Source organism: Micromonospora sp. NPDC003944, assembly GCF_053605225.1.
In genome coordinates, this window is record NZ_JBSGIV010000015.1 from 1 (window position 1) to 55893 (window position 55893).

The 55893-nt window shown below is 72.0% G+C and carries 58 protein-coding genes, 1 tRNA gene and 1 pseudogene (1 of these 60 only partly in view); 39 read left to right on the plus strand and 21 right to left on the minus strand.

The features are described from left to right. Positions 1-127 precede the first annotated feature (127 nt). From ACWER9_RS09970 to ACWER9_RS09980, 3 genes are all read right to left on the minus strand, one after another. Positions 128-1276 carry an Mrp/NBP35 family ATP-binding protein gene (locus ACWER9_RS09970; RefSeq protein ID WP_452301469.1) on the minus strand — a complete coding sequence of 383 codons (1149 nt, stop codon included), beginning with the start codon at positions 1274-1276 and terminating at the stop codon, positions 128-130. Between the two features lie 76 nt (positions 1277-1352). Next, a complete protein-coding gene (locus ACWER9_RS09975) occupies positions 1353-2003 on the minus strand; it encodes a DUF1003 domain-containing protein (protein ID WP_452301470.1) in 651 nt (216 codons plus the stop codon). Beyond that, positions 1996-3282 carry a magnesium transporter MgtE N-terminal domain-containing protein gene (locus ACWER9_RS09980; RefSeq protein ID WP_452301471.1) on the minus strand — a complete coding sequence of 429 codons (1287 nt, stop codon included), beginning with the start codon at positions 3280-3282 and terminating at the stop codon, positions 1996-1998. The genes ACWER9_RS09975 and ACWER9_RS09980 overlap by 8 nt, the downstream gene beginning before the upstream one ends. Positions 3283-3315: 33 nt before the next feature. Here ACWER9_RS09980 and ACWER9_RS09985 point away from each other — a divergent pair, with 33 nt between their 5' ends. After that, a complete protein-coding gene (locus ACWER9_RS09985) occupies positions 3316-4185 on the plus strand; it encodes a PhzF family phenazine biosynthesis protein (RefSeq protein ID WP_452301472.1) in 870 nt (289 codons plus the stop codon). A 12-nt stretch (positions 4186-4197) separates the two neighbouring features. Then, a complete protein-coding gene (locus ACWER9_RS09990) occupies positions 4198-4728 on the plus strand; it encodes a hypothetical protein (RefSeq protein WP_452301473.1) in 531 nt (176 codons plus the stop codon). A gap of 8 nt (positions 4729-4736) precedes the next feature. Here ACWER9_RS09990 and ACWER9_RS09995 read toward each other — a convergent pair whose 3' ends face one another. After that, positions 4737-5456 carry an HAD family hydrolase gene (locus tag ACWER9_RS09995; RefSeq protein WP_452301474.1) on the minus strand — a complete coding sequence of 240 codons (720 nt, stop codon included), beginning with the start codon at positions 5454-5456 and terminating at the stop codon, positions 4737-4739. 106 nt (positions 5457-5562) lie between these two features. On the opposite strand from ACWER9_RS09995, the gene ACWER9_RS10000 reads away from it, so the two are divergent. From ACWER9_RS10000 to ACWER9_RS10010, 3 genes are all read left to right on the plus strand, one after another. Continuing rightward, positions 5563-6507 (plus strand): DMT family transporter, encoded by a 945-nt coding sequence (locus tag ACWER9_RS10000; protein ID WP_452301475.1) that lies wholly within the window; start codon positions 5563-5565, stop codon positions 6505-6507. Positions 6508-6571: 64 nt separating this feature from the next. After that, positions 6572-7096 (plus strand): SigE family RNA polymerase sigma factor, encoded by a 525-nt coding sequence (locus tag ACWER9_RS10005; protein ID WP_452301476.1) that lies wholly within the window; start codon positions 6572-6574, stop codon positions 7094-7096. Further along, entirely contained in the window at positions 7093-8481 is a 1389-nt protein-coding gene (locus tag ACWER9_RS10010) for a hypothetical protein (protein ID WP_452301477.1), read from the plus strand. The genes ACWER9_RS10005 and ACWER9_RS10010 overlap by 4 nt, the downstream gene beginning before the upstream one ends. 48 nt (positions 8482-8529) lie before the next feature. On the opposite strand, the gene ACWER9_RS10015 is transcribed toward ACWER9_RS10010, so the two are convergent. After that, the gene (locus ACWER9_RS10015) at positions 8530-9354 is read right to left on the minus strand and encodes an SDR family NAD(P)-dependent oxidoreductase (RefSeq protein ID WP_452301567.1); all 825 of its coding nucleotides are present in this window, start codon (positions 9352-9354) and stop codon (positions 8530-8532) included. Between the two features lie 128 nt (positions 9355-9482). Here ACWER9_RS10015 and ACWER9_RS10020 point away from each other — a divergent pair, with 128 nt between their 5' ends. Beyond that, entirely contained in the window at positions 9483-10439 is a 957-nt protein-coding gene (locus ACWER9_RS10020) for an HpcH/HpaI aldolase/citrate lyase family protein (RefSeq protein WP_452301478.1), read from the plus strand. Positions 10440-10479: 40 nt separating this feature from the next. Here ACWER9_RS10020 and ACWER9_RS10025 read toward each other — a convergent pair whose 3' ends face one another. After that, positions 10480-11016, minus strand: a complete 537-nt coding sequence (locus ACWER9_RS10025) for a DUF4190 domain-containing protein (protein WP_452301479.1) — start codon at positions 11014-11016, stop codon at positions 10480-10482. A gap of 117 nt (positions 11017-11133) precedes the next feature. Between ACWER9_RS10025 and ACWER9_RS10030 the strand changes: the two genes are divergently transcribed. After that, a complete protein-coding gene (locus ACWER9_RS10030) occupies positions 11134-12039 on the plus strand; it encodes an SDR family NAD(P)-dependent oxidoreductase (protein ID WP_452301480.1) in 906 nt (301 codons plus the stop codon). A 27-nt stretch (positions 12040-12066) separates the two neighbouring features. Here the strand turns inward: ACWER9_RS10030 and ACWER9_RS10035 are convergent, their stop codons facing one another. Then, the gene (locus ACWER9_RS10035; RefSeq protein WP_452301481.1) at positions 12067-12609 is read right to left on the minus strand and encodes a DUF4190 domain-containing protein; all 543 of its coding nucleotides are present in this window, start codon (positions 12607-12609) and stop codon (positions 12067-12069) included. A 177-nt stretch (positions 12610-12786) separates the two neighbouring features. On the opposite strand from ACWER9_RS10035, the gene ACWER9_RS10040 reads away from it, so the two are divergent. After that, complete coding sequence (locus ACWER9_RS10040; protein WP_452301482.1) at positions 12787-13983, plus strand: acyl-CoA dehydrogenase family protein; 1197 nt, start codon at positions 12787-12789, stop codon at positions 13981-13983. A gap of 336 nt (positions 13984-14319) precedes the next feature. Here the strand turns inward: ACWER9_RS10040 and ACWER9_RS10045 are convergent, their stop codons facing one another. Together ACWER9_RS10045 and ACWER9_RS10050 are read right to left on the minus strand one after the other, a co-directional pair. Further along, a complete protein-coding gene (locus ACWER9_RS10045) occupies positions 14320-14727 on the minus strand; it encodes a CoA-binding protein (protein WP_452301483.1) in 408 nt (135 codons plus the stop codon). 19 nt (positions 14728-14746) lie between these two features. After that, positions 14747-15793, minus strand: a complete 1047-nt coding sequence (locus tag ACWER9_RS10050) for an Rv2578c family radical SAM protein (protein WP_452301484.1) — start codon at positions 15791-15793, stop codon at positions 14747-14749. A 93-nt stretch (positions 15794-15886) separates the two neighbouring features. Between ACWER9_RS10050 and ACWER9_RS10055 the strand changes: the two genes are divergently transcribed. Continuing rightward, positions 15887-16306, plus strand: a complete 420-nt coding sequence (locus ACWER9_RS10055; protein ID WP_452301485.1) for a thiol-disulfide oxidoreductase DCC family protein — start codon at positions 15887-15889, stop codon at positions 16304-16306. Here the strand turns inward: ACWER9_RS10055 and ACWER9_RS10060 are convergent. The 3 genes from ACWER9_RS10060 to trxA form a co-directional block, all read right to left on the minus strand. Beyond that, positions 16270-17268, minus strand: coding sequence for an MFS transporter permease (locus ACWER9_RS10060; protein ID WP_452301486.1), 999 nt, complete (start codon positions 17266-17268; stop codon positions 16270-16272). The two genes, ACWER9_RS10055 and ACWER9_RS10060, sit on opposite strands and share 37 nt — an antisense overlap. Beyond that, positions 17265-17705, minus strand: a complete 441-nt coding sequence (locus ACWER9_RS10065) for a hypothetical protein (protein ID WP_452301487.1) — start codon at positions 17703-17705, stop codon at positions 17265-17267. Before ACWER9_RS10065 ends, ACWER9_RS10060 begins: the two co-directional genes overlap by 4 nt. Positions 17706-17858: 153 nt before the next feature. Further along, positions 17859-18221 (minus strand): thioredoxin, encoded by a 363-nt coding sequence (gene trxA, locus ACWER9_RS10070; protein ID WP_030329190.1) that lies wholly within the window; start codon positions 18219-18221, stop codon positions 17859-17861. A gap of 548 nt (positions 18222-18769) precedes the next feature. Between trxA and ACWER9_RS10075 the strand changes: the two genes are divergently transcribed. From ACWER9_RS10075 to ACWER9_RS10125, 11 genes are all read left to right on the plus strand, one after another. After that, entirely contained in the window at positions 18770-19285 is a 516-nt protein-coding gene (locus ACWER9_RS10075; RefSeq protein WP_357352459.1) for a MaoC family dehydratase, read from the plus strand. A gap of 113 nt (positions 19286-19398) precedes the next feature. Next, positions 19399-19914 carry a hypothetical protein gene (locus tag ACWER9_RS10080; RefSeq protein ID WP_452301488.1) on the plus strand — a complete coding sequence of 172 codons (516 nt, stop codon included), beginning with the start codon at positions 19399-19401 and terminating at the stop codon, positions 19912-19914. Between the two features lie 51 nt (positions 19915-19965). Continuing rightward, positions 19966-20589, plus strand: coding sequence for a TrmH family RNA methyltransferase (locus ACWER9_RS10085; protein WP_452301489.1), 624 nt, complete (start codon positions 19966-19968; stop codon positions 20587-20589). Positions 20590-20668: 79 nt separating this feature from the next. Next, the gene (locus ACWER9_RS10090) at positions 20669-21346 is read left to right on the plus strand and encodes a DUF6758 family protein (RefSeq protein ID WP_452301490.1); all 678 of its coding nucleotides are present in this window, start codon (positions 20669-20671) and stop codon (positions 21344-21346) included. Between the two features lie 116 nt (positions 21347-21462). Then, the gene (locus ACWER9_RS10095; protein ID WP_007455302.1) at positions 21463-21621 is read left to right on the plus strand and encodes a hypothetical protein; all 159 of its coding nucleotides are present in this window, start codon (positions 21463-21465) and stop codon (positions 21619-21621) included. 6 nt (positions 21622-21627) lie between these two features. Then, on the plus strand, positions 21628-22503 hold the full coding sequence (locus ACWER9_RS10100; RefSeq protein WP_088986474.1) for a PH domain-containing protein: 876 nt from the start codon (positions 21628-21630) through the stop codon (positions 22501-22503). 103 nt (positions 22504-22606) lie between these two features. Beyond that, a complete protein-coding gene (locus tag ACWER9_RS10105; RefSeq protein WP_452301491.1) occupies positions 22607-23389 on the plus strand; it encodes a SigE family RNA polymerase sigma factor in 783 nt (260 codons plus the stop codon). Continuing rightward, positions 23386-24648 carry a hypothetical protein gene (locus tag ACWER9_RS10110; protein WP_452301492.1) on the plus strand — a complete coding sequence of 421 codons (1263 nt, stop codon included), beginning with the start codon at positions 23386-23388 and terminating at the stop codon, positions 24646-24648. The genes ACWER9_RS10105 and ACWER9_RS10110 overlap by 4 nt, the downstream gene beginning before the upstream one ends. 52 nt (positions 24649-24700) lie before the next feature. Next, a complete protein-coding gene (locus ACWER9_RS10115) occupies positions 24701-25573 on the plus strand; it encodes a PHP domain-containing protein (protein WP_452301493.1) in 873 nt (290 codons plus the stop codon). Between the two features lie 41 nt (positions 25574-25614). After that, a complete protein-coding gene (locus ACWER9_RS10120) occupies positions 25615-26229 on the plus strand; it encodes a MarC family protein (protein ID WP_238646462.1) in 615 nt (204 codons plus the stop codon). 13 nt (positions 26230-26242) lie between these two features. Then, entirely contained in the window at positions 26243-27193 is a 951-nt protein-coding gene (locus tag ACWER9_RS10125) for a RecB family exonuclease (RefSeq protein ID WP_452301494.1), read from the plus strand. A 19-nt stretch (positions 27194-27212) separates the two neighbouring features. Here the strand turns inward: ACWER9_RS10125 and ACWER9_RS10130 are convergent, their stop codons facing one another. Next, positions 27213-28076 carry an oxygenase MpaB family protein gene (locus tag ACWER9_RS10130; RefSeq protein ID WP_452301495.1) on the minus strand — a complete coding sequence of 288 codons (864 nt, stop codon included), beginning with the start codon at positions 28074-28076 and terminating at the stop codon, positions 27213-27215. A gap of 58 nt (positions 28077-28134) precedes the next feature. Next, positions 28135-28563 (minus strand): Fur family transcriptional regulator, encoded by a 429-nt coding sequence (locus tag ACWER9_RS10135; protein WP_452301496.1) that lies wholly within the window; start codon positions 28561-28563, stop codon positions 28135-28137. A gap of 202 nt (positions 28564-28765) precedes the next feature. Here ACWER9_RS10135 and ACWER9_RS10140 point away from each other — a divergent pair, with 202 nt between their 5' ends. Next, positions 28766-29248 carry a DUF2231 domain-containing protein gene (locus ACWER9_RS10140; RefSeq protein ID WP_452301497.1) on the plus strand — a complete coding sequence of 161 codons (483 nt, stop codon included), beginning with the start codon at positions 28766-28768 and terminating at the stop codon, positions 29246-29248. An 87-nt stretch (positions 29249-29335) separates the two neighbouring features. Here the strand turns inward: ACWER9_RS10140 and ACWER9_RS10145 are convergent, their stop codons facing one another. Continuing rightward, complete coding sequence (locus tag ACWER9_RS10145; RefSeq protein WP_452301498.1) at positions 29336-29683, minus strand: hypothetical protein; 348 nt, start codon at positions 29681-29683, stop codon at positions 29336-29338. A 175-nt stretch (positions 29684-29858) separates the two neighbouring features. Between ACWER9_RS10145 and ACWER9_RS10150 the strand changes: the two genes are divergently transcribed. Then, the gene (locus tag ACWER9_RS10150; RefSeq protein ID WP_112581848.1) at positions 29859-30041 is read left to right on the plus strand and encodes a hypothetical protein; all 183 of its coding nucleotides are present in this window, start codon (positions 29859-29861) and stop codon (positions 30039-30041) included. 959 nt (positions 30042-31000) lie between these two features. Further along, complete coding sequence (locus ACWER9_RS10155; protein WP_452301570.1) at positions 31001-31234, plus strand: hypothetical protein; 234 nt, start codon at positions 31001-31003, stop codon at positions 31232-31234. A 14-nt stretch (positions 31235-31248) separates the two neighbouring features. On the opposite strand, the pseudogene ACWER9_RS10160 reads toward ACWER9_RS10155, so the two are convergent. Continuing rightward, positions 31249-31455, minus strand: a pseudogene (locus ACWER9_RS10160) (FmdB family zinc ribbon protein); the annotation flags it as partial. Beyond that, the gene (locus tag ACWER9_RS10165; RefSeq protein WP_452301499.1) at positions 31452-32129 is read right to left on the minus strand and encodes a 5-formyltetrahydrofolate cyclo-ligase; all 678 of its coding nucleotides are present in this window, start codon (positions 32127-32129) and stop codon (positions 31452-31454) included. The gene ACWER9_RS10165 and the pseudogene ACWER9_RS10160, both read right to left, overlap by 4 nt. Positions 32130-32214: 85 nt before the next feature. Between ACWER9_RS10165 and ACWER9_RS10170 the strand changes: the two genes are divergently transcribed. From ACWER9_RS10170 to ACWER9_RS10195, 6 genes are all read left to right on the plus strand, one after another. Further along, positions 32215-34605, plus strand: coding sequence for a diguanylate cyclase (locus tag ACWER9_RS10170; RefSeq protein ID WP_452301500.1), 2391 nt, complete (start codon positions 32215-32217; stop codon positions 34603-34605). Between the two features lie 9 nt (positions 34606-34614). After that, entirely contained in the window at positions 34615-35577 is a 963-nt protein-coding gene (locus tag ACWER9_RS10175; RefSeq protein ID WP_452301501.1) for a UTP--glucose-1-phosphate uridylyltransferase, read from the plus strand. Then, positions 35574-36887, plus strand: coding sequence for a molybdopterin molybdotransferase MoeA (locus tag ACWER9_RS10180; protein ID WP_452301502.1), 1314 nt, complete (start codon positions 35574-35576; stop codon positions 36885-36887). Before ACWER9_RS10175 ends, ACWER9_RS10180 begins: the two co-directional genes overlap by 4 nt. A gap of 109 nt (positions 36888-36996) precedes the next feature. After that, positions 36997-37647 (plus strand): GNAT family N-acetyltransferase, encoded by a 651-nt coding sequence (locus tag ACWER9_RS10185; protein WP_452301503.1) that lies wholly within the window; start codon positions 36997-36999, stop codon positions 37645-37647. A gap of 177 nt (positions 37648-37824) precedes the next feature. Then, the gene (sepX, locus tag ACWER9_RS10190; protein ID WP_452301504.1) at positions 37825-38607 is read left to right on the plus strand and encodes a divisome protein SepX/GlpR; all 783 of its coding nucleotides are present in this window, start codon (positions 37825-37827) and stop codon (positions 38605-38607) included. A gap of 283 nt (positions 38608-38890) precedes the next feature. Continuing rightward, positions 38891-38964 (plus strand) — tRNA-Ala (locus tag ACWER9_RS10195). 168 nt (positions 38965-39132) lie between these two features. Here ACWER9_RS10195 and ACWER9_RS10200 read toward each other — a convergent pair. Genes ACWER9_RS10200 through ACWER9_RS10215 form a run of 4 tightly spaced genes read right to left on the minus strand, consistent with a single transcriptional unit; the run spans position 39133 to position 42495 of the window. Next, positions 39133-40347, minus strand: a complete 1215-nt coding sequence (locus ACWER9_RS10200) for a tyrosine-type recombinase/integrase (RefSeq protein ID WP_452301505.1) — start codon at positions 40345-40347, stop codon at positions 39133-39135. Positions 40348-40350: 3 nt separating this feature from the next. Further along, the gene (locus ACWER9_RS10205) at positions 40351-40560 is read right to left on the minus strand and encodes a helix-turn-helix transcriptional regulator (RefSeq protein WP_452301506.1); all 210 of its coding nucleotides are present in this window, start codon (positions 40558-40560) and stop codon (positions 40351-40353) included. Next, positions 40557-41801 carry a TRM11 family SAM-dependent methyltransferase gene (locus ACWER9_RS10210; RefSeq protein WP_452301507.1) on the minus strand — a complete coding sequence of 415 codons (1245 nt, stop codon included), beginning with the start codon at positions 41799-41801 and terminating at the stop codon, positions 40557-40559. The genes ACWER9_RS10205 and ACWER9_RS10210 overlap by 4 nt, the downstream gene beginning before the upstream one ends. Continuing rightward, a complete protein-coding gene (locus ACWER9_RS10215; RefSeq protein ID WP_452301508.1) occupies positions 41794-42495 on the minus strand; it encodes a hypothetical protein in 702 nt (233 codons plus the stop codon). Before ACWER9_RS10215 ends, ACWER9_RS10210 begins: the two co-directional genes overlap by 8 nt. Positions 42496-43203: 708 nt before the next feature. On the opposite strand from ACWER9_RS10215, the gene ACWER9_RS10220 reads away from it, so the two are divergent. The 10 genes from ACWER9_RS10220 to ACWER9_RS10265 form a co-directional block, all read left to right on the plus strand. Beyond that, a complete protein-coding gene (locus tag ACWER9_RS10220; protein WP_452301509.1) occupies positions 43204-44061 on the plus strand; it encodes a hypothetical protein in 858 nt (285 codons plus the stop codon). Positions 44062-44348: 287 nt separating this feature from the next. Beyond that, a complete protein-coding gene (locus tag ACWER9_RS10225; protein ID WP_452301510.1) occupies positions 44349-44786 on the plus strand; it encodes a pilin in 438 nt (145 codons plus the stop codon). 2 nt (positions 44787-44788) lie between these two features. Continuing rightward, positions 44789-47047 (plus strand): hypothetical protein, encoded by a 2259-nt coding sequence (locus ACWER9_RS10230; protein ID WP_452301511.1) that lies wholly within the window; start codon positions 44789-44791, stop codon positions 47045-47047. Positions 47048-47053: 6 nt separating this feature from the next. Further along, on the plus strand, positions 47054-48001 hold the full coding sequence (locus ACWER9_RS10235) for a PrgI family protein (protein WP_452301512.1): 948 nt from the start codon (positions 47054-47056) through the stop codon (positions 47999-48001). Continuing rightward, positions 47998-49755 carry a VirB4 family type IV secretion system protein gene (locus ACWER9_RS10240; RefSeq protein ID WP_452301513.1) on the plus strand — a complete coding sequence of 586 codons (1758 nt, stop codon included), beginning with the start codon at positions 47998-48000 and terminating at the stop codon, positions 49753-49755. The genes ACWER9_RS10235 and ACWER9_RS10240 overlap by 4 nt, the downstream gene beginning before the upstream one ends. A gap of 16 nt (positions 49756-49771) precedes the next feature. Continuing rightward, complete coding sequence (locus tag ACWER9_RS10245; RefSeq protein ID WP_452301514.1) at positions 49772-51184, plus strand: hypothetical protein; 1413 nt, start codon at positions 49772-49774, stop codon at positions 51182-51184. After that, entirely contained in the window at positions 51181-52776 is a 1596-nt protein-coding gene (locus ACWER9_RS10250; RefSeq protein WP_452301515.1) for a type IV secretory system conjugative DNA transfer family protein, read from the plus strand. Before ACWER9_RS10245 ends, ACWER9_RS10250 begins: the two co-directional genes overlap by 4 nt. 47 nt (positions 52777-52823) lie before the next feature. After that, positions 52824-53657 (plus strand): replication-relaxation family protein, encoded by an 834-nt coding sequence (locus ACWER9_RS10255; RefSeq protein WP_452301568.1) that lies wholly within the window; start codon positions 52824-52826, stop codon positions 53655-53657. Further along, a complete protein-coding gene (locus ACWER9_RS10260; RefSeq protein ID WP_452301516.1) occupies positions 53645-54676 on the plus strand; it encodes a C40 family peptidase in 1032 nt (343 codons plus the stop codon). Before ACWER9_RS10255 ends, ACWER9_RS10260 begins: the two co-directional genes overlap by 13 nt. A gap of 501 nt (positions 54677-55177) precedes the next feature. Continuing rightward, positions 55178-55893, plus strand: partial view of a hypothetical protein gene (locus tag ACWER9_RS10265; RefSeq protein ID WP_452301517.1) — the 5' portion only. It continues 583 nt past the right edge of the window; the window shows 716 of its 1299 coding nt (coding positions 1-716); the start codon lies at positions 55178-55180; the stop codon falls past the right edge of the window.

The following is a 55893-nucleotide window of genomic DNA, read 5'->3' on the forward strand; positions in this document are numbered from 1 at the left end:
TGCTCGGCGAGATGATTTCGCACACCAGCCGCACGTCACTCGCCTCGACGTTGAGCTCGTCGAAGTCAATCGGGCTGGTGATGACGAGATCGGGGTCGCCGCGCCGGACCGCGCGCCGAGCGGCCGGTCAGCGGCCGGCGGGCTTGAGGCCGAGGGGCTTGCCGAGCAGCGACTCACGGCGTACCGCGAGCCGGTCGGCGACCGCACCGAGTGCCTGCGCGGCCGGGGACTCCGGCTCGGCCAGCACGACCGGGTTGCCCGCGTCGCCGGCCTCGCGGACCCGGGTGTCAAGTGGGATCTGGCCGAGCAGCGGCACCTGCGCGCCGATGGTCCGGCTCAGCGACTCGGCCACCGCCGTACCACCGCCGGCGCCGAAGATCTCCATCCGGGAGCCGTCCGGCAGTTCGAGCCAGGACATGTTCTCGATGACGCCGACCACCCGCTGGTGGGTCTGCAGGGCGATCGCGCCGGCCCGCTCGGCCACCTCGGCGGCGGCGGTCTGCGGGGTGGTGACGATGAGGATCTCCGAGTTGGGCAGCAACTGCGCCAGCGAGATGGCCACGTCGCCGGTGCCCGGCGGCAGGTCGAGCAGGAGCACGTCCAGATCGCCCCAGTAGACGTCGGCCAGGAACTGCTGCAGCGCCCGGTGCAGCATCGGGCCACGCCACACCACGGCGGCATTGCCGGACGTGAACATGCCGATGGAGATCACCTTCACACCGTGCGACTGCGGCGGCATGATCATGTCTTCGACCCGGGTGGGTCGGCCGTCCGCGCCGAGCATCCGGGGCACCGAGTGGCCGTAGATGTCCGCGTCGACGACCCCGACGGAGAGCCCACGGGCGGCGAGCGCCGCGGCCAGGTTGACCGTCACGCTGGACTTGCCGACGCCACCCTTGCCGCTTGCCACCGCGTAGACCCGGGTGCGCGAGCCGGGCTGGGCGAACGGGATGACCGGCTCCTCGGTGGCACCGCCACCGCGCAGCTGCGACTGCAACGACTGCCGCTGTTCGGGGGTCATCACCCCGAAGTCGATCTCCACGCCGGTGACGCCTGGCACTGCGGCGACGGCGGCCGTGATGTCCGTACGCAGCTTGTCCTTGAGCGGGCAACCGGCGACGGTGAGCAGCAGCTCGACGCGGACGACGCCGCTGGCACCGATCGTGGCGGAGCGGACCATGCCCAGCTCGGTGATGGGCCGGCGGATCTCCGGGTCGTTGACGGTGGCCAGGGCGGCCTGGATCGCGTCCTCGACGGTGCTCACGGGTGCTGACATGCCCGCAATGCTACGTCGCGGGGCATCCGCTGCCGCCGCTGCCCGGGGCGGTGTGAGCCAATCGATGACCCGGTGGTCAGCCGTCCGATCGGCGCGGGCCGGTGCCGTCCGGCCGGGCGTCGCGGGTGAAGTCACCGTCCAGGTCGTCGCGGGGTTCGTCCAGGCCGACACCGTCGGTCGACCGCTGCCCCCGTCGCTGCTGCCGGCTGTCCTTCTCCTGCTGGCGGCGCTCCAGCCGCTGCCGGCGCTGGCCCGCCTCGTCCAGCTCCTCGGCAAGTCGGGCCAGCTCGGAGCGGACGAAGTCGCGGGTGGCGACCTCGCCGAGCGCGATCCGCAGCGCGGCGATCTCCCGGGCCAGGTACTCGGTGTCCGCCTTCTGCGCGGTGGCTCGCCGCCGGTCCTCCTCCGCCGCCAACCGGTCCCGGTCGGCCTGCCGGTTCTGGGCCAGCAGGATCAGCGGGGCGGCGTAGCTGGCCTGCAACGACAGCACCAGGGTCAGGAACGTGAAGGTGTACGGGTCGAAGCGCAGGTCCGCCGGGGCCAACGTGTTCCAGACGAACCAGATCGTGATCACCACCGTCATGACGACGATGAAGTTCGCGGTGCCCATGCCCCGGGCGATGCCCTCGGACCACCGACCGAACGCCTCCGCGTCGAACCGGGGCAGCTTGACGCCCCGGGGCTCGCGGGGCTGGTCGAGACGCTCCGACCGCCGCTGGTCAGCCATCCGTGCCGTCCAGCACGGAGTCGGAGGCGCCCGGGACGGCCAGGGCGTCGCGGTCCCGCCAGTCCCGGGGTAGCGAGTGGTCCAGCACGTCGTCAACGGTGACGGCGCCGACCAGCCGGTTGTTCCTGTCGATCACCGGCATGGCGACCAGGTCGTAGGTGGCCATCCGCCGGGTGATCTCCGGCAGGGGTGTGGTGGGGCGCAGCGGGTCGATGTCGTTGACCACCACCTTGCCCAGCAGGTCCGCGGGGGGTTCGCGCAGCAGCGCCTGGAAGTGCACCATGCCCAGGTAGCGACCGGTCGGCGTGTTCTGCGGTGCCCGGGTCACGAAGACCTGCGCGGCGACGGCGGGGGAGAGCTGCGGCTCCCGGATCCGGGCCAGCGCCTCGGCGACGGTGGCGTCCGGCGGCAGGATGACCGGCTCCGAGGTCATCACACTCCCGGCCGTGCCCGGGGTGTACTTCAGCAGCTGACGCACCGGGTCGGCCTCGTCCGGCTCCATCAGGTCCAGCAGGACGTCCTGCTCGGGTGGGGGTAGCTCGTTGAGCAGGTCCGCGGCGTCGTCCGGGTCCATCTCCTCCAGGACGTCGGCGGCGCGCTCCCGGTCGAGGGCGGCCAGGATCTCCACCTGGTCGTGCTCCGGCAGCTCGCTGAGCACGTCGGCAAGTCGCTCGTCGTCGAGCGCGGCCGCGACCTCGTTGCGCCGGGTGTCGGGCAGGTCCTGCAACGCGTTGGCCAGGTCGGCGGGGCGCATGTCCTCCAGGACGGCGAGCAGGTTGGCCGTACCCCGGTTGTCGGCGATGCCGCTGAGCCCGCGCACCCGGTCCCACTCGACCTGGTGCAGGTGGCCGCGGCGGCTGAGCCGACCTGTGTGTTCGCGTACGGCGACGCGGGTCAGCGACCACTCGCCGCCCCGGGAGCACTCCATGGCGACGTCGACGACCGCGCCGGGCTGGCCGCCCGGGTCGAGTTGCACGCGCCGGTCGAGCAACTCCTGGAGCACCAGCAGCTCGTTCTGGCGCTTCTCGAACCGGCGCAGGTTGAGGGTGCCGGAGCCGAGCACGACGGCGTCCGCGTCGATCGAGGTGATCCGGTTGATGGACAGGAAGATCCGACGACGCATCGGCATCTCGGCGACGAGGCCCACCACCTCCGGCGGACGCTTGGTCGCCCGGAGCCGTGCCACGGCGTCACGAACCCGGCCCACCTGATCGCCGTTCGGGTCGAAGACGGCGACTCCGGCGAGGCGGGCGATGTAGACCCGGGTCGGCGTGCTCACGGGCACCAGCCTAAGCGCCTAGTGTTTATCAACATGTCGACCTTGGCCTACGAGATCGTGGACGTCTTCACCGACCGCCCGTTCGCCGGCAACCCACTGGCGGTGGTGTTCGGCGCGGAGGCGCTGGCCACCGAGCAGATGCAGTCGCTCGCGCTGGAGTTCAACCTCTCCGAGACGGTGTTCGTGCTGCCGCCGACCCAGGTCGGCGTCACCTACCGGGCCCGGATCTTCACGCCGGTGGAGGAGTTGCCGTTCGCCGGGCATCCAAGCGTCGGCGCGGCGGTCACCGCGTGCCGTCGGGGCATGTTCGGTGTGGGGCAGGTCACCCAGGAGTGCCGGGCGGGTGTGCTGCCGATCGAGGTGACCGAGTCCGGGGCGCTGCTGACCGGCGGCGCACCGACACTCGGGCCGGAGCTGGACCCGGAGCCGCTGCTGGAGATCGCCGGGCTGGTCGCCGACGACCACGTCGGGCCCGCGCCCCGCGTCGCCGGCTGCGGGCTGGAGTTTCCGTACCTGCCGGTGCGGCCGGAGTCGGTGGCCCGCGCGCAGGTGAATGCCGCGGCGGCGCAGCGGTACGGGGTGTCGCACGTCAGCGTCTTCTCCTGGGACGCCGCCGCGCAAACCGCGCACGCCCGGGTCTTCGTACCGGGGATGGGCATCCCGGAGGACCCGGCCACCGGCTCGGCGGCGCTCGGCCTCGGTGTCTGGCTGGTGGCGAGCGGTCTGTTGCCCGGTGCGGGGCGGTCGGAGTACGCGGTCCGTCAGGGCGTGGAGATGAACCGGCCGTCCGCACTGGCCTGCACGGTCACCGCGGCGAACGGTGTGGCGGTCGGCGCGACTGTCGCCGGTCAGGTGGTGCCGGTGGCCCGCGGCGAGATCGCCGTGCCACCGTTCGTGGGCTGAACGGAGGCGCCAATGCGGGAGGATGCGAGTGTGACGGATGAGGACGCCCCGCAGAGCACTCCGCTTGTCGACGAGGCGATGAAGAAGGCCGCGGTGGCCTGGGTCAGCGTTGCCGGCGGGCCGGCGCTCGCGCTCTGGTGCGCCCCGTTGGAGGGCGCGCTGCTCGTGGTCAGCGGGCCGGGCGAGCAGGCCGCGCCGGGTCTTGCCGACGCGACCGAGGCTCAGGTCACCCTGCGCGGTGACCACGGCGGCCGGATCGTCACCTGGCCGGCCCGGGTGAGCCGGTTGCAGCCCGGCACCGAGGCGTGGGAGGTCACCGCGCCGCTGGTGGCGGCGAAGCGCCTCAACGCGCCCGGCCCGACGGCCGATCTGGTGGCCCGGTGGGCCGCGGACGGCTGCGCGGTGAACCGGCTCGCCCCCGCGGGCACGCCGCTGTTCGGCGCGGAGCTGCCGGCCGACGCGCAGGCCGAGCCGCCCCGGGAGACTCCGGCGGTCCGGGCCACCCGCAAGCCGTTCCGCCTGCACCGGGTGCGCCGCCGCTGAGCAGGCGATCAGCCCGTTCCACTGCCGACGCCGGCGACCGCCACGTCGCTGTCGACGAGGGCGAGTACCTCGGCCAGGGTGCCGAGTGTCGGGCCGTGCCAGTCCCGGTCGGCGTTGAACACCATGTGCGTGGCCAGATCCGGTGCGGCGAGCCGGACGGCGGTCATGCCGGCCCGCTCGGCGCCGGTCAGCTCCTGGCTGCCGCCGTCGCCGACGTAGAGACAGTCGCCGGGCGCGAGCCCGAGCCGCTGGCAGGCCGTCAGGTAGAGCGTCGGATCCGGTTTGCAGCGGCCGACCTGCACGGAGAAGACCCGCACGTCGAGCAGGGGGGCGACGGCGAGCTGTGGCAGGAAGGCCGGCAGTTCGTGCGTACAGTCGCTGATCACGCCGGTGCGCAGGCCGCGCTGGCGCAGTGCCGCCAGCACCGGCACCGCGTCGGCGCGCAGCCAGGTGTCGGCGCGCACCGCCCGGTGCCGGGACGCCACCGCCGCCCGCACCGCATGGTCACTCGGGTGTACGCCGACCTGGGCGCACACCCAGCGCAGGGTCGCCTCGGCGTCGCCGAGCCGGCCGCTGGCCCGCTCGTAGTAGGTGCGGTCCAGCACGTCGGTCAACGTGTCGGTGGGGCATCCGAGCAGCTCGGCGGTGCCGACGTGCGCGACGCCGCGCTGCACCGAACGGGTCAGGGTGCCGAAGAAGTCGAACAGCACCGCCTGGTAGCTGGGCATGGGGGAACGCCTCCGGGCGGTCGAGGGTCGCCGGCGCGGAACCGCGTGATCGTAACGGAGTGATGACCCTCCGTGCTGACCGTCATACGTGTGAGGATTACGTCCCGTGCCCCCACCTTCACCTCGGCAGACCCTGGATCCGTTGACCACCGGCGCGGTCGGGCTGGCCGTGGTCGCCGTGTCGTCGTCCGCGCCGTTGATCGCGTACGCCGCCGCGCCCGCGCTGGCCATCGCGTTCTGGCGCAACCTGCTCGCGGCGGCCGTGCTGAGCCCCTTCGCGCTGGCGCGACGTCGCGCCGAACTTCGCAGGCTGATCGCGGGCGCCGGTCGGCGGGAGGGGCTGTTCTGCGTCCTGTCCGGGGTCGCCCTGGCCGGGCACTTCGCGACCTGGGTGCCGAGCGCCCAGCTCACCTCGGTCGCCGCGTCCACAGCCCTGGTCGCCACCCAGCCGGTCTGGCAGGGGCTGATCGCCCGCGCCCAGGGGCGTCCGTTGCCGAGGGTGGTGTGGGCCGGCATCGCGGTCGCGGTCGTCGGCGCGGCGGTCGCCACCGGAGTGGACGTGGGGGTCTCCGGCCGGGCCGTCCTCGGCGACGTGCTGGCGCTGACCGGTGCCGTGTTCGCCGCCGTCTACACCGCCTTCGGCGAGCGGGCCCGGACCAGCATCAGCACCACCACGTACACCACCATCTGCTACGGGATCTGCGCGCTCATCCTGCTGGTTCTCTGTCTGGTCGGCGGCGTCCGGCTGAGCGGGTTCGACGGGCGTACCTGGCTGGCCATCCTGGCCCTGGTGGCCGGCGCCCAACTGCTCGGGCACTCGATGTTCAACTACGCCCTGCGGAAGATCCCGGCGACCACGGTGAGCGTGCTGATCCTGCTGGAGGCGCCCGGCGCGGCCCTGCTCGGGTGGGCCTGGCTGGGCCAGGTTCCTCGCCCGTACGCGCTGCTGGGGATGACGTTGCTGCTGGTCGGGGTGGCGGTGGTGGTGCTCGGCGGCCGGCGCGGCGAACCCACCGCGCTGCCGGCCGACCCGACCCCGCTGGCCGACTGATCGCACGTGGGTTCCCTCCGTGGCGGGCCCGCCCGGCGTCTCTGCGGGCGAGGAGGGCGATCCGTTGACGACTGAGGACCGCACCCGGGACGGCTTCGCCGACTTCGTCCGGGCCGAGACCGCCGGGCTGACCCGGCTCGCGTACCTGTTGACCGGTGACCGGCACCATGCCGAGGACCTGGTCCAGGTGGCACTGGCTCGGGTCGCGGTGCGGTGGGAGCGGATCGCGGACCCGCGCGCCTACCTGCGTCGGGTGCTCTGCACCCAGGCGGCCAGTTGGTGGCGCTGGCGGCGGGCCCGCCCGCCGGAGCGGCTGGACGGGGCGCTGCCGGAACGCCCCGGGCCCGGTGACGACACCGATCTGCGGCTGGTGCTGTCGGCGGCGTTGGCCCGGCTGACCGCGCGGCAGCGCGCGGTCCTCGTGTTGCGGTACTACGAGGACCGCACCGAGACGGAGACGGCGGAACTACTCGGCTGCCGGGTCGGCACCGTGAAGAGCCAGACCCGGCACGCCCTCGGCCGACTCCGTGTCCTGGCCCCCGAGTTGGCCGAGCTTGTCGGCCGTGACCCGCAGGAGGTGACCCGGTGACCGCCCGGCTCTCCGAAGCGCTGCGTCGCCTCGCCGCCGACGTGCCGCCCGCGCGCGTACCGGAGGGGCTCTTCGACGCGGCGCGGACCCGGCACCGTCGTCGGCGGGCCGCCGTCGCCGGCGCACTCGCCGTCGTGGTCCTGCTCCTTGGCACCGGGTACGCGCTGCGCCCGGTGGCCCTGCCGGCCCCCGCCGGCCCTCGGCACGACGCTCCTGGCCTGCCCACCCGGCTCGCCGACCCGCCACTGCGAACCGCCTCGGTGCGCGCGTCGGCGCCGGGCGTGACGGCGATGCTCTTCGGCGGTCCGGCCGTACGCACCGACTGGTTCGAGAATCGGATGGGTGTGGTGGCCGCCGACGCGGACCGCTACCGCGTGCTCGACGCCGGCCCGGCCGTCGCGGGCTTCGAGGCGACGCTCTCCCCGGACGGCCGCTTCGCGTCGGTCGGCACGGCACTGATCGACCTGACCACCGGCCGCTCCACAGTGGACGACCTGGGCGGCTACCCGCTCGCCTTCGCGCCGGACGGCAGGCGTCTCGTCTACGCCGACGACCAGACCACGTTCACCCCGCCGAACACCTACCACACCCCGTACGTCGGGGTGTACGACCGGGAACGCGGGGTGGACGTGCTGCGGGTGCGCGTCGGCACCGCCTGGGTTCCGCCCGGACGCACTGCCGCGCTCTCGCCCGACGGCGGCGAGTTGGCCCTCCAGGTCCGTGACGAGGTCTGGCTCACCCGGCTTGCCGACGCCGGCGCCGACCAGTTCGCCGAGCCGTACCGGAAGCTGCCGCTCGCCGGTGGTCGGCTCGCCGGGGCCGGGTCGTGGCTGCCGGACGGCCGAACGGTGGCCGTCCTGGAGCGGTCCACCTGCACCGACTGCCCGGTGCCGTCCTACCCGCGCACCTGGAGGCTCGCGGTGCGGTCCGTTGGCGACGACACGCCACTGGCGGGGGCGGCCTTCCCGCCGCTGCCGTCGCGCACGTTCGTCCAGTTGCTCGGGTGGCGCTCGGCGGACGAGGCGGTCGGGCTTGTCGGGGTGCCCGGCCCGGACGCGGTCGACCGGCCGGAGGAGCACGACATCGCGTGGGGGCCCTATCACGAGCCCGGTACGGAGGCGGTGGAACTCGTGGCGCTACGTCGGGGCGCGACCGCGCCGGAGGTGCTCTTCCGCACCCCGCAGGGCGTCACCGACCTGTCCGTCGCCGCCGACCTCGCGATCGACGGGGCGGTACGCGAATCCGGCCGCCCGGACTACGGGCCGCTGCCGTTCTGGGCGCTCGCGGCGGGCTTCGTTCTGACGATCCTTGTCGCGCTGCCGATGGTGTCCCTGCTGCGACGGTGGCGTGGTCGAGGTCGGCGACGGCGCGTCCGCAGCGGTTAGCCCGCCTCGACCTCGACGATCGCGACAAGTGCCAGCACGTCGGCCACCTCAGTGGTCCAGACCGACGGCCTTGGCGCTCGTCGCCCACAACCGGGCGGCGAGCTGCGGATCGGCGGCCTTCCGCAGGGGCCGACGCGGTCGACGGTCGACGTAGTACCCCCCGTCGATCAGCCGGGAGCGGTCCTGGTTGGTCAACCAGACCAGGGTCTCGGCGCCCTTCTCCGGGCTCCGGAACGGCATGAAACGCATACCGAACGCGACAACCCTGCTGTCGTTCGCGAACCGGGTGCGGACCACCCCCGGGTGGAAGCTGTACGCGCCGATGTCCGGCCAGCGCCGGGCGGCCTCGGCGGTGAAGAGGATGTTCGCCTGCTTGCTGGTGCCGTACGCGCCCATCGGCCGGTAGGCGCGCAGCGGCTTGTTCAGGTCGTCCGGGTCGAGTGCGCCGAAGCGGTGCGCGCCGGAGGCGGTCACCACGACCCGACCCAGCCGGTCGGCGAGCAGGTTGGTCAGCAGGAACGGGGCCAGGTGGTTGGCCTGAATCGACATCTCGAAACCGTCGACGGTGCTCAGTGGTTGCAACGCGATCGCGCCGGCGTTGTTGGCGAGCACGTCGATCCGGTCGTACGCGGCCCGGAGTTGCTCGGCCAGTCGGCGTACGTCGTCGAGGATCGCGAAGTCGGCCCGGAACAGCTCCGGACGCTCACCGGAGTTCTCCCGTACCCGTTCGGCTGCTGCCTGCAGGCGGGCCGGGTCCCGCCCGACGAGCACCACCTGGTCACCACGGCAGGCCAGGTGTACGGCGGCGGCCAGCCCGATGCCGGAGCTGGCCCCGGTCACCACCACCAGTCGACGCCCAGTGAGATCTTCCACAGGTCCATTCACCCCGGTCATGGCGCGAGGTTACCGTGGCGTCACAACGCCCTTTGGGATCGTTAAGGTCCCGGATCCGTCGTCAGGTGGCGTCGGCCTGCCCGCCGGACGCTGGAAGGAGCGCACCCATGGCCGCAGTCGGTCGCCCCCGCAGGTCCTGCCTCGCCGTACCGGGTTCCAGCGTGAAGATGCTCGGCAAGGCCCAAGGGCTCCCTGCCGACCAGGTCTTCCTCGACCTGGAGGACGCCGTCGCGCCACTTGCCAAACCGGACGCGCGCAAGAACATCGTGGCGGTCCTCAATGAGGGGGACTGGGCCGGCAAGACCCGGGTGGTCCGGGTCAACGACCTGACCACCCCGTGGACCTACCGGGACGTCATCGAGGTCGTCGAGGGCGCCGGCGCCAACCTGGACTGCATCATGCTGCCGAAGGTGCAGACCGCCGCCCAGGTGCAGTGGTTGGACCTCACGCTCACCCAGATCGAGAAGACGATCGGCCTGGAGGTCGGCCGGATCGGCATCGAGGCGCAGATCGAGAACGCCGCAGGTCTGGTCAACGTGGACGCGATCGCCGCCGCCTCATCGCGGGTGGAGACCATCATCTTCGGCCCGGCCGACTTCATGGCCTCGATCAACATGAAGTCGATGGTGGTCGGCGGCCTGATCCCGGACTATCCGGGCGACCCCTACCACTACATCCTGATGCGCATCCTGATGGCCGCGCGGATGCACGACAAGCAGGCCATCGACGGCCCGTTCCTGCAGATCCGCGACGTCGACGCGTTCCGCGAGGTGGCCCGGCGCTCGGCTGCGCTCGGGTTCGACGGCAAGTGGGTGCTGCACCCGGGCCAGATCGACGCCGCGAACGAGGTCTACCAGCCGGCGCAGGCCGACTACGACCACGCCGAGCTGATCCTCGACGCGTACGAGCACTACACCTCGGAGGCCGGCGGCCGGATCGGCGCCGTGATGCTCGGCGACGAGATGATCGACGAAGCGTCCCGCAAGATGGCGCTCGTGGTCGCCGCCAAGGGCCGGGCCGCCGGGATGAGCCGTACCTCGTCGTTCACCCCACCGGAGCAGTGACCGGCCGGGCCGCGACGACCGCCGCCGGCCCGACCTGCGGTCAGTAGCTGCTGCTGTTGTCGCTCGTCGCGATCGCGTAGATGATCGCGGCAACGTAGAAGAGGATGATCAGCACCAGGAACCCGGTGAGGATCCAGCCGACGATGATGGCGGCCTTCGCCATCCCCGCCCCGCCCTCGCCGCTGAGCCGGATCTGCTTCTGCGCGACGTGGCCGAGGATCGCGCCGACCGGCGCGGTGATGCAGGACGTGAAGCCGATCAGGGCCAGCACGAACGCCGCGATCGCCAACCCGTTGGTCTTCGGCGGCTGCGGGTAGCCGTAGCCGGGGTACTGCGGCGGGTAGCCGGGCGCGGGGTAACCGGGCGGGGCGTAACCGGGCATCGGCTGGGTCGCCGGCGGCTGCGCGCCGGCGTACGGGTCGACAGGCGGGTACGGGCTGGGGGCGTACGGGTCGACCGGGCCAGGCTGCGCGGGGACCGGCTGACCGGCCACCAGGGTCGGGTCCGGTGCGGGGCTCGACGGCTGAGCCGACCACGTGGGGTCGGTCCAGTTGCCGGGCGGCGGGGGATTGGTCATGCGAACTCTCCGTCGGCTCGGGTGCGGAGACAGGGTAGCCACCGACGCCCAAACCCGACGCCCCTGCTTCCGGGTGCCGCGTTGCTCGGGCCGGCCGTAAGGGGCAGGATCCCTGGCATGGCATTCGACGCGCGCGCCGCGGATCGCTCCGGCAGTCGACCCCGACGGGACGTCAGCCGCCCGGGTGCGGCCCGGCGAGCCCGGACGACCGCCTCGGCGGGCAACACCGGCCCCGACGAGCCGGTCGCCCTTGCCGACCCGGTGACCATGCGCCTCGACGGACGGGTCGCCCTGGTCACCGGGGCAGGCAGCCCGGACGGCATCGGGTACGCGACCGCCCGGCGACTCGCCGACCTGGGCGCCCGGGTGGCAATCGTCTCCACCACCCGACGCATCCACGAGCGGGCGACCGAGCTGGGGGTGACCGGCTTCGTCGCGGACCTGACCGACGAGTCCGAGGTCGGCGCGCTTGCCGATGCCGTCGCCGAACAGTTGGGCGACGTCGAGGTGCTCGTCAACAACGCCGGCCTGGCCAGCCGGGCCAGCCAGGGCGTGCTGCGGCCGGTGGCGCAGCTGACCTACGACGAGTGGCGCGGCGAGATCGACCGCAACCTCTCCACCGCGTTCCTGTGCAGCCGGGCGTTCATCGGCGGGATGGCCGAGCGGGGCTGGGGTCGCATCGTCAACCTGGCGGCCACCGCCGGCCCGGTCAACGCCCTGCCCACCGAGGCCGCGTACGCCGCTGCGAAGGCCGGGGTCGTCGGGCTGACCCGCGCCCTGGCCATGGAGATGATCGCCGACGGCGTGACGGTCAACGCGGTCGCGCCCGGCACCATCTACACCGCGGCCTCCACGATGGCCGAGGTCAAGCAGGGGCTGGGCACCCCGGTGGGGCGACCGGGCACGCCGGACGAGGTCGCCGCGGCGATCAGTTTCCTCTGCTCCCCGGCCGCCTCGTACATCACCGGGCAGATGCTCGTGGTGGACGGCGGCAACAGCGTCCGCGAGTCCCGCTTCCGCTGACCGGAACGGTTCGCACCGGCGGGCCGGTCAGTAGCCTCCGCTGTCGCCCGTGTTGTTGCCGAAGGCCACCAGGGCCAGCCAACCGCAGCAGGCCAGCACGGTGAGCCCGGTGAAGACGTAGCCCAGGATCAGCCCCCAGGTCGCGAGCTGGTCGCCCTCCTCGCCGCTGGTGCGGATCTGCCGCTTGGCCACGTGGCCGAGGACGGCACCGGCCGGCGGAAACACGAAGGCGAAGACCAGCGACAGGATCGCCAGCACGTTGGTGCCCCGACCCGGCCCGGACGGTGATGGGCCGTACTGGCCGTAGGGGCCCTGGGGAGGGTACGGGGGTTGCTGGCTCCAGTGCGCCGACTGCTGCGGCCCCTGCTGACCGTACGGCGACGGTTCGCCCGCCGGTGGCCCGTACGGTGACCGTTCCGCTGGCAGCTCGTACGCCGGCTGGTCCGGCGGGGGCGCGTACGGCGACTGGCCGGCCGGCGGTGGCGCGTACGGCGACTGGTCCTTCGGTTGCTCGTAGGGCGACGGCGGCTGCTCGTCGCCGGGCGGTCCCGACGGCGGCGGGTAGCTCACAGCTCTCCTCCTCCTGCCGGTGCCGGAAAGGTCCCTCTTGCCGGACGCTACCCGTAGCGGTGAACCTTTTCACAGCGGTTGTGTGGACTGGTCACCTTGGCCTCGTCGACCCGAGAGGCCGATACTGACCCAGCGTTCAGTTACCCACGAGTAGTGCGCGGATCCCCGGAGGCTGAGATGGCCAGACTCGCCCAGACGCCCGGCCTGACCGACGTGCAACAGTCGATCCTGGAGACCGTTCGGGACTTCGCCGACAAGGAGATCATCCCGCACGCGCAGCGGCTGGAACACGCCGACGAGTACCCCACCGACATCCTCGACGGCATGCGCGAGATGGGGCTGTTCGGCCTCACCATCGACGAGGAGTACGGCGGGCTCGGCGAATCACTTCTCACCTACGCGCTGGTGGTGGAGCAGCTGTCCCGGGGCTGGATGTCGATCTCCGGCATCGTCAACACCCACTTCATCGTGGCGTACCTGATCTCCCAGCACGGCTCCGCCGAGCAGAAGGCCCGCCTGCTGCCCAGGATGGCGACCGGCGAGGTGCGCGGCGCGTTCTCCATGTCGGAGCCGGAGACCGGCTCGGACGTCTCGGCGATCAAGTCCCGGGCCGTCCGCGACGGCGACAACTACGTGCTCAACGGGCAGAAGATGTGGCTCACCAACGGGGCGTACTCCTCGGTGGTGGCCACCCTGGTCAAGACCGACACCGGCGCCGAGTCCGTCTACGGCAACATGAGCACCTTCCTGCTGGAGAAGGAGCCCGGCTTCGGCGAGACCGCCCCCGGCCTCACCATTCCCGGCAAGATCGAAAAGATGGGCTACAAGGGCGTCGAGACCACCGAGATGGTGCTCGACGGCGTGACCGTGCCCGACTCCGCGATCCTCGGCGGCGCCGACCGGGTGGGTCGCGGCTTCTACCAGATGATGGACGGCATCGAGGTGGGCCGGGTCAACGTCGCCGCGCGCGCCTGCGGCATCTCCATCCGCGCCTTCGAGCTGGCGGTGAGCTACGCCCAGCAGCGCAAGACCTTCGGCCAGCCACTCGCCAAGCACCAGGCGATCGCCTTCAAGCTCGCCGAGATGGGCACGAAGATCGAGGCCGCGCACGCCCTCATGGTCAACGCCGCCCGGCTCAAGGACGCCGGCCAGCGCAACGACGTCGAGGCCGGGATGGCCAAGCTGCTCGCCTCGGAGTACTGCGCCGAGGTCGTCCAGGAAGCGTTCCGCATCCACGGCGGCTACGGCTACTCCAAGGAGTACGAGATCGAGCGGCTGATGCGCGAAGCCCCGTTCCTGCTCATCGGCGAAGGCACCTCAGAGATCCAGAAAACAATCATCTCCCGAGGCCTCCTCAAGGAATACAAGCTCTAACCCACCCGCCCCCGCCCGACGCCCTCGGCGCCGCCGCCCCGCCCCGGCGCCCCCCGCGACGCCCCATCGATCATGGAGTTGTGGTGGGGCACAGATGCGGCAGAAGTTCTGGAATCTGGCACCACAACTCCATGATCGACGCGAGGGCGTGCCTGGGCCGTGATCGACGCGTAGGCGGGTCGCCAGGCTGCCCATCCCTCCGCCGATCTTGCGCTTCCTGTTGCCTGATTGACCCTTATGCCGGTCTTATCGGGACAGTAAGTGCAAGATCGGCGAGGGCCTGGGCGGGGCGAGGGGGCGGGCGGGGCGAGGGGGCGGGCGGGTTGGGAGGGTTGGTCAGGGTTGGCGGGTCAGGTTGGCGGCGGCGCGTTCGACGATGAGGCAGCGGTCCTCGACGTAGTCCATGCCGGCCTCCTTGGCGATGCGCCGGGCCTCGGCCGACACGATGCCCAGTTGCAGCCAGACCGCAGGAGCGCCGATCGCCGCCGCGTCGCGGACCACCTGCACGGCGTCGGCTGCCGGCCGGAACACGTCCACCAGATCGACGGGATGCGGGATGTCGGCGAGGGTCTTGTAGGCCCGTTCCCCGAACAGTTCGTCGACCGTCGGGTTGACCGGGATGATGCGCCAGCCGTACTGCTGCATCTGCAACGGCACGCCGTGCGCGGCCTTGAATGGGTCGCGGGACGCGCCCACGACGGCGATCACGGCGGAGTCGGCGAGGATCTGCTGAGCGGTACGCACCCGCCGACTGTAGCTCCGACTACAGCAGCGTCAGCTGCTCGGCTGCCGCCGGTGGCGGTGGCTCGGGCAGGTTGCGGTTGTCGCCGCGCTCGCCACGGTGCATCCCGTGCCGGCGGGCGGCGATCCGCACCCGTGCGGTCACCTCCCGCTGGTACGCCTGCGGCGCGTACGCCCCGGCCCGGTACAGCTCGCGGTAACGGGGCACGAGGTGCGGGTGCTCGCGGGCGAGCCAGCCTGCGTACCACTCGCGGGCGCCGGGGCGCAGGTGCAGCGGCAGTGCGGTCACGCTTGTCGCCCCGGCGGCGGCGATCGCGGAGACGGTGGCCTCGACCGACTCGTCGCTGTCGCTGAGGCCGGGCAGGATCGGGGCCATCAGCACCCCGACGGAGATGCCGGCGTCGGTGAGCGCCCGGACGGCGTCCAGCCGGCGGCGTGGGTGTGGTGTGCCCGGCTCGACGGTGCGCCAGAGGTGCTCGTCGACGAACCCCACCGAGAAGGAGATGCCCACCGTGGTCACCTCGGCGGCCTCGCGCAGCAGCGGCAGGTCGCGCAGGATCAGCGTGCCCTTGGTGAGGATCGAGAACGGGTTGGCGAAGTCGCGTAGGGCGCCGATGATCTGCGGCATCAGTCGGTAACGACCCTCGGCCCGCTGGTAGCAGTCGACGTTGGTGCCCATCGCCACGTGCGCGCCCCGCCAGCGCGGCGCGGCCAGCTCTCGCCGGACCAGCTCGCCGGCGTTGACCTTGACGATCACCTTGCGGTCGAAGTCGGCACCTGCGTCGAGATCGAGATAAGTGTGCGTATTTCTCGCAAAACAGTATCGGCATGCATGAGTGCATCCTCGGTACGGGTTGATCGTCCACTCGAACGGAACGCGGGACTGCCCGGGCACCCGGTTGAGGATGGACTTGGCCCGCACCTCGTAGAAGGTCATCCCGGCGAACTCGGGAGTGTCGAAGGTGCGGGTGACGGCGCCGGGCAGCGCCAGCGGCAGGGGTGGCGTCGCTGGCGCTGCCCGCTCGGGGTCTCCCTCGACCGGGGGAGCGGTGAGGTTGTCCCAGCGCATGGCCACTATTCGAACACGTGTACGAGCATCGCGCAAGTGACCCGCCGTACACCGGTGGGCATCCGGGTGGTCGGAGGGGGAAGGATGGAGGCCATGGAGACGTCGACCTTCGTCTACGACGGGGACTGCGCGTTCTGCACGACCTGTGCGGAGTTCATCGAGCGCCGCATCCCCACCACCGCTCGGGTGGTGCCCTGGCAGTTCGCCGACCTGGACGCGCTCGGCCTCAGCGTGGCCGAGTGCGAGGAGGCCGTGCAGTGGGTCGGCGCGGACGGCGCGCGTGCGGCGGGCCCCGACGCCATCGCGAAGCTCCTCGCGGCAAGTGGCCCGCTCTGGCGGGTCGCCGGCGCCGGCCTGCGGTTTCCGCCGGTGCGTGTGGCGGCCTGGCCGCTGTACCGCTGGGTCGCGCGCAACCGGCACCGGCTTCCCGGGGGCACGGCGGCCTGCGCCCTGCCACAGGAGGCCCGGGAGCGGCTCTACGGCCCGAGCGGTCGCCCCACCACCGGAGCCTGACCGTCGAACGCCCGCTCCGCGCCGGAGCCCGCCGGAGCCTGACCGTCGAACGCCCGCTCCGCGCCGGTCGTCAGCGGGCCCTGGGTTGGCACCGGGTCGGCGTCCGTCGGCTCGGCTGGAGGAGCGCCGTCGGGACTGTCGCGGCGGACGAGCCGGCGGGTCCAGACCAGCGGGCGTACCCGCTCCAGCGGTAGAAAGCTGGTCATCGCGGCCAGGTGTGGCGCGAACGAGATCGTGATGGTCGCGATGGTGACCGCGTGGAACGAGTAGAAGAAGCCGACCATGGCGAGTCGCCAGCGGGGTGGCAGGAAGAAGACCACCGGGCTCAGCAGCTCGAACGCCACGATGCCGAACTGGGCGACGATCAGCAGGTACGGCACCTGGGCGATCAGGTCGGCCAGGTCGGTGCCGCGCCGGATGATCGCGCGGGCCAGGACCGAGCCGGTCAGCCAGTCCAGGCCGCCGAAGCGCAGCTTGGCGAAGGCGGCCAGGAAGTACGTGCAGATCACCGCGATCTGGGTGACGCGGAGGGCCCAGCCACCGGCCTCGGTGCGGGTGGGGTCGCCGTGCCGGGCGCGACCTGCGGTGGGCAGCACGGCCAGCGCGACGAGCAGCCCGAACCGGTCGTGATCGACCTTGCCGTAGCTCATCGCGATGATCATCCACTCCAGGTACAGCGCGCACACCGCCCAGCCGAGCAGCCGGGGCGCCCGTCCGGTAGCGGCGAGGAGGGCGAGCAGCAGCAACGCCCAGAAGATCACCGTCACCAGCGTCTCGGTCGGCGTCGGCAGTGGGAGCAGGCGGCCGACCAGGAGTGGCTGGTAGAGGTCGCCGGGCACGCTGACCCGGGTGCGTACCCAGGGAGTGAAGATCACCAGATCGGCGGCGACGAACAGGTAGATCAGGGTCCGGAACGCGGCCACCCGGCCCCGGGGCACGGCCTCGGTCAGCCAGCGGGTCATCGGGTCGCCTGCCAGCGGACGACGGTCTGGTCGGTGTGTTGGCCGGTGGGCCGGCCGGCGCGGATGCCGTGCCAGCGGATGACGATGCGGACCTCGACCAGCGCGGGTGCGTCCGGGTGGCGTTCGGCGTACGCGTCGGCGACCTCGGTGAGCAGCGTCGGGTCGGCCGCGTACCGGGCCTGCTGACCCTCGATCTCGGCGCGCCGGATGCCCGTCGCGTTCTGGTCGAGGTCGATCACCGCCCCGGAGCTGTTCACTCCCTCGACCCGGGTGTCGGGCGCGGGCGCGTTCGGCGGGTTGGAGGTGGAGTACATCCGGAACGGGCCGAACGGGAAGTCGTCGTCGCTGCCCCAGAAGGTGCCGCCGACGAGCAGGACGAGGCCGAGTGCGGTCGCGCCCAGCCGGGTCACGCGCCCGCGGGTGGTCAGGTTCTCCATCGGGTCGTGACGATACGGGATGTACCGGCTGTGTCGGGTCCCTCCGACGGCCACTCCGACCTGACCAGGAAGGTGATCATGCGAGAGTCGGCGGGGGTACGACGAAGGCCGGGCCCGCACCGGGCCCGGCCTCGCGTGTCGTCAGCTGACGACTCAGTGGTTGTGCTCGGCCAGCTGCTTGCGGACGTCGTCCATGTCCAGCGCCTCGACCTGCTCGATCAGGTTCTCCAGAGCGGACTCGGGGAGGGCGCCCGGCTGGGCGAAGACGATGACGCCGTCCCGGATCGCCATGATCGTCGGGATCGAGCGGATGTCGAACTTGGCGCCCAGCTCCTGCTGAGCCTCGGTGTCGACCTTGCCGAAGACGATGTTCTGGTGCTTCTCGGAGGAGCGCTCGTAGACCGGAGCGAACCGCTTGCACGGACCACACCAGTCGGCCCAGAAGTCGACCAGGACGATGCCGTCGTTGCCGGTCACCTCGTCGAAGTTCGCCGAGGTCAGCTCAACGGTTGCCATTGCACTCTCCGATCACCGCGGTTTGCGTACGTCCCGTAGAACCAGGGCTGACCGTATCGAATTCCCGGGTCGTGAGGCACGAAACGTGCTCGGGGCTGCCGCAGGGTGCTGCCGGTCATCGACACATGTCTGTTCACACCCGACCTGCGGAACGCACTTGCATCGCGCACTTGCGTGACCTGCGGTAATGGGAGCGTTTCCAGGGAGATCCACGCGATTGAGCACTACGAATCGGTAACTTGGGCATTGACAAGGAGGTATCCGGCCTGCGGAGATCGCTGATCAACCTTCGCTCTGTCACGGAGAGTAGTGTTACAAAAAGATAAATGTGACCGCGATCTCTGTTGAACCTACGCAGGCGTAGGGCAGAATTCCTCACATCAGAGCGTGGGCGGCGGGTGCCGGGGAGGGCCCCGCCGCTCATTGCGTCTCCCCCCGGGCGTGTGACAGGTGTGACATTTCCGCCGCCACCGCGCCCCGCCAGCCCCCTTAACCATCGGTAAGGCATGCTGTGCCGAACTCCATCGCCGCCCGTCGAAGGGACCAGCATGCAGTTCGGTCGCTACTACGAGGAGTTCGAGGTCGGCGCGGTCTACCGGCACTGGCCGGGCAAGACCGTGACCGAGTACGACGACCACCTCTTCTGCCTGCTCACCATGAACCACCACCCGCTGCACATGGACGCGCACTACGCCGCGACGGCCAGCCAGTTCAAGCGCAACGTCGTGGTCGGCAACTACATCTACTCGCTGCTGCTCGGCATGTCGGTGCCCGACGTGAGTGGAAAGGCGATCGCCAACCTGGAGGTCGAGTCACTGCGGCACGTCGCGCCGACCTTCCACGGCGACACGATCTACGGCGAGACGACGGTGCTGGACAAGCGGGAGTCCGGCTCGAAACCCGACCGGGGCGTGGTGTCGGTGGAGACCCGCGGCTACAACCAGGACGGCACGATGGTCTGCGTCTTCCGGCGCAAGGTCATGGTCCCCAAGCGGGAGTACGCGGCCACCGCGGTGCCCGACGGAGTGGATCCGGAGCGGCCCAGCTTTCCCGAGCCACGCTGACCGTCGCGGCGGGCTCGACCGACGACGAGCACCGGGCTCCGTCCCCACCGCGGGTCTGCTGGGGATGGGGCCCGGTTCCCGTCTCGGGGCATATGCTGACGCCGGAGGTTCCGATGAGCCACTCCGTCGAGGGAGAGCCGTCCGCTGCCGGCCGCCGAGGCGCGCCCGTGACCACCGCTGTCTACTCCGCCGCCGAATGGGACCTGCTCACCAGCCTGCCCGGTCGGGTCCTCGTGGCCGCCGCCGCACCCGGTCCGGGTCGGACGGAACGTGGGTTCATGGCGAGCCTGGCCGGGTTGGATGCCGTGGCCGCCGGCCGAGCCTCCGACAGTGATCTGGTCCGCGCGGTGGTCGCCACGATCTACGCCCGCCACGACGGCACCCCGCAACCCCCCGAGCGGCTCACCGACCTGGTTGACCTGCTGGCCGCCTGCCGGGCCGCGAGCCGGGTCCTGCGGCGGCGGGCCGACCCCGCCGACTCGGCCGCGTACCGCCAATGGGTGCAGTCGGTCGCGGGCCGGGTCTGCCGCGCGGTGCCCGGCGCCGGCGCGGGCCGGGTGGACCCACCGGCCAGTCCGGCGGACCGGCGTTTCCTGGACCGGCTCGGTGCCGCCCTCGACCTGGGTTGACCGGCAGGTCGTCGCGCCGGGCGTCGACGCGGTCCGTACCCTCTGATGACCGTGACCGACGACCAGCTCGAGGTGGGTGTGGGCCCCTGGCCGGGGGACCCGCCGGACGACAGCCGTTACGACCCGCAACTGCTGGCGGAGGGGGACCGACGCAACGTCGTCGACCGCTACCGCTACTGGCGGCACGACGCGATCGTCGCCGACCTGGACCGGCACCGACACGGTTTCCACGTCGCGATCGAGAACTGGCAGCACGACTTCAACATCGGCACGGTGGTGCGCAACGCCAACGCGTTCAACGCCGCCGAGGTGCACATCGTCGGACGGCGCCGGTGGAACCGGCGCGGCGCGATGGTGACCGATCGGTACCAGCACGTACGGCACCACGAGACGATCGAGGAGTTCGTCGCCTGGGCCGCCGAGCGGCGCCTGCCGGTGTTCGGCATCGACAACCTGCCCGGGTCGCGTCCGCTGGAGACCGGCACCCTGCCACGGGACTGCGTGCTGCTGTTCGGGCAGGAGGGGCCCGGCCTCTCCGAACCGGCCCGCGCCGCCTGCGACACGCTCTACTCCATCGCCCAGTACGGCTCGACCAGGTCGATCAACGCGGGCGTGGCAAGCGGAATCGCCATGCACACCTGGATTCGGGCGCACGCCGGCCCGCCGCCGGACTGACCCCCTTCCGGTGCCGAATCGGACGTTCCGGCTTGACGTGCCGGCGGTCCGGGGAGACGGTGGGGATGTGAGTGTCGCGGTGAGTTGTCCGAGATGCGGGGGCCCGGTAAGGGCGCCGGATCTGATGCACACCGACTCCAGGTGCGTGCGCTGCGGCCCGGTGCCGCCGTTGCACGTGCCCGAGCACATCGGAGCGGAGATCGTGGCGAGCGTGGTGGAGCGGATCACCGCGACCGCCGACCCGCCGGTGACTCCGCTGTGGTGCCCGTGGCCGCTGCCACCGGGTTGGACACTCACCGGCGTGGCGTACGCCGGTGACGACCGGACGGGTGTGCGGGCGACCGCGGTGGCTTGCGCGGGCCCGGCGCCACTCGGTGGTGGTCCGGCCGATCTGGTCTTCGTGGCCGAGGAACCCGGCGTGGGCCTGGGCACCCGGCTCGCCGGACTGGCCGGCCCGGATCCGGGGCCGGAGTTGGTCGACGCGCTGACCGACCCCGGGCCCGGCCACCCTGACCACGTCGGACAGGCGAAGATCAAGGTCGGCGGGCACCCCACTCCACTGTGGGTGGTGAATTCCCCGACGGATCGAAGCGCGTACGCGGGCGAAGCTCGGGGAATGTGGCTCCATGCGATAGCCTGGCCGGCGAGTGCGGGTCACCTGCTCGCGGAAGATGTCGTGCTACACGATCTGACCGAGTGGGTGCCGCCCGAGCTCGTGTACGGCGCACCGTCCCCGTACTTACCCGGGAGACCTTGACAAGTCTGCCGGTTTGACGGAGAACGGACGCAGATATTCACTGTACGACACCACACTGATACTCTGGGTGCCGCTGCGGTAATGGGACCCGGCGCCGCGCGAGAGGATGGCCCGCCATGGTCAAGAAGGTCCTCACCTGGGCCGGAATCGCATTCTTGATCTTCTTCGTCGCCTACCGGCCAAACTCGGCGGCGGACGTGTTCAAGTCGCTCGGCGGCGGGATCATGGATATCGCCCAGGGGTTCGGCGACTTCTTCACAAGCCTCGTCGCCTAGCCGCCGATGGGCAGCCCCTCCGGTCCACCCTTCGACCCGGACGACCCCGACCGGGAGCGCCGCGAGCGTGACACCGAGCCGATCCCGCGGATCGGGCCCGACGACGGCCCGGGCTACGGGGCCGGTCCCGGCCTCTCCGACGGTCCGTCCCTTTCGGACGATGTCGGTTATGGCGACGGGCCCGGCTATGCCGGTCAGGGTCGTTCCGGTCGGGGGTGGATCCGTGATCCGGAGGCCAGTTACCAGCCGCCGCAGATCTCCGAGGACGAGCTGGCCGGGTTGCGCGCCGACGCGACCGGCTCGACCCCTCGACGTGTGCTGCCACTCGAGGACGAGCCCAGCTCGCTTGTGGCTCGCTACCTATTCCCCACCGAGCGCTACCGGGGCGAGTGGAAGCGGCACTGGATCCACCTCACCAACCCGCTGTTGATCGGCATCGCGGCGACCTTCGTGCTCGGCTACCTCTCCGGCTTCCTCGCCGGCCAGGACGTCGGCGCGTTGACCACCATCGCCGTGCTGCTCTGGTTCGCGGTGATGGGCTGGGTGGCGTGGAAGGTCGCCGACTGGTGGTACGACCGGTTCATCCTGACCAACAAGCGGGTCATGGTGGTCAACGGCATCGTCACCCGCAAGGTGGCGATGATGCCGCTGGTCCGGGTCACCGACATGAAGTACGAGCAGACCCCGACCGGCCGGGCGCTCAACTACGGCACGTTCGTGCTGGAGTCCGCCGGCCAGGAGCAGGCCCTCCGGGAGATCAAGAACCTGCCCAACCCGAACGAGCTCTACCTGCGCGTCGTCGAGGAGATGTACGAGCCGCAGGCGGTCGAGGCGCGGCTCGGCAAGGAGGCCGACGAGGCCAAGGCCGACGACGGGGCGTGAAAGTTTTCGACCGAACATCGGAGCAAGTGCGCACCTTTCGTCATGGACCAGAGCGCCCCTGACGTGGCACTCTGCCAGGACGGCAGGGGTGTGGAGGTGGGCGGTGGCGAGCAAGGACTCGTTGGAGGAGCAGTTCCGCGAGTTCGTCGCGGCCCGCTCCGCCGCGCTCCTACGCACCGCTTACCTGCTCACCGGAGACTGGGCCACGGCCGAGGATCTGCTCCAGACGGCGCTGACCAAGACCTACCTCGCGTGGAAGCGGCTCGGCGGGATCGAGGCCGTCGAGCCGTACGCCAGACGTGTGATGGTCAACACGTCGACCAGCTGGTGGCGGCGGCGTTGGCACGGCGAGCGCCCGACCGAGGTGCTGCCCGAGCGGGCCGGTGTCGACGAGATCGAGCAGCAGCTCGACCGTGACCTGCTCTGGCGGCACCTTCGGGAACTGCCCAACCGGCAGCGGGCGGTGCTGGTGCTGCGCTACTACGAGGACATGTCGGAGGCGCAGACCGCCGCGATGCTTGACATCTCACCGGGCACGGTGAAGAGCCAGACGTCGCGGGCACTGGCCACGCTGCGTCGGCGACTGGGCGCGGACGCATCGGACCTCGCCGCCGCGGCCGGCATCTCCGGCCGGTCGCCCGCTGCCGCCGGTGCAGGGTCCGCGCCCGGTGCCTCCGACCGGACGACGGGTTCCGGCTCCCGGACCGGACGGGTCCCGGTCCCTGGTGTCGCTGCCACACCCGCGCCGGGGCGGGCGGCTGGCCGACCCGTACCCCGCCCGGCCGCTCCGCGTCCCGCCGTGGCGCGCGCGATCACCCCGCAGGTCGTGCTGCCCACCGTCCCGGCGGCCGTGCCCGTCGGCACCGGCTCCGGTGAGCAGCAGTGAGCAGGTTCCCGAGCCGGCACGACAACCTGACGGACGGCCCGCCGCGTTCCTATCAGGTGCGGCCTGACGACCTGGAAGGTGCGGTGCGGGAGACTCTCTCGCACCAGGTCGCTGTCGCCCGGCCACTGGGCGTCGATCCTGCCGGCCAGGCCATTCGCCGGGCGAACCGGATCCGGCGTCGACGCACGGCAGCCGGTCTCGCCCTCGCGGCGGTCACCACCGTGGCACTCAGCGCCGGAATGGCCCAGCTCGGTGCCGAGACCCGGCGGGACGGGTCACCCATCGTGGTGATCGGTGACCCGGACCCGACCAGCCGGCCGTTTCCGACGGCCAGCGTGCCAGTCCCCGGCCCCGCACCCGTGACGTCGGCCCCTCCGCTTGTCGGCGCGACGCTTGTCAACGCCGACGGGCGGCGGTTGGTGCTGCCCGACGTCGGGCCGGCCGAACAGGCGCAGCCCCTGCCCAACGGCGGCGGTTGGCTGGTGGTCGGCGCGCGGAGCATCGCGGGGCGCTCCCTGTGGGTGGTGCAGAACGACGGCCTGGTGCAGGTGCTGCTGGCCGGGGCGGGTGCGATCGTGCTGGCCCCGGACAGCCTCCAGGTCGCCTGGCGCGACGGAGACGATCTGCTGGTGGCGGGCGTGGTCGGCACCCAACTCATCGGGGCGGTGCGTACCCCCGTCCCGGCGGCGGCGGAGCCCGTCCGGTTCGTCGCCGACAGCGTGCTGGTCCGACTCGACCCGGCCGGCGCCGGTCACACCCTGTGGCGGCCCGGTGCGGGGCCGTTGCCGGAGGCCCTCGACCAGAACAGCCTCAACATCTACGGGCGGCTGCCCGACGGGCGGCTCGTGGGCCAGGTCGCCGCGACCGATCCGGGCCGGACCTGCCTCGCCGTCCTCACCCCGACCCGGCACCTGGACCCGGTACGCACCGGCTGCGGTCCCGACCTCAGCCAGGACGGCGTGGGCGAGGTCTCCCCGGACGGGCGGTGGCTGCTGGTGAACGGCGTGATCGGCAAGGCCGGCCGAGCCCTGCTTGTCGACCTGCAGCGGCTCGGGCCGGGTGCGACCGCCGTCGCGGCCGGGCCGCCGGTGACCGGAGCGATCATCTGGAGCGACAGGACGAACGCCTCCTACCTCGACGAGACCGGCGAGCTGGTCCAGGTCGACGTTCGCCAGGTCCGGGTGGGAGAGCCGGCCAGCCCCGCCGCGGTGCCGGGCCTGCCAGCCGGAGACCGGCCGATCCTGGTCAAGGGGCTCTGAGCCCAGCGGCCTAGGTGAGCCGGGCTCGCGGTTTTCTCGGTAGCGTCGGGCGGTGACCTCGCGTACCGGACCCGCCCCCCGAATCGACCTGCACACCCACTCGACGGCAAGCGACGGGACGCTGACCCCGGTCGAGCTGGTCGGCGCGGCCGTCGACGCCGGGCTGGACGTGCTGGCGATCACCGACCACGACACCACCGCCGGCTGGGCGCCCGCCGTGGGCGCACTACCGCCAGGTCTGCGTCTGGTCCGCGGCGCGGAGCTGTCCTGTCGCTGGTCCGGCGCGCAGCCGGCGGTGCCGCTGCACCTGCTGGCGTACCTGTTCGACCCGGACCACCCGGAGCTGGTGGCCGAGCTGGCTCGGGTCCGGGTCGCCCGGGAGGAGCGCGGCGAACGGATGGTCGCCCTCCTGCGCGCCGACGGCATCGACGTGAACTGGCCGGACATCCTGGCCGGCGCGGGTGGCGGAACCGTGGGGCGCCCGCACCTCGCGCAGGCCCTCATCCGCGCCGGCCTGGTCGACAGCGTCCGGGAGGCGTTCGGCCCGGACTGGCTTGGCGAGCGGTACCGGCTGCCCAAGGAGGACATCGACGTGTTCCGGGCCGTCCGACTGGTCCGGGCGGCCGGCGGCGTGCCGGTCTTCGCCCACCCGCGAGCCACCCGACGTGGCCGGGTGGTGCCCGACGAGTTGATCGCCGAGCTGGCCGCCGCCGGGCTCGCCGGGCTCGAGGTCGACCACGAGGACCACAGCCCGGCCGAGCGGGAACACGTACGCGCGCTCGCCGCCGAGCTGGGTCTGCTCGTCACCGGCTCCTCGGATTTCCACGGCACCCACAAGACCGTTCAGCTGGGTGCTTTCAGCACCAGCGTCGAGGCGTACGAGCGGATCGTCGCCGACGGGGTGACCGAGGTCGCTTCGGGGTGATCCGGGTATTTCGTCCATCGCCGCGCGGCTAGGTTGATCACGTGGATCTGAAGTTGTTCGGCGAGGTTTTCGTGACCCTGCTGGTGATCACTGACCCGCCGGGCATGATGCCGATCTTCCTGGCACTGACCGGCCCGTTGCCCGCCCGCGACCGTAACCGGGCCGCCTGGCAGGCAGTCACGCTGGCATTGGGCGTCATCGTGGTCTTCGCGGTGGCGGGGCAGACCCTGCTCGACTACCTGCACGTGGACCTCCCGGCCTTGCAGGCGGCCGGCGGGCTGCTGCTCGTGCTCGTCGCCCTGGAGTTGCTCACCGGCAAGACCGACGGCCCCAGCTCGGATGCCACCTCGAACATCGCACTGGTGCCGCTGGGCACCCCACTGCTGGCGGGACCGGGCGCCATCGTGGCCACCATGCTCTTCGTCCAGCAGGCCGACGGGCTTGCGGACTTCACCGCCATCGCCGTGGCGATCCTCGCCGTGATGCTCGCCGTCTGGATCGTCCTGCGCTTCTCCGGGGGCATCGTCAAGATCCTGCGTCCCGGCGGCATCGAGGTCCTGACCAGGATCGCCGGTCTGCTGCTGGCCGCGATCGCCGTGCAACTCATCGCCGACGCGGTGTTCGCCTTCGTCACGCAGTACGTCAACATGACCTGACGGCACGCGCGCGATGTCGGGGGCGGATGGCAGGATCGCAGGCGTGCGACGATCCTCATCAGCGGGGCGGCCCGCCGCCGGCGGCCGTGCCCCCCGGCAGCGCGCAGGCGACGCCGAGCAACTCGGCTTCGAGGGCATGCCCGAGCGGCTGTTCGTCTGCACCCCCAGCAAGCTCGGCGCGTACACGGACTGCCCGCGTCGCTACCGCTACTCCTACGTCGATCGACCCGCCCCACCCAAGGGCCCGCCGTGGGCGCACAACTCGCTCGGCGCCAGCGTGCACACCGCCCTGAAGAACTGGTATGCGCTGCCCGCCGACCGGCGGCGCCCCGAGGCGCTCGCCACGCTGCTCAAGGGCACCTGGGTCCGCGAGGGCTACCGCGACGACGAGCAGGAGCGGGCCGCTTACCGGCGGGCGTTGGGGTGGCTTGAGGCGTACGTCGAGACGCTGGAGCCGGATTCCGACCCGCTCGGCGTGGAGCGGGTGGTGGCGGTCAAGACCGCGGTGCTGGCGTTCAACGGTCGCGCCGACCGGATCGACTCGCGCCCCGGGCCGGACGGGCCGGAGCTGGTCATCGTCGACTACAAGACCGGTCGCACCGGGCTCGACACGGACGACGCCCGAGGCTCGCAGGCGCTGGCGCTCTACGCGTACGCCGCCGAGCGGGTGTTCCGTCGCCCGTGCCGCCGGGTGGAGCTGCACCACCTGCCGACCGGCACGGTCGCCGGCCACGACCACACGGTCGAGTCGCTGGCCCGGCAACTGACCCGCGCGGAAGAGACGGCCCGCGACATCATGGCCGCCGAACGGGCGGTCGCCGACGGTGCCGACGCGGACGAGGCCTTCCCGGTGGCACCCGGCCCACGCTGCGGCTGGTGCGACTTCCGGCGGCACTGCCCGACGGGTGCCCAGGCTCCGGGCAAGGAGCCGTGGGCGGCGATGGACCGGCCCGCCGACGGTTGATCCCCGGCCGAGGGGCAGGTCAGCCGGTCAGCGTGGCGGCGGCGTGCCGCGCGGCCCGCTCCTTGGCCGCCTGGATCAACGGCCCCTCCAGGTAACGCCGGGGAACGGCGGCGAGGGCGAGCCGCAGCGCGCGCACGGTCAGGTCCGCCGACAGTGCGGTGGTCGGCAGACCGATGCCCCCGTACATCCGGTGGGCCCACGCCGGCAGCAGCGCGAACGCGGTGCCGGCGATCCCCAGGTACGCCCAGCGTGGCGGGCCCAGCGTGAGCCCCAACCGGACCGGCAGGCTGAGCTTCCACGGCAGCGGCGGGGCGGTGAGGAACACCGCCGTCTCGGCAGCCTCCCGGGTCATCCGCAACTCTGGCCGTACGGCCCGGTAGTAGTCCGCGACCTCGGCGGCGGTGCCCGGGACGGTGGTCGGGTCCAGGCCGACCAGGGCGGCGGCGCGGCGCTGCTCGGCGTAGTAACCGTCCACCTCGTCGTCGCTCAGCGGCAGGCCGGCGCGGCGGGCCGTGCTCAGGAACGACTCGACCTCGGTCACGTGCACCCAGCGCAGCAGGTCCGGTTCGTCGATCCGGAACTCCTCGCCGGTGAGCGTGTCGGTGGCTCGCAGCCGGTCGTGCAGGCGGCGTAGTCGGGCTCCGGCGGCCTCCGCCTCGGCGGTGGTTCCGTAGACGGTGGTCGCCACGTAGGTGGCGGTGCGGACCAGTCGGCCCCAGGCGTCGGTGCGGTAGTTGCTGTTCTGCGCGACCCCGGCCATGGCCCGGGGGTGCAACGCCTGGAGGTAGAGCGAGCGCAGGCCGGCGACGATCAGGATCGGCTCCTCGTGCACCTTCCACGTGACCGAACCCGGACCGAACAGGCCGAGGTCATCGGAGTCCACCGCCCAAGAGTGCCACGGTCGGGCCGACCTCGCCGGTGACAGGTCGCGGTGCCGGCGATCAGACGTCGGCGGAGCGGCGGGCCCGGCAGCTCGGGCAGAGACCCCAGAAGGTCACCTCGGCCTCGTCCACCTCGAACCCGTGCGCGGTGTTCGGCTCCAGGCACGGTGCGCTGCCCACCGCGCAGTCGATGTCGGCGATCTCGCCGCAGCCCCGGCAGACCACGTGGTGGTGGTTGTCGCCCACACGCGCCTCGTAGCGGGCGGGACTGCCCGCCGGCTCGATCCGGCGCGACAGCCCGGCCCGGGACAGCGCGCCCAGCACGTCGTACACCGCCTGGGTGGAGACCGAGTCGAGGCGTTCGCGAACCCGGCGGGTGATCTCGTCGACCTCCAGGTGGCCACCGCCGGACAGCACGTCGAGCACCGCGAGGCGCGGCCGCGTGACCCGCAGGCCCTTCGACCGCAGCAACTCCTCCGCACCTGACATTCGCCAATGACAGCACGCCCGCTGAGCATCGACAACCGTCGCCCGCTCCGGGTGGCCACCGACACAGCCCGGCAAGATCGGGAGTACGGCCCAGAGGGGTGAACCTGATCGACGCGGCGCGCGTGTGTCCGGTCGAGAGCCTGGGGACGATCGGCGGACCATAGGCTGACCACCCCTGACCATGATCCACCTGGAGGGTTCGATGTTCGAGGAGATCCTGGGTCTACCGGTACACGTCCTGGTGGTCCACGCGGTCGTCGTGTTCGTGCCGCTCCTGGCGGTGCTGGCCATCGCTTACGTGGGGCTGCCGCGCTGGCGGCACCGGCTCGACTGGGCCCTGGGCCTCCTCGCCCTGGCCGCGCCGGTGACCGCCTACGTCGCGGTCAAGTCTGGCGAGGCGCTCACCGACGCACTGGTAGCCAGGGGCTTCCAGGGGCCGATCCTCGACCAGATCTTCGACCACTCCCGCTACGGTGACATCCTCTTCCGCATCGTGGTGCCGCTCGGGATCGTGGCCATCCTGCTTCTCGTGGCGACGAGTGGGCACCCCCGGGTGCCGCAGCTACCTGCGCTGGTCACCCCGGTGCTGTCGGTAGCGGCCGTGGGACTCGCCATCGCCGCCCTGATCTACGTCTACCTGACCGGCCACTCCGGCGCCGAGACCGTCTGGGGCACCACCCTCTGAGCTGTCACCCCTGGCCGACGTCCCGGGCTGGCGTCTCGGGCCGGCGTCCCGGGCTGGCGTCCCTTGGCGGCCGCTCCGGGGCGGGCATCAGAAGATGACTCGCGAGCAGAGCAGACAGAGCAGGAACAGCAGCACCACGCCGGCCGCCGCCCCGAAGCCGTAGGTGACCCGCTGCGAGCGCTGCTCGGCCGCGTCCAGGTCGGCCATGTCCTGCGGCGGCAGGTGTCGCGGCGGCGCCGGCTGTAGGTGTACGGGTGGACGCCAGCCCGCCGGCGGCGGCACGCTCGGCGGCGGGCCGGAGTATCCACCGGGGGTGTGCCCGGTCGGTGGTGTCGTCACCGGGGCGGTGGGGGGTTGGTGCGCCACCGCGTCGTCGCCGGCGTCGGGCCGTCGCCAGTAGTCGTCCGGGTTGCTGCCATCGCTGGGGGTCGTCACGCCGACCGACGCTACCAACGCCACCGCTGGGCCCGGCCGTTTCTAGCCGGCGTGCCATGGTCGTCGGCCGGGTCGTTTCTGGCCAGTGCCACCGTCCCGGGCCGGTCGTTCCTGGTCGGCGTGCCCCGTCGTCGGCCCGGGTCACCCGCCGTCGGTTGCGCTAGTCTTGCCGCTCGTGAGCACCGAAGACCCCGGCACGCACGGCGTACGTGGTGACGACGACCGCGCCGTCGACCTGAGCGAAGACTTCGTGGTGCTGCCCGAGCAGACCTCCGACGACACCGACCGCGGTTGGGGTGAGCGGTCGGGCGGCAACGACGACTGGCTGCTCGCCGAACGCCCCCCGCACTGGGACTGACGCCAGCGGCCCGGCCAGCGCCTCGCGACGTCCGTCCGGCAGCCGGCCGTGCGTGGCCGACGATCATGGTGGCCGTAGCGAGAGACCTACCCTGCCATGGTCGTCAGCCCTCTCGGATCTGGGCCGGTCGACGGCGGCGGAGTATGCGCCGGCACGGCCCGAGCCTGACCTCTCGGGGTTGGAACTTGACCTGGCAGGGTCAGAGCTGGACCTGTCGGGGTCGGACCTTGATCCGTCGGGGTCGGAGCTGGACCTGTCGGGGTCGGAGCTTGATCTGGCGGGTTCTGGGGCCGGCTCGACTGGGTCGGTGCGTGACGTTGGGGTGTCGGGGGTGCCTGTCCTGGAACCGGCTGGCCGACCCTCGCCGACCTGCCCGGTCGTTCCGCCGGGCTCCATCGGTGCGTCGGAGGGCACGGCGGCCGGCGGGCATCCCGCCGGCGTGTGCAGGACTGCGGCGGCCAGGCACAGCAGCGCGGCGACCAGGACGGCCCGGAGCAGGGTGCGCCCGCCGGGCAGAGTGAGCTGACGCAGCGGACGCAGAGCCCGCGCCGAATCCGGATCGACCATTGCCGCTGCCGCCTCCCGTCCCCGAGCGCCGCAGTGGCACCCATGGACGGCAGGCTAGGCATATCCGACCGCCTCGGCCGACCCACGGCCGACGCCTGTGGACAACCGCCCGGCCTGTGGAAAACGCCCCGCCGTCGGTTGAGTCTGCTACGGCGCCCGCCTTGATCGACTCGCGCTCAAGGAAACCGGGCCATCGAGGCGAGGGGGAGGGCCCGGCTTCCTGAAACTCGAGTGGATCAAGCCGGATCCGTCTGGTCGGGCTTTCGACGATCAGGAAACCGAGGCATCGAGGCGAGGGGGAGGGCCCGGCTTCCTGAAACCCGAGTGGATCGAGGCCCGACCTGACTGGTCGAGCCTTCGGCGATCAGGACGCGGAGCTGGCCGCTGCCGCCTTGCCGCCGCCCGACCCACCCGAGGAAGACCCCGAAGACGACCCGGACGAGGACGACGACCCCGACGAGGACGACCCGGACGAGGACGACCCGGACGAGGAAGAGGACCCCGACGAGGACGAGGACGACGAGGACGACGAGCTGTCACCGGAGGACGACTCGGACTTCGCCGGCTTGCTGGCCGTGCCGCCGGCCGTCGTCTCGGAGCCGGACGCCCGGGAGTCGGTGCGGTAGAAGCCCGAACCCTTGAAGACGATGCCGACCGAGTTGAAGACCTTGCGCAGCCGCCCCTGACACGCCGGGCACTCGGTCAGCGGCTCGTCAGAGAAGGACTGCACCGCCTCGAGCTGGTGACCGCACGTGGTGCAGGCGTACTGGTACGTGGGCACGTTCTCCTCCGGATCTGGGCTCGGCCAGTTGGCACTCGACGTATTCGAGTGCCAATGGTGCGTCATTCGCCCCGGGTTCGTCCAGCGGACGTGTGGGGCGCGACACCGTGCGCCGCACCCGGGCCGCCGTCAAGCGTACGCACCCCGTCGGCGGGCGTGACGACCGCGCGCACCCGGCGGTCGTGTGGCTCGACCGGCAGCGCCTCGACCAGCTCACCGTCGTGCAGGGGTACCACTGTCATGGCTACTTCGGGTACCCGGGCGAGTGCGCGGTCGTACGAGCCGCCGCCGCGCCCGAGCCGCCGACCGTGGTGGTCGACCGCCAGAGCCGGTACGACCACCAGTTCGGCATGGGCCACCGCGGTCACCCCGAGGCGGGCACCGGCTGGTTCTCGGATACCCCGGCCCGCCGCGATCAAGGCACCCGGCCCGGTATACGCCGCCCAGTCCAGATCCAGATCGTCGAGGAGCACCGGTAGCAGCAACTCGGCGTCTGCCGGCAGGGCCGCCCGCAGCACCTCGGGCAGGTCCCCGCCGCCCGGTTCGGAGCCGACCGGCACGTACGCGGTCATCCGGTGCGGGCGCAGCCGGCGTACCAGATCGACAAGCTCGGCCTGGACGCGCCGGGCAGCGGCCGCCCTCGTCGCCGCGGGCAGCGAACGGCGGCGAGCGAGCAGCTCGGCGCGGGTGTTCCGCTTCGCCACCCGGGTCACTTCCGCTTCATCAGAAAATTCCGGCACGCAACACTCCTGACGCAACGCCTCTCCCACGGTTGCTCTGTGTCAGCATCGCAAGCAACGGAGGCGGAACTTCCGGGGGGACCGAGTGACGCTACGCGGGCGGTTGACGGCAGCCTTCCTCGCGGTGGTGCTCGGGCCCGTCCTGCTCGGCGCGCTCTTCGTCGCCTCGACCGTCGCGGCCGTCGACCGCAGCCGCTCGACCGAGCGCCTGGCGGTGGCGGCGTCCACCGTGCGTACCTCGGTCGACGCGCTCTGCCAGCAGCTCCGCGCCACCGCCGACGCGGTGGCGCTCACCCCCGACCCCGCCGTCGCCGCCGCGCAACTCGTCGGTCGGGGCCTGGCCGCCGCGGTGCTGGTCACCGACGTTGCGGGCGAGGTCACCTACGTCTCGCCAGGTGCGCCGTCCAGCCCGTGGCAGCACTGCGCCGGCCCGGCCGAAGGCCCGAACGGCGGTTCGCCCCTGGGCCCGGGGGACGGCTCGCACGGGGGTGGGACCGACGGTGCGACAAGCGCGGTCCGGGCGCTGGCCGCCCGGGTCGACCTGCACGATCGCGCCGGCGCCCGGCGGGGCACGGTGACCGCCGCGCAACGTGTCGACCCGGCCTTCGTGGCCCGACTGGCGGCGGTGACCGGGGTGGCGGTCACCCTGCTCGACAGTGGGGCGAGCGCCGCGCGGGTCACCCACACGACCGAGTCCCGGGACGTACGCGACGCGGTGCTTGCCGCCGCCGTCGCCGTCCGGGGCGAGCAGGTCACCGAGACGAACGAGGGCCGGTACGTACGCAGGCTCGGGCCGTCCGACGAGCAGCCGCTGCCGCTTGTGCTCTCCGTGCCCAGCGAGCGGCCACCGGGGCTGCACGCCACGCTGGTCGGGGTGGTCGTGCTGGCCGGGTTGCTCGCCGTGCTCACCGCCTGGCGGCTGGCCCGGGTGACCACCCGACCGTTGGCGGAGTTGGCCGGGGCGGTCGACCGGGTGGCCCAGGGCGACCTGACCGCGCGGGTGCCGGTACGCAGCCGCGACGAGGTGGGGCGGTTGGCCGCCGCGTTCAACCGGATGACCCGGGAGACCGGCTCCTACGTCGCGGCGTTGACAAGTAACCGGGACCAGCTGCGCGGGCACCTCGCGGTGCTGGGCGACACCCTGGCCAGCACCCACGACCTGCAACGCATCCTGCGGGTGATCCTGCGCAGCGCCATCGGGGCCACCGGCGCGCGGGCCGGTGCCGTACTGCTCGTGGAGACCGGCGGGGTGCTCGTCGCGCAGTGCACCGAGGGGTTGGACGGGCGCTGGCCGGACGAGGAGGCGGACGGGTCACCGACGTTGCGGGTGCCGGTCGGCGTCGGTGTGGTCGGTGAGGTCGCCGCCACCGGGGAACCGCAGCGGGGAAGGGCGGAGCCGACCGAGGCGCCGACGGGGGAGCCGCGCTGCCGCACGTACGTGGCGGTGCCGTTCGCGGCCCCGGGCGGCGGTGCCCCGGCCACCGTCGGTGGACCGCCGGCGTCGACCGACGAGGCGGGGGCGGCGGCCGCGCTCGGCGTGCTGGCCCTCTACGACCGGCTGGGCGCTGACGAGTTCGACGACGACGACCTGGCCACCCTGCGCACCTTCGCCGGTCACGCGGCGGTCGCGGTGGACAACGTCCGGGTGCACGAGGAGGCGCAGCGGCTCTCCCTCACCGACCCGCTCACCGGGCTGTGGAATTACCGCTACCTGCGCGAGTCGATCCGGCGGGAGGTGGAACGGGCCAGCCGCTTCGGGCGGATGCTCAGCGTCCTCGCGTTGGACCTCGACCGGTTCAAGGACGTGAACGACACGTACGGGCACGCCGCGGGGGACACCGTGCTTGCCGAGTTCGCCAGGCGGGTGCGCGGGGAGATCCGCGAGGTCGACCTCGCCTTCCGCCAGGGTGGCGAGGAGTTCGTGCTGCTGCTGCCGGAGACCGACGCGCGGGGCGCGGCGATCGTGGCCGAGCGGCTCGGTGCGGCCGTACGCGACACGCCCATCGCCGTCGAGGCGTACGCCGGGCCGGTCCTGGTGACCGTGTCGGTGGGCATCGCCGTCTTTCCGGACCACGGCAGCACCGGGCGCGAGGTGCTGGAGGCCGCCGACGACGCGCTCTACGCGGCCAAGGCGGCGGGTCGCGACACGTACCGGGTCGCCGAGGTGCGCTCGGATCTGCCGACCCGGGAGATCCCGGTGCTCGCGTGTGCGGTCACCCCACCCGACGGGCTGCCACGCGCCGGCCAGCCCGTGCAGGCCACCCGGGAGCCGGGCGGGCCCGCCCGGTCCGACCCGCCGGCGGGCGTACCGGAATCGTCGGTGGCGGGCCCGGCGCACGCCCGGCCGGATTCGGCCGACGAACCGCCGGAAAGCGCGACGGGCGGCACGCGGGCCGGCCCGGACGCGGCCCGGCCGGGGTCGGGTGGCGGCGCGTCTTCTGGGCCACACCCGCCGCGGCAGAGCCGTGGCCGATAGTCTCGCCCCATGTCGGAGCACTCAGCGAACCCCTCAGCGACGGTCGCCGCAACTGGCCGTCCCCTGGCGGTCAAGGCCGTCATCCCGGCCGCAGGACTGGCCACCCGGTTCCTGCCGGCCACCAAGGCGGTGCCCAAGGAGCTGCTGCCGGTGGTGGATCGGCCGGTGTTGCAGTACATCGTCGAGGAGGCCACGCAGGCTGGCATCGGCGACGTGTTGCTGATCACCGGTCGGGGTAAGACGTCGATGGTGGACCACTTCGACCGTCGTCCGGACCTGGAGACCAGGCTGGAGGAGAAGGGCGACGCCGAGCGGCTCGCCGCCGTGCGTCGGCCCAGCGAGCTGGCCGAGATCTACACCGTGCGGCAGCCCGAGCAGCTCGGGCTCGGTCACGCCGTCGGCTACGCCGAGTCGCACGTCGGCGACCAGCCCTTCGCGGTGCTGCTCGGCGACGAGTTCGTCAAGCCGTCGGAGCCGCTGTTGCCGGCGATGATCGAGTTGCAGGCCCGCACCGGCGGTGTGGTGCTCGCGTTCTTCGAGGTCGACCCGGCCGAGACCAAGCGGTACGGGATCGCCTCCGTCGAGCCGGCCGAGTCGGAGCTGACCGACATCGGTGAGGTCGTCAAGGTGACCGGGATGGTGGAGAAGCCGCAGCCGGAGGACGCCCCGAGCAACCTCGCGGTGCTCGGCCGCTACGTGTTGCCGGGCAAGATCTTCGACGCGATCCGGCGGACCAAGCCGGGCAGCGGCGGCGAGATCCAGCTGACCGACGCGATGGAGCTGCTGCGCACCGAGGGCACCCCGGTGCACGCGATCGTCTACCGGGGCACCCGCTACGACACCGGCATGCCGCTGGGCTACCTCCAGACGGTGGTGCAGATCGCCGCCGAGCGCGAGGACCTGGGCACCGAGTTCCGGTCCTGGCTGGCCGACTTCGTCAAGGCCGACGCGGCAGGCGGATCTGGTACATGACCGCGACGGCCGACGCCGAGGCGGCCGCGAACGAGTTGACGCCGCTCGCCGACTACCTGGGCAGCGTGCTGCGCAGGTTGCGCGCGCTGCCGCCACTCGACCTCGACCTCACCCAGGCCCACGGCAACGTCCTCGCCGAGGACGTCGTCGCGCCGCACGCCTTCCCGGCCTTCGACCAGGCGGCCGTGGACGGCTACGCCGCGCGCTGGGAGGACATCTCCGGAGGGGGTCGGGGGCCGAGCTACATCCCGGCCCCCTCCGGCACGCGAGGCGGCCGGACCATCCGGCTCAACGTGGTCGGCGATCTCGGCGCCGCGAGCTGGCGGCCGGTCCGGCTCACCCCCGGCTCGTGCTTCTCGGTGGCCGCCGGGGCGCCGCTGCCCGTCGCTGCGGACGTCGTGGTCCCGGTGGAGTGGACCGACCAGGGCATGGCCGCCGTGGAGATCTTCCGCACCCCCAAACGGGGGTACGGGGTACGCCGAGCCGGTGAGGAACTGCCCGCCGGCACCCTGCTCGCTCGGGCCGGCACCTACGTGTCCCCGGCCCTGGTCGCCGTCTTCGCGGCCACCGGCATCGGGCACGTGGTGGTGCGGCCCAGCCCACGAGTGGTCATCGTGGCCACCGGTGACGAACTCGTCGACGTGGGCCGGGGCAGCCAGCCCGGCCAGGTGGTGGACGCCAACTCGCACGCGCTGACCGCGGCGGCGGCCGAGGTGGGCGCACTCGCGTACCGGGTGGGAATCTGCGACGACGACCCGGAGGGGCTGCGCGGGCTGCTTGAGGACCAGACGCTGCGCGCCGACCTGATCATTACCACCGGGGGCACCGGCACCGGCCCCGGAGACATGGTGCGCCGGATCCTCTCCCGTCGCGAGGGCGGTCGCGCCGGGCCGGTCACCTTCACCGACGTGGCGCTCTACCCCGGCACCGCACTCGGGTTCGGCACGGTCGGCGCCGAGGAGGTGCCGGTGGTCTGCCTGCCCGGTGACCCGGGCGCCGCGTTGATCGGCTTCGAGGTGCTGGCCCGCCCCGCCATCCAACTGCTCGCCGGGGCCGAGCCGGTGTTCCGGCCCAGTGTGCGGGCGCACCTGCTGGAGACCGTGTCGTCCCCGGCCGGGCTGCGGGAGTTCCGTCCGGCGCACGTCGCCGAGCGACGCGGTGGCGGCTACACGGTCCAGCCGCTCAGCGGCGGGCCGTTCACCCTCTCCGGGTTGGCCGAGGCCAACGGACTGTTGGTGCTCGGCGAGCGGGTCACCACGGCTGCCGCCGGCTCCACCGTGGACGTCCTGCTGCTGGACCGCCGCCGGTGACGGTGTTTCGGTCGATCCGCGGGGCTGCTGCCGCGGCGTCGGGAGGTCACCGGGACCTACTGGTGGGTCCACTTGCGCGCGACACGGTCCCGCGCGGGAGACTGTGCCGGTGAGTCTCTTCGGACCCGCGCGGTCGCCGGGCTGGCCGGTGGAGCTGGCCGACGGCCCGGTGCTGCTGCGGCCCTATCGGCGCTCCGACGCGGCCGCGTGGTCGGAGGTGCGACGCACCAACCGGGCCTGGTTGGCGCCCTGGGAGTCGTCGCTGCCCGGCGGCTGGGACGAGATGAACTCGCCGGCCGCGTTCCGTTGGGTGCACCGTGACCAGCGGCGCTCGGCCCGGGAGGGTGAGGGCATGCCGTTCGCGGTCTGCCTCCGTGAGGCCGACCGGGATCGGCTGGTCGGGCACATCAACGTGGGCAGCATCGTGCGGCGTGCGCTCTGCTCCGGCTACGTCGGCTACTGGGTGGACGCGCGGGTCGCCGGCCGAGGTGTGATCCCGACGGCGCTCGCGCTCGCCGTGGACCACGCGTTCGGTCCGGGCGGGCTGCACCGGGTGGAGATCAACATTCGTCCGGAGAACCGGCCGTCCCGGCGGGTGGTGGAGAAGCTCGGCTTCCGCGAGGAGTCGTACCACGTGCGCTACATGCACATCGACGGCGCGTGGCGGGACCACATCGGGTACGCGATGACGAGTGAGGAGATCGCTGCCGAGGGTGGCCTGGTGGCCCGCTGGCATCGGGTACGCGCCACCGCTCGGTGAGCCGTCCCACGGACGGGATCGGCGCGGCGCGGTGGCATCCCGGTCGGTGCGCCGTAACCTCAAGTAACTGCAAGCTGCGGCAAGCGCTCCCCGGCCGGACGATCCACGCACACAGGCGTGATCGGTGGAAGATCCTGCGGTCGGAGAGCGGTTGCTTCGAATTCGGTGACGGGAGGGGTGAGGGTGCCGACCTCGGTGCTCCTCGCCGTCCTCGCCGCCGCCGGCCTGCTCGCCCTGGCCCCGGCGCTGGTACGCCGGTACGACGCCACCGAGCGGCTGGTGGCGGAGCGGGCGCAGTCGACGGCGCGGGTGCTCCAGCGTCGCCGACGGCGCCGTACTGTGCCGGGACGGCGACCCGTCCACCCTCCGCGCTCACTGGTCGTCACCCTCAGTGAGGATGCGACTACCGGAACGTTGGGCGCGCCGGTGTCCGCACCCCCGGCCGCCCGCCGCTCGGGTCGGCTGCGTGCCGTCCCCGCCGCGCCGAAGCGGTCCCGCCGTCGTCCCCCGCCGCGCCGACAGCACACCCCGGCCGTCTACCGGCGTCGCCGGGTGCTCGCCGCCCTGCTGCTCCTCAACGTCGTCGAGCTGATCGGCGTGCTCTTCGTCAGCCCCGGCTTCTGGGTCGGCTTCGGGGTCACCTTCCTGCTCCTGGCCGTGTACGTCGTCCACCTGCGGGGCCGGGCCCTCGCCGGTAGGCGCCGCCGCCGCGCCCGAGCCCGGGAGGCCGCCTGGTTGGCGGCCCGGCAGGCCGAGGTGCGCCGGGAACAGGCCCGCCGGGCAGCCGCCCGCCGGGAGGCGCAGCGCCGCCTGGCCGCCCAGCGGGAAGGGGTACGCCGAGCCGCCATGGGCCTGGACCGGCCGGGCGACCTGCCGGCGGCGGTCAACGGCGGGTCCGTCTCGTACCGGCGTTCGGGTGGCCTGCGAGGCCGCCCCTACGAAGCCGGCCGAGGCGCCTGACCCGGTCCCGGCCGTGCCCTGGTCCCGGCCGTGCCGTGCCCTGGTCCCGGCCGTGCCGTGCCCTGCCTCGGCCGTGCCCGGCCGGTTTGATCGACTCGGGTTCCTGGAAGTCGGGTGGTCGCGGCGTCCGGGATGGCCCGGTTTCCCGGAAGCCGAGTCGATCTTCGGGCAGGTCGCAGCGCCGGGCAGGGGGCGGATTCGCGGTGCGGGCCGGCGACCTGTTAGCCTTGCTGCCGGCCCGCCCGGTGTAAGCCGGGTGGGACCGAAGCCGGTTCGCCGGTGGGGGGCTGTGGCGCAGACTGGTAGCGCACCTCGTTCGCATCGAGGGGGTCAGGGGTTCAAATCCCCTCAGCTCCACATATATGAGGCCCTGACCAGCGGAAACGCCGGTCAGGGCCTCAAGCTCGTCTATGTGATTTTGAATCACCCCCCGAAAACCCCTCACAAACGCGTGAACGCGACCACGTTCGTCGGCGGGTTGGTTCCGTCCGCGCTTCGGGCCGTTGGACGTTCCTTCGTGCGCGTCTAGGTCGCTTTCGTGGAAGCGTTTGGGGCTCTCGGGGCAGTTGCGGTCGGGCTGCCACCGAGTTGTTCGAGGATGTGGGAGCTGTCCGGGGCGAGCGCAGGTTTGGCGATGTAGTACGTGTTGGTGACGTCCTCGCTGGCATGCCCGAGCTGGGCAGCGGCGCTCTTGGCGTCGGCCTCCTTGTCGATGAGCGTGGCAACTGTCTTGCGGAAGGTGTGCGGGGTGACCCACTCGAGGCCGGTGTCTGTGCGTGCTTGTCGCCACTGGCGGCGTACGTTCGGGGGAGACAGCCAGGTGCCGCGCCGGGAGGCGAAGACAGCGTCGTGGGCGTTGTCAGCGGCGCTGAGGTTGCGGGCCAGCAGCATTCCGACCGCGAATCGGGGCAGGATTACTGTCCGGTGGCCGGCGTCGCTCTTGGTCCACTCCTGGCGGAAGAAGCCTTCGCCCTTCAGGTAGATGATCGTGCCGCAGATCGTCACGGTCGGAGGTTCGGCGCTGAGGTCCGCGTCTTCCCACCGCACGGCCAGGGCTTCACCGATGCGGACACCGGTGGCGAGCATGAGGTCGATGACGTCGGCCAGATCGCCAGTGTGGCGAGGTCCCGGCTTGCCGGGAGTGGGCTGCTGCCACTGACGGATCGCCGAGCGGACGACTTCCAGTTGTGCGATGTCGAGGGCTTGTATGGTGCGCCGTGACTTGCGGAGGCGACCGGTCTCGCGAACAGGGTTGGTGGAGAGCGCGCCACGGCGCACCGCCAGGGCGAACATCTGCCCGAGGGCCACCTTTGCGTTCTTGGCCGCTGATGGCCGGTCTTTCGCAACCTCGCGCAGGAACTTGTCGAGGCGGCCCACAGTCGCCTCTCGAATGCGCAGGTTGCCTAGGGCGGGCAAGATCGAGGTCCGCAGGCTGGTCTTGTAATTGTTGATGGTTTGCGGCGAGATCCGTTCCTCCGCGGTGACCTCCTCGACCCAGAGGTCGGCGAGTGTGCTGATGTGGGTGTCCCTGGTGATCTCGTCGTCGTTCGGGGTCGCGCGGTCGCGCAGCTTCTCCTTCAGTGCCCGGGTGGCGGCAGGGCCGGTGGTTCCGACGGCTTCGACGTCGCGGGTCTTGCCGTCGTAGTCGCGGAAACGGGCTCGGGCGCAGAACCGGTTAGGGGCGAGTTTCTCAATGCGGATGTTGCCCCAGGTGCCGATCGGGAGGGGGGGTCGGGCCATGGCTCATCGCTCCGGGTCGGTGTTGTCGTCGAGCCAGCGTTCGACCTCGGTGCGCCGGTAGCGCAGGGTGTTGCCCACGCGGATGGCGCGTGGTCCTTTGCCTCGGCTGTGCCAGGCGTAGAGGGTGTTCTTCGGCTTGCCGAGCCAGCCGGCGACGTCCTCGATGCTCAGGAGGGGATCCGGCCGCCACTCGCCGGCGGTCGAGGCGCTCACAGCCGGTCTGCCGTGTCGGATAACCCGGGCTGTTGGCGTGGCACGGCGGGGTCGGTGGGCGGATGGTGGGCGATGGTGGCGGGCCGTTCGGGCTGATGCGTGGTGTGTGGGTGGGGCGGGCACGGTGCGGGCGTCCTTTCGGTGGCCCGGCCCGGGTCGGGCCGGGTATTGGTGGCGCTGCCGCCGTGGTTGGCGGGGTGCGCCGGGTGCGCCCGTCGATCCATGCCGGTGGGTGCCGAGGTATCAAGCCTGTGGCCGGCGCCCTGTCCGGCGAGGGTGAGCCCGCTCGGTGCGGAGTCGGATGCGTTGTGGCGCGGCTGACCGAGCTGGAACACCATGAGGTCTTCGTGCTGGATGAGCCATTGCGGGTCGCCGGTGTTGATGGCGTCGCGGACGTTCTTCATTTGAAAGAACGAGGTCCGCGGCGCCAGTACGCCGTCTCGGACTCCGGCGATGAGCGCGACGAGTTCCTCGACCAGGGTCAGTCCGGCGGCGAGCCCGGCGGCGGCGACCATGCCAGGGATGTCGATGAGTTCCCCGCGTCGCCGGTAGGGGCGAGCGGTGACCGCCACGTACCCGCCGGGCTGGAGTACGGCGGCGCATCCGGTGAGGATCTGGGTGAACCCTTCGGCCAGTGCGGCGTGTTCGGTATAGGCGAGGTTCCCGGCGTCGGCACCGTAGCGGTGGTGAATCTTGCGGACCTTGCCCCGGCGAGGGCCGGGGGTCCGTACGTGGCCGTGGGTGGATGACCCGTACGGCGGTGAGGTGATGACCAGCGAGACCCGGCTGTGGACCTCGGTCGGGAGCAGTGCGGGTAGCTGGCGGGCGTCGCCGGTGTAGATCTCGCCGGTGCCGGTGGCGCCTTGGCTGGTGGCGAGGCGGATGTTGTCGGCGGCGTGCTGCGCCCACCGGTGCTCGTACTCGACGCCGATGCCGTGTCGGCCGAGGTGCATGGCCTCGACGAGGGTGGTGCCGATGCCGGCCATCGGGTCGACCACCAGGTCGCCGGGCTGGGTGTAGGTGGCGGTGAGGTAGCGGGGGATGGTGGGCAGCATCTTGCCCGGGTGCTCCATCGAGGCCGGCGTGTACCGGCCGCGCCGCAGATCGCGGGAGCAGGTTTGCCCGGTCAACAGGACCGAGCCCTGCACCCCATCAGCGATGAGGGCGAACAGCCGCCCGACGTCGGTGGCTTCCAGGTCGAGGCCCGGGGCGGAAGCGTCGGTAGGGGTGGTCCTACGCATCGGTGTCCTCCTGATCGAGGGTGGTCGCCCTGAACGCCAGGACGTCCATGTGGGTGTGAAGGTGCCGCCCGTCCAGCAGCGCGGGTGGGGTGCTCGCGGCGGTGGCCGCGTCGGTGCGCGGATCGTGCGCCGGGAGCGGGACCACGAGCACCGGGATGTGCTGGTGGTAGCGCAGCCCGGCGATGCGGGCGGCGCTGATGACGGCGCTGCGCCGCGAGATCCGACCTGGCTCAGGCGCACGGGCGGGCAGCGCGACGAGGACGAATCCGCCGGGGCGCAGTAGCCGGTGCCACAGGTGCATCGCCTCGGCGGTGTCGTGCAATCCGAGACCGTCGACGCCGGGGCGGGGCAGTCCGGCCAGCAGCAGCGCGAGGCCGTCCTCGGCGAAGCACCGGGCGCGGGCGGGCCGGTCGTCGGTGACTCGAATGCGGCTACCGTCGGTGGTGATGGTGGCCGGGTAGCGGTGCAGGTACCGGGCGACCCTCGCGACGGTGGGGTGGTTGTCGAGGTCGGCCACGAGATCGCCGTCACGGGTGTAGTGCCGGATGAGCCAGGCGAGGCGTTGCGGGTCGAGTCCATGCCAGGCCGCCGGGTCGATCAGAGGCGTATCGCGGCGGTGGGCGGGGACGAGGAACAGTCCGACGGGCGGGCGTTCAGCGTGGGGCTCGGGGTGGTGCGGGTAGGTCTGCGGCATGGGTGGTGGGCCACGTCCGCCGACAAGCGCTGACACTAAGGGAATACAAATTCGGGCCTCGATTTGGAGGACACCACCGTGAACACCTGCCGCCGACTCCGTGCCTGTCGGCGTGTTCAACCCCGATGAACAAGATCGGCCGAAGGTTGAACGGGCAGGTCAGAGGTTAAACACCGCCACCAACAGGCCGCGACATCTATCGAGGTTCGTGACCATCGAGGCGATGCCACTCCGATGGCGGGCCAGACCCCGTAAACCGCCCCTCGCGGTGCATGAACAAGATCGACCTCTCGGCTTGAACAAGGTCGACTCGGCGGCGGAATGCCCTGAACACGCTTCACCCACGGGCCGCCGACCGTCCGCCGACCATGAACACCTGTGGCCCGCGCCGTCCGGCGCGGGCCATTCTCGCGTCGATGCCTCCGGGTGCGTTCATGGCCAACCGAGCCCACGCCGAGGCGCACGATAGGTACGGCAGGCGGCGGGTTGAACGAGCAGCCACGAGGTTGCACACACCGGCCGCACGTTGGTCGACCGTCGCATTGAGGGACGGCATCCACGCCTCGGTCGATCACGCCCTGTTCAACCTTAGACAAGATCATCAGTGTTCAAGATGTGTTCAACCGCCCTGGTGGCGTGGGTGCTGCACCGCCGACCGGCCTTCGATCGCCGGTTCGGCAACCCCGCTCACCATCAGGGAGTACATCCATGTCTGCGAACACTCGCCCGATCGCCGGCCCGATCGCCGGCCCGATCGCCGGCCCGCTCGCCGGTCACCCGGGTTCCCGGCCCGGCGCGGCGCTGCTCGACGCGATCGACTACCGGTTCCGGCTGCGCGGCGAAGGCCCCCAGCCGCAGGCGGTCGACGGCCGGCAGCTCGGGTACGGCCTTCCCCGCCGCGCCATCGCGCTGACTGAGCTGTCGGCGATCCTCATGCACCCCTCCTGCAGTGCCGCGGCCCAGGACGCCGCGTGGAGGTTCCTCGTCACTAAGGCCCGCACCGGTGAGGACCGCTGGGTGGTCGGCGCGTTCGGTGTGGCCCTGCCGGGTCTTCGGCACCGGGCGCACCTGCTGTCGAAGCTGTCGTCCGGGGACCTGCACGCCGTACTGGTCGAGGCGTTCCTCAAGGCGCTGCACACCGTCGACATCGACCAGCCGGGCATCGTGGTGGCGTTGCTCAACGCCGCGTTCTCCAGCGCTCGCGCCGCCCTGCGCAGTCAGGAGCCGGCCGCATCCGGGGAGGCGAACTTCGCGCCCGGCTCGGCGCTGCCGCCCGCCCCGTACGGTCACCCGGACCTGGTTTTGGCACGCGCGGTGCGCCTCGGGGTGATCAGCGTCGCCGAGGCCGATCTGATCGGCGGGACGTACCTGGAGGACACCAGCCTCGCCGCATACGCCGAGCGAACCGGCCTGCCCCGGTGGGGTGTCTACAAGCGACGCACCGCCGCCGTCGAGCGACTCGTCACGGCGATCCGCTCCGGTGCGCTCAGCGACCCGACCGCCGAGGTCATCGCCGAGGCCACCGGCACCACCGCACCGGAGGCGATGTCCAGCCGCCGCCCGTAATGCACCCCCGCTGAGCTGCGCTTCTCCAAATCGGCCCTCGGATTTGTATTCCCCTAGTGCGGGACTTTCCCGCACAGGTGACCTCCCCGACCGGCCCCGCTGACGGCGCTGACACCCCGTTCGCCCGGCCCACCAAACCTCTGTGAGGAGGACGGCCTCGCGCCGGTCGAAACTCCTGGTCAAACGTGCGCGCCGATGCGCTCCCGCCCCTGTCACCCACCGCGCCGCAACCGAGCCCCGCCACGCCCTGGGGCCGGTTGCGGCCTAAGCCCGGAGGTGTTCCACCCATGAGCAGCAAGCCCACCCGCGAACCCCCGTCGCGGCGCAAGCCGTCCCGGCGTCCTCGCCGGCCCCGGCTGCACCCCTCCGACTGGATGCTCTACCAGGCCACCCGTCTGATCCCGGTCCTGATCGTGGTGGCCGCTGTCCTGGCCACCGTCATCGTGCTGGGCGACACCGCCGCTTATGCCGCCGAGCCCAAGGAGCCGGCAGGTCCTGAATCCATCACGACGGTGATCAACAACATTCGGGTGTGGCTGGTCGGCATCCTCGTCGCCGTCGCCACCCTGTTCCTCACGGTCGGTGGCCTGCGCTACCTCGCCGCCAACGGCGACCCCAGCGAAACCGAAAAAGGCAAGCTCGCGATGAAGTCCGCCGCGATCGGCTACGCCCTCGCACTGCTGGCGCCGCTGTTCGTCACCATCGTCGGCGGGTGGGTGAAGTAGCCATGACCCCAACCCACCCCCCGCAGGCCATCTTCAGCCCCGCCCGGTTGGCCCTGGCGCTGCTACTCAGCGCGGGCCTCAGCGCAGGGTTCGCCGTCGCGGCGGCCTCACCCGTCCTGGCCGAGCCCATCCCCGCTCCCGCCCCCGCGCCGGGCGTACCCACTCCCGGCATCCCGCCGTCGCCGAGCGGCCCGATCCCCATCCCCACTCCGAGCCCGATCGGCCCGCCGCCCACGAGCAGCCCGACGCCCACCCCGACCCCAACGCCGGACCCGTCACCCGGGACCAGCCCGACACCGCCGCCGGCCACCTCAACCGACGACCCGGCCTGGTACGACATCCCCGGCCAGATCCGCAAAGCGATCAACGACTTCTTCGCCTACATCGTCGAGACCGGCCTGACCCCGGTCATGGACGCCCTCGGCACGACCGTCCTGTCGACCCCAGACCTGACGAACAACGAGCAGGTCAAGGCGATGTGGACGACGAGTCTGGTTACCGCCAACGCCGTCTTCGTGCTGTTCGTGGTCATCGGCGGGTTCGTCGTCACCTCGCGGGAGACCCTGCAAAGCCGGCACGGGCTCAAGGAGATCCTGCCGCGCCTGGTGATCGGTGGGGTCGGGGCGAACCTGTCGCTGTTGTTGTGCGCCGAGATCCTGAAAGTTGTCAACGCGTTGACGGCTGCGATCGCTGGTCAAGGCGTCGACGGTCCGGCCGCCGCTGCCGCGCTCACCCAGGCGCTGGTCAACGCCGGGCAGGGCAACAACTTCCTGCTGACGCTGATGATCCTCGCCGCGCTGGTGATGGCCATCGTGGTCGTGCTGACCTTCATCCTGCGCGTGGCAGCCATGATCCTGCTGATCGGGGTGTCCCCGCTCGCGTTGATGTGCCACACGACCCCGCAGACCGAGGGACTGGCCTACACGTGGTGGCGGGCGTTCGGGGCGTGCCTGGGCATGCAACTCGCCCAAGCCTTCATCATCCTCGCCACCGTCCGGGTGTTCCTGACCCCGACCGGACCGGCGGTCCTCGGCCTGCCGATCACCACCGACGGGTTCCTCGGCATCGGGGTCTGCCTGACGATGCTGTGGGTCCTGATCAAACTGCCGGGCTGGATGAAGCAGTTCATCCTCGGCCCGCTCGGTCAGTCCCGCGGCCGGGGTCTGCTCGGCCAACTCGTCTCGACCTACCTGACGTTCAAGACCCTCGGCCTGGCGGCCGGCGCGCTGGGCGGCTCGAAGGCCACCCACGGACGGACGGCGGGGACGGCCGTCCGTGGAGGCGGGACGGCACCCCGTCCCGGTCTCGGTCGTCCCGGGCCGGGCCGTCCGCCCCGCCCCGGCGCACCGCGCCCACCCCGTCCGCCCCGCTCGGGACCGTCCGGGCCGTCCCCGTCGCCCGCCGGACCAGCCGCGTTCAGTCACGCCCCGTCCGTGCACACGCCCCTCGCGCAGCCCGCCGAAACCACAGCCGCCCCGGCGTTCAGTCACTCCGCGTCACCCGCCACCGCAGGCCCCGCCCCGACGGGTGCCGTCCCGCCCGCCGTGTTCTCGGCAACGCCGAGTCCGCAACCGGCACCGCCCGCCTCGGTGCCGCCGCCGAGTGCGGTGCCGTTCAGCCACCCACCGACCACCCCGGCGGCGAGCAGTATTGCGAGCGGCTCCGCACCGGTCTCCCCCAGGGCGCCGGGGGTGGTGTTCTCGGCGGCACCGCAGGCCCAAATCGCACCGAAACGGCCTCCGGCCCCGGTCACGCCGACGTTCTCGGCCGCGCCGGCGACACCGGCTCGGCCGCGTCCGACAGCGGCGAAACGAGCCCCGGCGACGCCCACACGCACACCCCGGCCCACCGGTGCTACCCCGGCCACCCCGCCACGGGCCACCCGGACCGCCGCCCCGACACCCCGACCGACCCCGACACCCCGACCGACCCCGGCTGCCCGTCCGTCCCCGTCCGTGCGGGTGGCAGTCCCGTCCCCGGCAGCCCGCCCCGTCCCGGCCCCCCGGACGGCCCCGGTGACCGGTCCGTTCCCGACCGCCCGGCCGTCCCCACCGGACCGCTCGTCCCCGTCCGTGCGTCCGGCGGTCCCGTCCCCGGCCCGCCGTCCCGACCGCATCCCGGCTGCGACTCCGGCCCCCGTGCCGCCTCACGAGCCTTCCTCTGCGGCATCGCCGCGGGCGAAGCCGTCCGCCCGTCCGCTGCGCCCGGCCGCGCCGAGCAGCCCGCAGCGTCCCGTCCGTCGCCGCCCCGAAGGGGAGTGATCACCGATGCCGCGCCGCATCCCGGATGAGCCGTTGAGGGCACGAGTACCGGCCGACGTGGAACGGCCCGACCGGATCGTGTTCGGTCTGACTCTGCGCCAGGTCGTCGTTCTGACCGTCACCGCGCTGATCCTCTACGCGGTCTGGACCGCCCTCGCGACGGTCGTCAACCCGCTGTATTTCATCGCCGGGTCGATTCCGGTCGCTGGGGCGGCGTTCTTCCTCGCGGTCGGCCGCCGCGACGGGATCAGCCTCGACGTCTGGCTACTCTCCGCGATCCGGCACCGCCGTACCCCGCACCGCCTCGTCCCGACCGACGAGGGGATCCATCCGGCCCCGGCGTGGGTGGCGACCACCGGTGGGCGCGGTGACAAGCTGCCCCTCCCGGCGCCGCTGCGTCTGCCCGCGAAGGGCATCACCGCCGACGGGCTGATCGACCTCGGTCCGGACGGCACCACCGCCCTGGTGTCGGCCTCGACGGTGGCGTTCGGGCTGCGCTCGCCCGGCGAGCAGAACGGCCTCGTCGCTGGGTTCGCCCGCTGGCTGAACAGCCTCGACGCCCCGACGCAGATTCTCGTGCGGGCACAGCGCGTCGACCTGACCCACGTCGCCGACCGCATCGAGCACCACGCCCCCGCGTTGCCGCACCCGGCGCTGGAAGAGGCAGCGCGCTCGCACGCCGGGTTCCTCGACGACCTCGCCACCGGCCGCGAGCTGCTGCACCGGCACGTCACCGTCGCCGTGCGCGGGCGGCGCGGCCCCGGCCACACCACCCACCGGGCCCAAGAAGCGGTACGCGCCCTCGCCGGGTGCGAAGTCGCCGGGACAGTCCTGGACGCCTACGACACCCAGATGACCCTCGCCGCCTGCCTCGACCCGGCCGCCCCCACCGCCTGGGCGGCACCGGAGATCCCGGACCTGATGACCGACCTGGAGGACGGTGACGACGCATGAAGCTTCCCACCCTGCCCCGCAGCCGCCGCCCACCCGAAACCGCCGGTGTGCTGCCCGGCAGCCCCGACGCCGTGGAAGTCGGCGGCCGATCGGTGCACGTCGGCGACGACTACTCCGCGACCCTCGCGGTGACCGGCTACCCGGCCGAAGTCGGTGCCGGCTGGCTGGAGCCGATCCTGTCCTACCCGGGCCGCGTCGACGTCGCCCTGCACATCGAACCCGTCGCCCCAGTCGTCGCCTCCGACCGGCTACGCAAGCAGCGCGGCCGACTCGAATCGAGCCGCCGTAGCGATGCCGGGAAGGGTCGCTTGGACGACCCGGAGTTGGATGCCGCCGCGGCGGATGCCGCCGAGTTGGCCGCTCGGGTCGCCCGAGGTGAAGCCCGGCTGTTCCGCGCCGGCCTCTACCTCACCGTCCACGCATCCAGTCCGGAGGACCTGACCGATCGGGTGGCCGAGGTGCGAGCCCTAGCCTCGTCGCTGCTACTCGACGTGGCCCCGGCGACCTGGCGGCAGTTGCAGGGCTGGATCACCAGCCTGCCCCTGGGCGTCGACAGCCTCGGCATGCTGCGGGTGTTCGACACCGACGCCCTCGCCGCGAGCTTCCCGTTCACCAGCCCGGACCTGCCGGTCACCGCCGGAGACACCGGTATGGGGGTGCTCTACGGCCTGAACCTCGCCTCGGCCGGGGTGGTGGTGTGGGACCGGTGGGCGCAGTCGAACTTCAACGCCGTCATCCTCGCCCGCTCCGGCGAAGGCAAGTCCTACCTCGCCAAGCTCGACCTGCTACGCAACCTCTACCTCGGGGTGCAGGCGTTCGTCATCGACCCCGAAGACGAATACCTCCGACTGGCCGAAGCGGTCGGCGGGACAATCATCCGGCCAGGTGCGCCCGGCGTGCGAATCAACCCCCTCGACCTGTCCGCCGCTGACGGTGACGATGCCCTGTTCCGGCGAACCCTGTTCATGCAGACGTTCGTCGCGGTCCTCACCGCAGGCGACAACACCACCGCCGCCCTCGACCCGCACGACGTGCCGGTCCTCGACGCCGCCGTGCTCGCCGCGTACCGGGCGAAGGGCATCACCACTGACCCCCGCACCTGGCGGCGTCCGGCACCGCTGCTCGCGGATGTGGCGCAGGCGCTGACGGAGATCGGCGAGGCCGGGCGGACCCTGGCCGCTCGCCTGCACCCGTATGTGTCCGGGTCGTTCGCCGGACTGTTCGACGGCCCCACCACCACCGCCCCACAGGGGCACGTGGTGGTGTACGCGATCAAGGATCTACCCGACGAGCTGAAGCCGGTCGGCACTCTGCTCACCCTGGACACGATCTGGCGCACGGTCGCCACCTCATCGCCGGACGTGCGGCGCATGGTGCTGGTCGATGAGGCGTGGCTGATGCTGCGCGCCGGGCTCGGCGCGAAGTTCCTGTTCCGCCTCGCCAAATCCGCCCGCAAGTACGGAGCTGGGCTGACCGTGGTCACCCAGGACGCCGCTGACGTCCTCGGCACCGAGGTCGGCCGCGCCGTCGTCTCCAATGCGGCCACGCAGGTGCTGCTACGTCAGGCACCGCAGGCGATCGACGCGGTCACCGAGGCGTTCGGACTCACCGATGGGGAGCGGGCCTTCCTGCTGTCCGCGGCGCGCGGAGACGCGCTCCTCGCGTGTGGCAACAGCCGGGTGGCGTTTCACAGCCTCGCCTCCGACGTCGAGCACGACCTCGTCGTCACCGGCCCCACCGCCGGCCACCGCTGACCCGCTGGAGCCTGCCATGCCCGCCCCGCTGGCCCTGCTCATCCCACCGACCCCGACCTCGCCGCCGACCCCCACCCTCGCGCCGCCGTCTGTTACCTGCATCCCTGGCCATGACGGCGTTCCGAAATCGATGATCGGGCATCTGGTGTGCGGCTCGTGGGCCGACGACCTTCCCGCCACGTCGGCGGTGTTCGTGCGGGCGCATTGGCCGCTGCTGCTTGCTGTCCTCGCCGCGCTCATCGCCGCCTGGGTCGGGTGGACGTGGTGGCGGCGGCGGGTGTGGCGTGCTCACGCCGCCCAGGCCCGCTGGTTGGAGATCGTCCCGCCGGTGTCCGCAACCCCTGTCGCCACCATCGGACTCTGGCGGTTGCTCGCCACCGCGCTGCCCGCATCGAGTCGGTGGTCGTGGCGCCCGCACCGCCTCGTCTGGGAGGTCCAGGCCGACCCGCGCGGCATGCGCTGCGGCCTGTGGCTGCCACCCGGAGTCAACCCGACCGCCGTACTCCGGCTGCTGCAACGCGCGTGGCCAGGTGCCCGCGCCGAACAGACCCGCCCACCCGTCTTCGCGCCCGGTAGTCCGGTCGCCGCCGTGGCGTTGCTGCCCACCCAGCCGGAGTGGCTGCCCCTGGTGGACGACGCCGCGCCGAGCCGGGGTCAGCGGTGGGAGGTTGGTACGCCGCCGGAGGAGGACCGGCTGCGGGCCGTCTACGACGGGCTCGCCGCCGCCGGGCGCACCGGGGGTGCGCTGCTGCAGGTCCACGTCACCCGCGCCCCCGCCCGCCGGGTCGCCGGGTTCCGCCGCGCCACCACCCACCCCGATCGTGTCCGCCGCCCCCGCAGCGGCGCGTCCCGCGCCATCGGCCTGCTCGCAGACGGCCTCCGGGCACTGATCATCGGTGTCCTCGACCTCATCACCCCCGGCCCGACCACCCGCAAGCACCCCACCAACCGCGCGGACCCGTACCTGACCGAGCTGGCCCGCCAGGCACGCGGGAAGCTGGCCGCCGCCCCGCACCTGCTCGTCGCTGTCCACGCCACCACCACCGGCCCGACCGTTGGCGCAGCGCGGGCTGCCGCCGCCGATATCACCTCCGGCTTCGGACTGCTCTCACCCCACTTCGCGCGCCGCCGGCTACGCCGCGCCCACACTGCGGCGACCTGGCGATGGGTGCCGCCGTCACGGATGACCCTCGCGTCGGTGGACGAGACCGCCGCCCTGGCGGGCTTGCCTGCCGAGCCGTCCGCGCACGGCATGCCCGCCGCCGCCTCCCGCCGCCGCCCCGCCAGCCGCGATGTCTTCACCGCCGGACCGGCCCCGGCAATCCGGCCGAAGCGCCGCCCAGCCTCCGACCCTCCCGCCCCGTCCGCCGGCCCAGTCTCGGACAACCCGGCCGAGGGCGACCCGCCGACCGTGTGGAGCACCTCATGACCACCGCCCACAGCCCAGCTACGCCAGCCGCCCGAGAAGCGCGGCGCCTTCATCTCGTACCGCCGGGCGAGCGGGGCGGCCTGCCCGGCAAGGTGATCGGCGTCGCCAACTCTGGTCCAGCCGTACGCGTCGGCATATCCCTGGAGGATTGCCGTCACCACCTGCATGTCTGCGGGCCGACTGGCACCGGCAAGACCAGCCTGTTGTTGCGGATGATCGCCGATGACGTCGAGGCCGGGCGCGGCGTCGCCGCGTTCGACCCCGCCAAAGGCGACTTGATCCGCGATTTGCTCGACGTGCTGCCGGCCGACTGCGGGGACCGCCTCGTGATCGTGGATCCCGACGAACGGTCGGCCCCGCCGGCGATCAACCTGCTCGACCCGAAGGTTCACGGTGGAAGCGCGCACGACGTGGCCGCCGCCGTCACCTCCGTCATGTCGAAGGTGTGGGCTCGGTGGTGGGGTCACCGCACCGCCGACATCTGCTACCACGGGCTACTCACCCTGGCCCACCTGCCTGGCTCCACCCTGGCGCAGCTCCCACGACTGCTCTCCGACGGCAAGTGGCGGGCCAGGCGGGTCCAAGCGGCCACGCACCGGCTCGGGGCGTGGGAGGGCAACACTCTCGGCGAGTTCTGGGACGGCTTCAACGGCCTGCCCACCGGGCAACGCGCCGGCCTGGTAGCGCCGCTGCTGTCACGCCTGCGCCTGGTCCTCGCGCACCCCCTGGCGAGTGCTGTGTTCGGGGTGCCGGCCACGACGTTCCGGTTCGCCGACATCCTTGACGGCGGCGTCCTGCTTGCCCGCCTACCCAAGGGGGTTCTTGGTGAGGACGGCACTCGCCTGATCGGGTCGCTGCTGCTGGCGGGTTTGTGGCAGGCCACCGCCGCCCGCGCCCGCATTCGTGAGGCCGACCGGCTCGACGCCAGCATCGTGCTCGACGAGTGCCACAACTTCCTGCACCTACCCATCGGCATCGATGACGCCCTCGCCGAGGCCCGCGGCCTGCACACCTCCTTCGTCCTCGCCCACCAGTACCTCGGCCAACTCTCCGGCGACATGGCCGAGGCGATCGACGCCAACGCCCGCAACAAGGTGTACTTCGCCCTCGCCCCCAAGGACGCCGTCGACCAGGCCCACCACGTGCGCCCGTACCTCGACCAAGGTGACCTGATGCGCCTCGGCGGCTACGAGGTGGTGCTGCGGCCGGTAGCCGGCGGCCGGGTCACTCCACCGGTCACCGCGGACACCATCGCCCCACCCAAGGCGATCCGAGGCCGCGCCGCCGAGCTGCGCCGGCTTGCTCGTGAGCAGACCGGTCTGCCGATGGGTGAGCGTCGGCAGTTGCTCGCCGACGCAGTCACTGGCGACTCGGACACCGACATCGCTATCGGCACCGGTGGTGGCCCTGGCCCGGTGGTCGGTCGGAACACCTTCGCTGCTGTTCAAGGGGCGGGCTCACTAGAGGGTTCTAACGAGCGATCTAACGAGGACTCCAACGACCGGGAACGCTCGCCTGAACCCTCGCCCATGAACGCGTCATACCCGCTGGTGGATGACGGTGAGGAGGACTGGTGGACCGGAACCGACTGATAAGAGATATCCCTCCTACCGGTACACAAGCTGCCAGCAGCTCCCGCCTGACGGCGTCCGTCGTTGCCGGTGAACTCGCTCGTCTCACCCCCCGCGACCGTCTCCTCCTGGACCTGCTCGACCAGCACTCCACCTTCACCACCGACCACCTGGCCCAGCTCGCGTTCGGCTCCCTCGGCCGTGCCCGTAACCGACTCAACCTGCTGTATACCCGAGACATCCTCGACCGGTTCCGCCACTACCAACGGCCCGGGTCGCAAGCCTGGCGGTGGACCCTCGGCCCGGTCGGCGCGGCCCTGCTCGCGGCCGGACGAGGCGCACCGATGCCCCGCCCCGCCGCCGTACGCGACACCACGGCCCGACTGGCGATGTCCCCGAGGTTGAACCACCTCCTCGCCACGAACGGGTTTTACGTCGCGCTCACCGCACACGCACGCGCACGACCCGGGGTGCGGTTGGCGCGGTGGTGGAACGAACAACGGTGCCGTGAGGCCACCGGCAACCTCGTCCGCCCGGACGGTCACGGCGTGTGGGTCACCGGCGGGCGGGCGGTGCCGTTCTGGCTGGAGACGGACCTCGGCACCGAAACCGTGGGCCGAGTCGCGGACAAACTCGCCGGCTACGCCGCACTCGGCCCCCGCCGCGCGTACCCGGTGGCGTTCTGGCTACCTACCGCCGCCCGCGAGGCCAACCTGCACGCGCACCTGTCCCGCACGGGCATACCCGACGGGGTGAGTATCGCGACCGGCGCGGACGACTACGCCGCCGCCCACGGCGGTCCCGCCGGGCCGGTGTGGCGCATCCCTGGCGACCCGACATGGGTGACCCTGGTCGACCTACCCGGCACCGCAACGGGGGACGGTGCGCCGTGGGACGGGTGATCTCGTGGGCGGTCGGCGCGGTGGTCGCGCTGGTGGTCATCGTTGCGGCGGGGGCCGGGGCGGTGGTGGGGGTGTTCTCCGGTGGTGGCGGTGCCGCCGGATGCCGGGCCACCGTCACCACCGGTGGCACGGCCCCGGACGGGCTCACGGCCGAACAGGCGAGCAACGCCTCGGCGATCGTGGCGGTCGGGCAGCGCATGAGCGTGCCGCCGCGCGGGTGGGTGATCGCCGTAGCGACCGCGCTGCAAGAGTCCAACCTGATCAACCACGGGCACCTCGGGACGGCCAACGATCACGACTCGTTGGGCCTGTTTCAACAACGCCCGTCGCAAGGGTGGGGCACCCCTGAACAGGTCACCAATCCCGACTACGCCGCCAGCAAGTTCTATGAGCGCCTCGTCCGGGTTCCCCGGTGGGAGACACTGCCGCTCACCGACGCGGCGCAAGCCGTGCAACGGTCGGCGTACCCGGACGCCTACGCCCCACACGAGCCGCGTGCCGCCGCCATCGTGGCCGGATTTACCGGCGGGGTTGTCTGCGACGGTGGCGACGGGCTACCGCCCGACGTGGCAGCGTCCCTACCGGCGGGGTTCACCCTCCCGGCAGGCACCCCGCCGCCGGTCGTGACTGCCATCGGGTGGGCACTCGCCCAGCTCGGCACCCCGTACACCTTCGGCGGTGACTGCACCGCCCCGCACTCCGGCGTTCCCCGACGACAGTGCGACTGTTCCTCGCTCATGCAACAGGCGTACCGGGCGGCCGAGGTCACCATCGGGCGCACGACACGCGACCAGGTACACGAGGGCACCCCGGTACCCGGGGTCGCGGACCTCCGCCCCGGAGACCTGATCTTGATCCCTGGTAGCGGCGGCACCCGCGACGACCCCGGACACGTGGGAATGTTCATCGGTTCTGGTCTCATCGTGCAGGCCCCGAAAACCGGTGACGTGGTACGCATCAGCAAATTGTCAGGATGGGCCGACCGGGTAGCGGCAATCCGGCGCATCGTGCCGAGCTGACAGAGGCGAATAGAGAACGCGCGAAAGAGTCGCCGAACAGTTATGTGATGCGGCCGTACATGAAGTGATTTTCGCCACATTCAATCGAAGGGCATCGTTCGATGGATGGCCGGTGTGCCCGACGCGCGGCACCCCGTCGGGCCGGAATCTGTTCCCACCCGCGCCATGTTCGCCCTCTTCAGTGGACCCGCACCGCCGCACCGTACGCGCCCGGCGGAACGTCGCCCACACCGGCGCACCTGTGAGCGGCGAACGTTCGGCAGCGGCGCTCACAGCGCCCGCAATGCCTATAGCCGACCGGCCGTCATCCCTGGAACAGAGGCGGATGGCGGAACCGGAACGGTTTCGGGAAAGAGTCTTGAACAACGGGGTTGACAATCATCCGGTGCAGAGGGTCCATGGACGTGGGCACCGAAACAACGGCCCCGGCGGAACCGCAAACAATTGCGCGATGCGCGATGCGGAATCCGCTGACACCCCTTTTTCGTGGAGGTAATTGTCATGACCGCAAGCGCCAACCTGACCGCCGGTACCGACGAGGCCCGGTCCGTCGTCGCCGAGGCGTTGGGTCGCCACCCCGGGCTGACCGCCCGCAAGTTGGCTGGACAGGAAAACCTGTCCCTGCCGGTCGTCACCGAGGCCCTCAAGCACATGGAAGAGGCCGGAACCGCCACCCGCACCCCCGGCCCGACCAACGGCAACCGCAAGAGCGCCGACCTGTGGGCGGCCGTCACCCCGACTGGCGACACCACCGACGAGGCGACGCCGGACACGACCGACGAGGCGACCCCGGCTGAGGACGACGCCACCGGCGACCCGACGACCGCCGACGACGCCCCGGCCACCACCGACGCGACGCCGGACACGACCGACCAGCCGACCCCGGCCGACGACGACACCACCGGCGACGTGACCGCAGACGAGCCGACGACCGCCGACGACGCCCCGGCCGCCACCGACGCGACGCCCGACACGACCGACCAGGCGACCCCGGCCACCGACGACGCGACCGGCGAACGGGCGGCGGACGAGGCGACGCTGCCCGAGGCCCCGGTGTCCGGGGTTCCCGTGTCTGGGGTGCCGGTGTCGGGTGCGCCGGTTGGCCCGCGTCAGCCCGACCTCAAGGTGTTGATCATGGCGGGGGTGTTGGGTGGGCACCCGGACGGGATCACGGCTGACACGGCGATCAACGAGAGCGGCCTGTCGGTCGCGATGGG

Coding starts and splice junctions, on each gene's coding strand:
- ACWER9_RS09970 (WP_452301469.1), bottom strand. CDS start 1,276: ATGTCAGCACCCGTGAGCACCGTCGAGGACGCGATCCAGGCCGCCCTG.
- ACWER9_RS09975 (WP_452301470.1), bottom strand. CDS start 2,003: ATGGCTGACCAGCGGCGGTCGGAGCGTCTCGACCAGCCCCGCGAGCCC.
- ACWER9_RS09985 (WP_452301472.1), top strand. CDS start 3,316: ATGTCGACCTTGGCCTACGAGATCGTGGACGTCTTCACCGACCGCCCG.
- ACWER9_RS09990 (WP_452301473.1), top strand. CDS start 4,198: ATGCGGGAGGATGCGAGTGTGACGGATGAGGACGCCCCGCAGAGCACT.
- ACWER9_RS09995 (WP_452301474.1), bottom strand. CDS start 5,456: ATGCCCAGCTACCAGGCGGTGCTGTTCGACTTCTTCGGCACCCTGACC.
- ACWER9_RS10020 (WP_452301478.1), top strand. CDS start 9,483: ATGGCCGCAGTCGGTCGCCCCCGCAGGTCCTGCCTCGCCGTACCGGGT.
- ACWER9_RS10025 (WP_452301479.1), bottom strand. CDS start 11,016: ATGACCAATCCCCCGCCGCCCGGCAACTGGACCGACCCCACGTGGTCG.
- ACWER9_RS10030 (WP_452301480.1), top strand. CDS start 11,134: ATGGCATTCGACGCGCGCGCCGCGGATCGCTCCGGCAGTCGACCCCGA.
- ACWER9_RS10040 (WP_452301482.1), top strand. CDS start 12,787: ATGGCCAGACTCGCCCAGACGCCCGGCCTGACCGACGTGCAACAGTCG.
- ACWER9_RS10050 (WP_452301484.1), bottom strand. CDS start 15,793: ATGCGCTGGGACAACCTCACCGCTCCCCCGGTCGAGGGAGACCCCGAG.
- ACWER9_RS10055 (WP_452301485.1), top strand. CDS start 15,887: ATGGAGACGTCGACCTTCGTCTACGACGGGGACTGCGCGTTCTGCACG.
- ACWER9_RS10060 (WP_452301486.1), bottom strand. CDS start 17,268: ATGACCCGCTGGCTGACCGAGGCCGTGCCCCGGGGCCGGGTGGCCGCG.
- ACWER9_RS10065 (WP_452301487.1), bottom strand. CDS start 17,705: ATGGAGAACCTGACCACCCGCGGGCGCGTGACCCGGCTGGGCGCGACC.
- trxA (WP_030329190.1), bottom strand. CDS start 18,221: ATGGCAACCGTTGAGCTGACCTCGGCGAACTTCGACGAGGTGACCGGC.
- ACWER9_RS10075 (WP_357352459.1), top strand. CDS start 18,770: ATGCAGTTCGGTCGCTACTACGAGGAGTTCGAGGTCGGCGCGGTCTAC.
- ACWER9_RS10080 (WP_452301488.1), top strand. CDS start 19,399: ATGAGCCACTCCGTCGAGGGAGAGCCGTCCGCTGCCGGCCGCCGAGGC.
- ACWER9_RS10095 (WP_007455302.1), top strand. CDS start 21,463: ATGGTCAAGAAGGTCCTCACCTGGGCCGGAATCGCATTCTTGATCTTC.
- ACWER9_RS10100 (WP_088986474.1), top strand. CDS start 21,628: ATGGGCAGCCCCTCCGGTCCACCCTTCGACCCGGACGACCCCGACCGG.
- ACWER9_RS10125 (WP_452301494.1), top strand. CDS start 26,243: ATGTCGGGGGCGGATGGCAGGATCGCAGGCGTGCGACGATCCTCATCA.
- ACWER9_RS10135 (WP_452301496.1), bottom strand. CDS start 28,563: ATGTCAGGTGCGGAGGAGTTGCTGCGGTCGAAGGGCCTGCGGGTCACG.
- ACWER9_RS10140 (WP_452301497.1), top strand. CDS start 28,766: ATGTTCGAGGAGATCCTGGGTCTACCGGTACACGTCCTGGTGGTCCAC.
- ACWER9_RS10175 (WP_452301501.1), top strand. CDS start 34,615: ATGTCGGAGCACTCAGCGAACCCCTCAGCGACGGTCGCCGCAACTGGC.
- ACWER9_RS10180 (WP_452301502.1), top strand. CDS start 35,574: ATGACCGCGACGGCCGACGCCGAGGCGGCCGCGAACGAGTTGACGCCG.
- ACWER9_RS10200 (WP_452301505.1), bottom strand. CDS start 40,347: ATGGCCCGACCCCCCCTCCCGATCGGCACCTGGGGCAACATCCGCATT.
- ACWER9_RS10210 (WP_452301507.1), bottom strand. CDS start 41,801: ATGCGTAGGACCACCCCTACCGACGCTTCCGCCCCGGGCCTCGACCTG.
- ACWER9_RS10215 (WP_452301508.1), bottom strand. CDS start 42,495: ATGCCGCAGACCTACCCGCACCACCCCGAGCCCCACGCTGAACGCCCG.
- ACWER9_RS10220 (WP_452301509.1), top strand. CDS start 43,204: ATGTCTGCGAACACTCGCCCGATCGCCGGCCCGATCGCCGGCCCGATC.
- ACWER9_RS10225 (WP_452301510.1), top strand. CDS start 44,349: ATGAGCAGCAAGCCCACCCGCGAACCCCCGTCGCGGCGCAAGCCGTCC.
- ACWER9_RS10230 (WP_452301511.1), top strand. CDS start 44,789: ATGACCCCAACCCACCCCCCGCAGGCCATCTTCAGCCCCGCCCGGTTG.
- ACWER9_RS10235 (WP_452301512.1), top strand. CDS start 47,054: ATGCCGCGCCGCATCCCGGATGAGCCGTTGAGGGCACGAGTACCGGCC.
- ACWER9_RS10240 (WP_452301513.1), top strand. CDS start 47,998: ATGAAGCTTCCCACCCTGCCCCGCAGCCGCCGCCCACCCGAAACCGCC.
- ACWER9_RS10245 (WP_452301514.1), top strand. CDS start 49,772: ATGCCCGCCCCGCTGGCCCTGCTCATCCCACCGACCCCGACCTCGCCG.
- ACWER9_RS10250 (WP_452301515.1), top strand. CDS start 51,181: ATGACCACCGCCCACAGCCCAGCTACGCCAGCCGCCCGAGAAGCGCGG.